The sequence below is a fragment of the Methanoculleus sp. genome, assembly GCF_035363275.1.
Lineage (GTDB): Archaea > Halobacteriota > Methanomicrobia > Methanomicrobiales > Methanoculleaceae > Methanoculleus.
Window position 1 is genome coordinate 1 of the sequence record NZ_DAOSET010000003.1, and the last position, 55812, is coordinate 55812.

A 55812-nucleotide genomic window follows, 5' to 3' on the forward strand; every position below is an offset into this window, starting at 1 on the left:
CCGTGCTCTCAGAAAACTGAAGGAAAAGGGGAGGAAAGTCGGCAAACTCCGAAAGTTATGTCGATAACTACGACTGCATCGCTCTGGAACACCTGACCATCAAACCGATGGTCGAATCGCTGGAGGCAAAACTCCGCGGCAGATCCAAATCTATTCTCGATGCCGTGATGGGCCGGAGGGCCGGAGCGGGAGAAGCCGGAGGCTTCGACTCGCGTGGTACAAAGCAAGAGAGTTCATACGCTACAAAGCTGCGAATGCTGGTAAGTATGTCCACATTATTGATCCGGCCTACACGACCCAGGACTGTTTCCTCTGCGGGCACCGGGAGAAGAAAGACCTCTGGCAGCGGACCCATGCCTGCCCGGTCTGCGGCTACACAGTCCCCCGGGACCTGAACGCCGCACAAAATATCCTGAAACGAGCATCCGTAGGGTGGGGCACACCCGAATCGACGCTTGTGGAGATCGGGACCGCTACACCGCCAATTCCAGCGGTGCAAGTCCCGGTCGACGAAACAAGAATCTCCCGGCTCTAGCCGTGGAGAGTGTCAAAGGTCCCGCCCCGACGCGGGGACGATCCGGACGTTCATCTTCTCCGAGCCGATGATCAGGATGCCCTCCCCCGGCTGGAAGTTGAGAAGGTCTTTCTCGCTCACCTCGAAGAACTTGGCGTTCTCCTGGGCCTGCTTCTTGTTCTCGGCCCGCATGCAGAACTTCACGGCGATGTTTGCGAGGATCTCCTCGTTGAAGTGGGCGATGAGCTGGGACGCGAGGATCAGCGAGACCCCGAACTTCCGCATCTCCGTGGCATACTTGTTCAGCACCGCCTTGATCGACGTCTTCGAGCCGCTCTTCTGGCTCACCAGGAGTTTCGCCTCGTCGACGATCACAAAGAGCCGGAACTTCTCCCGCTCGTCCTCGGTCCCGCGCGGGATCTCGCCGGTCGCCTGGAGGGTATAGTAGATCCGGCGGAGGAAGAGGTCTGCAAAGAGATAGCGCAGGTTCTCCGGGAGGGCGTTTAAGTTGATATGCGTGATCCCGCCGGATAGGATCGTGGGGATCGAGATCTTCTCCTCGCCCGAGAAGAGTTTGTAGTCGAAGATGTCCTCGAGATAGGCCGGGATCGCCTCGTCTTCGCAGTTCATGATCTCATCCTCGATGTCGTCGAAGTCCAGCACCCGCGTCCAGGTCTCGGTCTTCCCCGTAATCCCGGAGGCCCGGTAGCAGTCCTTGATAATGTTCTTGATCTTCCTCCTCTGCTGGATGCCGAGCGTCGGGAAGTTGATCGATATGGCGTCGACGAAGTCGGAGGTGGCCCGGAGCGGTGTGATCTCGTCGATATCAGGGTCGAGTTCAAGCGGGTTGAAGTAGTACTGCCCGCCCTCGCGGATCTTGTAGGACCGAATATCTCCGCTGCTCGCGGCCATGTCCCCGTGAAAGTCGATCAAGACGACCGGCATCGCCTTTGTGGCAAGTTCGGAGGCGACGCACCGGATCGTCTCGGTCTTGCCGGCCCCCGAGCCGCCGAGGATGATCATGTGGCCGTTGTTGAGCAGTCCCGGCGACCAGTTGACCCGCCGCCCGTCCTGTGCGTGGCCGAGGAAGACGTCGAGGCCGCCGGAGCGCAAGGATTCCGGCGCCGGGGCCGGCGTCGGGGCAGGTGCGGCAACCCGGCGGCGGGGTGCGGGCGGCGGCACGGGTGGAAGCACCACCTCCTCCACCGCCTCTTCTTCCTCGTCGTCGGTGAAGATTGCATCGTCCCACTCGTCCTCCGCCCCCTCCTCGACCGGAGGCACGGGCGTCGCAGCCGGGACCTCTTCAGAGACGGGGTGAACCTCTTCTTCGGGAAGAAGCGGCTCCGCCGCCGGGGCCGGGCGCTCGGTGACGATCTTCGCGGCAACGTCGGCCATCAGCGCCCGCCCGAGGTCGCGGAGGCGTGCATCATAGAGGGTCCGGTCCTTGATGATGAACCGGGAGAGATCGACCCCGTCGTCCTCGCGCACCACTTCAAGGACGTAGATTGCATCGGCGAGCCCGGAGAGCACCCGTGCCAGCTCGCGGCGGTGGGCCGGCGCCGCCCGGATACGGTCGTAGTCTTCGCCGCAGGAGAGGTAGCGTAGAACGGTGAACGTCGAGTGGAACGACTCAAGGAGCATGTCGTAGTATTCCCGGACCTCGGGGTCGATCGTCTCGAGCACTCCCTTGAGGATGTACGCGAACTCCGGCGGGAAGGTGTAGACAACGCCTTCAGCCCTGGGCTCGTCGAGGTCGTAGGCGTAGGCGAGGACGGCGCACCCGGCGGCCTTGAGCCGGGCGGCGAACCGCTCGCACTCCTCGTAGAGGCCGGGACAATTGTTGAGGAGAAAACCGACGAACGTTTCTTCGGTGCGGGGGAGCGTGGATGGGAAGGTCTTGTTGAGATACGACCCCTTCACGGTCCCCGCGAGGAGAGCCGGAACGACCCCGTGGATCTCGCAGGCAAGATCCCGGATATTCAGCGCTCGAATCCGGGCCTCCATCAACGGCCGGGCGATCGCTTCCCCCGCAGGGGTCGCCTTGATCACCGTCGTGCCGTGCCAGGAGACGGACTCGATGAGGCCGACATGCGCGAGCGCAAAGAGCGGCCCCGACGTATAGGCGTAACAACTCTGCTCGACCACGCCCTCCCCCTCTCCCCGGGACGACGAACTGTTCAGGGCGATGTGAATGTAAAGGAGCGTCTCTACGATGTCGCGAACCTCCAGCGTCCGGAAGTCTCGCAGGTATTGGACGACGGCGGGAGGGAACGACTCAACCAGAGCCGGGATCTCGGTATCCACGTAGCCCATCGCTTTCAGTGCTTTGGTAAGGTCTGTTGACACGGGTTCACCAGAGGATGCGTTCTCGTGGCGCCGGAGTGCCCCGGGCCCCCAGTTGAGAGCAGATCGGGGTCGATGCTGTCATGGTGCGCTCTACGGTACCGCTTCACACGATGCGGGTCTCGGGGCAGCCGCTTCTGTGAAGCAGGCGGTTGAAATAGTTTTGCTCTGTAGCCTATTAAATATAGGCTATTTACAAAATCAGCCACATCTCGGCGGAATACTCGCGTACCGGAGGAGACGGCAGGGAGTCCCTCCTCCAGCCCTGCGCGAGAGAAGACCGATTCCGTGCCCGCGATCCCGGGTGTCTTATCTCCCGCAAAATCACGTATCTCCACGCGAATCGATGGAAAATCCTTTTGAATCTCCCTACCGTACGCATACTGACATTTTTATATTATTAAAATTATATATATTGGTAGTCGAGGAAGGTGCCCCGTGACTACCCTTACCGAAGAACAGCGAGTGACTATCCTGATGGCTCTCCTTGCCGTATCAGTCTTCCTGACCTACTACTTCCACGCAGTCCTGATGCTCGGAACGGTCTTTTCGCACTTCTTCTACATCCCAATCATCCTGACCGCGCTCTGGTGGGAGAAGCGGAGCATACTGGTCGCCGTCTTCCTTGGTGGACTCGTCGTCGTCAGCAGCCTCCTCTACAGGCCGGACCTCCTGACCCTGAACGATTACGGACGCGCCCTGATGTTCGTCGTCATCGCCTTCGTTGTCGCCTCCCTCTCAGAGCAGCTCAAAGGGCGGGAGCGGGAGGTGAAGAAACAGAGAGACCTCATGCAACGCTACCTGGACGTGGCGGGCATCCTCTTCGTCGTCATCAACGCCGACCATACCATCCGGCTCATCAACCGTCACGGTTGCGAGTTGCTCGGCTACCGGGAGGCGGAACTGCTCGGAAAGGACTGGTTTACAACCGTCGTCCCTGAAGCATCCCGGGAGGCTCGGCAACAGGTCTTCGATACCGCGATCGCCGGCGGAACATCTTTTTCCGGCCAGCGGGAGAACCCGGTCGTCACGCGGAGCGGGGAGGAACTTGTCCTTGCGTGGCAGGACACGGTGCTTGCCGGAGACGACGGCAGGTCGACCGGGATCATCGGCTCGGGGGCCGATATCACCGATAGAATCAAGGTGGAGGAGGCGCTGCGGTCGGCCCACGACGAGGCAAACCTCTACCTTGACATCATGACCCACGACATCAACAACGCGAACGCCGTCGCTCTCGGCTATACCGACCTGCTCGTCGAGGGGCTGGAGGGGAGAGAGCAACAGATGATCCGGAAACTCAGGGGCGGCATCAGCCGGAGCATCGAGATCATCCAGAACGTCACAACGATCCGGCGGCTGCACTCTCACGAGACGGCAACGAGACCCGTCGATCTCGACGCTGTCATCAGGAGGGAGATTGCCCACCATCCCGATACCGAGATCGTCTACGAGGGAAAGCCCGCCTGGGTCATGGCCGACGACCTCCTCCCGGAGGTCTTTGCAAACTTGATCGGCAACAGCATCAAATTCGGGGGGTCCGGGGTCGAGGTCGTTGTCCGGGTCGAAGAGAGCGATGGGGCGGTCGAGGTCTCGGTCGAGGATACCGGGCCGGGGGTGCCCGACGAGGTCAAACCCCTCCTCTTCTCCCGGTTCGTGCGCGGCACGAGCGCCAGAAGCGGGAAAGGGCTCGGCCTCTACATCACGAAGATGCTTGTTACGCGCTACGGCGGCCGGATCCGGGTCGACAACCGGGTGCCGGGTCACCCGGAATGCGGCGCGGCGTTCCGGTTCACCCTCCTCCGGTGTGGCCGACCGTGGGAGCCGTCCCTGGCCGCTGCATCGGCAGCGGCCGGCCGGGCGATCACCGCCAGATCCTGACCGGGTCGATGGCGGCGTCGACGATCAGGGAGAAGTCGAAGGTATCGAGCCAGCCCGCCTTTGCAAACATCTGCATGAAGCAGACGCCCACGACCTTCGCTTCCGGGTGGGTGCCGACGACCGCACGCACCGATTCTTTCGTGACCGGGACACCCGGCATCGCAAGCCCGCCCATCAGGACGATCACCTTCGGGTCGAAGCGCCCGGCGGCTTCCGAGACCTGCATCCCGACGTTTCCGACAGGCCGGAGGACCTTTGCTGCTGTCTCATCCACGTACGGCACGTAGACCTGCTCGATCGGGAGATCCCGGACGGCGAACCCCAGGAGTTCGATGAACGGGGTGCAGGTGCCGGGGCAGCCGTAGTAGACGACCTGGTCGCCCTCGTTGAGCCCTGCCTCCTTGAGATACGCTTTGAACGGCCGGAGCATGCCGGGGACGCCGGAGAGTCGCTCTTTTAATTCCATGAAGGTCTGGTTGTCGCCGGGGGTATATACCGGTTCTGGATGGGGCGGAATCAGAATCCCGCTTCAACCGTCCAGTCCAGCCACTGGGCCGACCGGAGTTCCTTCGCCGTCGCTTCATCGACCCCGTAGACATTCCGGTAGAAGTCCAGCACCCATTCGTGCACCCGGATATCCGCGAACCGATCCGGGTAGGCGGCCTTCGCGATCACTATCGCCTCGATCGGGTACTCGAGCCGCTTCGCCCAGTTGTAGGGTGTCCAGGGGAGGGCGTAGACCCGTTGGTTCTTCACGGCGGAGAGTTCCTGCAGATTTTGGTAGTAGGGAGCGGTATAGAGTTCGCTTGCCGGATGGTAGCCCTGGGCGGTCGGGAGGACGATCACGTCGGGGTCGAGCGCGAGGATCTGTTCGATCGATACGACGACAAACGCCCCGGTCCCTTCGTAGGCGTTCTTTGCGTTCGCGATATCCTCGATGAAGTACGATTCGATCGTATCCCTGCCCCAGGCCATCCCGGCACCGCCGCCCTGCCGGGCGCGCGGCGAGAGGCCGAGCTGCATCACGCGGGGTTTTTCATGCTCTGAAACGTTCGCCGTCCGCTTCCGGATCTCCTCCATCTGATCATCCAGGTAGGTCGCAAGCGCATCGGCATCCGCCTCACGCGAGAAGACCTCACCGACGAGCCGGATCTCCTCGCCGATACAGTCAACGTTCGGGCTCTCCTGGAAGGGGGGGCCGACGAGGATGACAAGAGGGATACCGAGGGACCCAATCGTTGCAACCGTCTTCTCAAGGCTCTCGTCCGACCCTGCCCTGAACGACGAGGCACCTTCGCGGAGGATGACGATGTCGGGGTCGAGCGAAGCAAGCGTCTCATAATTGATCCCGGTGCCGCTCGCGACGACCTGTGGGAGACCGGCAAGTTCCGGGACCAGGTAGCCGACCGGGTTCATGCCGCCGGAGTAGTCGTCGATCGTCCCATCCGTCCTCTCGAAGGAGTAGTTGTAGGTCTTCTGGCAGCAATCGCCGCCGAGGCCGGCGATCCTGTCCTGCATGTCGAATCGGTAGAGAAGCCCCTCGACGAATCCGTCGTCGATGACGACGACGCGCTCGATGGTTGCCGGCAGTTCCACCGCCCTGCCGCGCATATCCGTCACGATCCGGCTCCCGTCCGGCTCCGCCGGTGCAGTATCCACAGACGTCCCCGTGCACCCGCAGAGGAAGGCAAGAGCAGCAAGGCAGACGGTGAGCAGGAAAGGCCCTGCAGGAATTTGGTTACGAGTCATGCTAAACGGTTGGAGCAAGTAGCACAAAGATGTATTCATTTTACACCAATGGCGTGAATAACAGACGTGCATGGCATCAATTGTTACCATTTATATAATTAGTAATACAGAGAGATGAGATACTGCACCGCCCGCACGGGAGGAGATCACATGACAGAGCCCAGAGACTTCAACAGCCTCCTTAAGAAGTTCGGTTACGACACAGCCGGGGGGTTCGACGAGGGGAGAAAGATCGCCGTACTTCTCGGGCTTGCCGCCGTTCTCCTCGCAACAGCCTCGGTCGCGGTCGTCCTCGGCGCCTACGACATCACCGTCGCGGACGTATACAAGACCATTCTCGTCCATCTCACGCTCGGCGACGTTGAGGGGCTCCCAAAACTGCACAACACCATTATCTGGGACATCCGCGTGCCCCGGATCATCCTCGCCGTCTCGGTCGGCGGGGCGCTCGCCATCGCAGGCGCCGTCTTCCAGGGGGTCTTCCGAAACCCCCTCGTCGAACCCTACATCCTCGGCGTCTCGTCCGGGGCCGCATTCGGCGCAGCACTCGGGATCGTCTTCCCGGCGATCTTTATCTCGATTCAGATGCCCGCGTTCGCCTTCGGCGCACTCGCCGTAACCCTCGCCTATCTCCTCGCCCGAAGCAGGGGCGAGACGCCCATCGTCACCCTCATCCTCGCCGGCGTCATCATCGGCTCGATCTTCTCCGCGTTCGTCTCGCTCCTCAAGTACCTGGCAGATGACACGGCGCTCCGCGAGATCGTCTTCTGGTTGATGGGCGGGTTCTACTACGCGACCTGGGACGATGTCATCCTCCTCGCCCCCGTGGTCTTCATCTGCTTCATCGTCCTCTGGGCGCTCTCGTGGAAACTCAACATCCTTTCGATGGGCGACGACGAGGCCCGGGGGCTCGGGGTCAACCCCGAGAAGTACAAGTTCGTCGTCATCGCGCTCGCGACCGCCGTCACGGCATTCGCCGTCTCGCTCGTCGGGATCATCGCATGGGTCGGGCTCATGATGCCCCACGCGGCGCGGATGCTCCTCGGACCGGACAACCGCTTCGTCATCCCGGCATCCCTGATGATGGGGGGGTGTTACCTGATCGTCTGCGACACCCTCGCACGGACACTGACGAGCGCCGAGATCCCGGTCGGAATCCTGACCTCCATCCTCGGGGCGCCGTATCTCTGCTACCTGCTCCGCAACAAGGGCAGGGTGATCTTCGGGTGACTGCCATGCTTCACGTCCAGGACATTCGTTTCGGGTACGGGGGCACCCCCGTGCTCTCGGGAGTCTCCTTCTCCGTCGGGAAAGGAGAACTCTGCGGTCTTTTCGGCCCCAACGGGTCGGGAAAAACAACGTTATTCAAGTGCTGCCTGCGGTTCCTCAACGCAGAACGGGGTAGCGTGCTGATGAACGGCGAAGACGTCGAGCAGTGCACCGTCGAGCACCTCGCACGGCTCGTCGCCTACGTGCCGCAGGAGCACAGGCCGCCGTTCCCCTACCTCGTGCGGGAGGTCGTCCTCATGGGCAGGACGCCGCATCTCGGCGGGTTCTTCGGGGTGAAGAGGCGCGACAAGGAGATCGCGATGGACGCGCTCGCTACCCTCGAGATCGGGGATCTCGCGGATCGGCCCTACAACCACCTCTCCGGAGGCCAGCGGCAGATGGTGCTCATGGCCCGTGCGATCGCGCAGGATACACCGGTCCTCTTCCTCGACGAACCCACGAGCGCGCTCGACTTTCAGAACCAGATGCGGATCTGGCAGATCATGCGCGATATCGCCGGGGAGGGAAAGACAATCCTCGCCTGCAGCCACGACCCAAATCATGTCGCGTGGTTCTGCGACCGGGTCGTGGTTGTGGGCTCGGGGTCCGTCGTGGCCGAGGGAAGGCCGGAGGACGTGATCTCGGAGGACGTGCTCGCGATGATCTACCAGGACGCGTGCACCGTCCGGATGCTCGACGGCGTCCGGATGGTGATGCCGCGCTGCGTGGCGGAGCGGCACGAGAAACAGGGGAGCGAACTTCCCCTCCGCGGCAGATCCTTTACCGGGGTGTTCGGTGAGGCGGACGCCGGAACATGAAACGGAGCATGACAATGACGTACACAAATATCGACTGGAACAGCGTCTGGAAAGTCCTCTACGAGAAGAATACAGAATGCCGGGGAACCGGGGAGTGCGCCTCGCTCTGGGCGTCACGGGAGAAGGCCCGTACGTTCCTCGCACAGTCGCGACAAAGCCCCGAAAGGATCGGCTACGTGCTTGACAGCCTCCCGCTTGAGGCCGGGTCGACGGTGCTGGACGTCGGCGCCGGGCCCGGAACGCTGGCCGTTCCCCTCTCGCGCCGTGTCGCCCGCGTGACCGCCGTCGAACCGGCGGCGGGGATGGCCGACGTGATGACGGAGTATGCCGGAGAAGAGGGCGTATCGAACCTTGATATCGTGCGAAAACGCTGGGAGGAGATCGACCCGGCGACCGATCTCGACGGCCCCTATGACCTCGTCATCGCGTCCTATTCCCTCGGAATGCCGGATATCCGGGCCGCGATCGAGAAGATGTGCGAAGCCTCCTCACGATGGGTGTACCTCTTCTGGTTTGCCGGGGCGACCGCCTGGGAGCAGGCGATGGTCGACCTCTGGCCGAAACTGCATGGAAAGGAGTTCCGGTTCGGCCCAAAAGCCGACGTCCTCTTCAACGTCCTCTACTCGATGGAGATCTACCCGCACGTGGAGACGATACGAAGGGAGCACGTCCGCAGGTTCCCGGATCTCGATGCCGCCGTCGACGAGTTCCGGGAGCAGTACCGGGCAACTTCCCCGGCACAGGAGAAAATTCTCCGGGAGTACCTCTCCGCGATCCTCTCGACGAACGGGGACGGCCTCATGCACTCGGGAATGATGACCCGGATGAAACTCTGGTGGGAGGTCGACGGGTGCCGGTGAGAGAAGGGTGCCGCAGGATCGGTGCCGCCCTCCTCCTGGCGGTCCTGCTGGTCCTCTCCGCGGGATGCACCGGAGCGGAGCAGTCCGGGGGAGGAACGGGGCCGGGACCAGATGACGCCGGGTACCGGACGGTCGTCGACTCCCGGTGCGTCGAAGTCCAGGTGCCCGCGAAGGTCGAGCGGGTCGTCACCGTCTCCGACGGTCTCGTCGAGAGCACGATGCTCGTCCTCGGCGAAGAGGAGAAGATCGTCGGGGTCGGGTCGTCCTGTCTCCAGAGGGTCTTCAACTATACCTACCCGACCGTGGGCGGGGAATCTTACGAGTACCGGGACGGCATGAACCCGGTAACCTACCTGAGTCCCGGGATCCGCGACCTCACGAGGGTAGGAGAGTCGGGCGCGGCCATCAACTACGAGACGCTTGCCGGGCTCGACCCGGACGTGGTGATCCTCCGGGTCGGCTCCTGCACGCTCCGGTCGATGGACGACGAAGGTGTGCAGAAGGCCATCCGGACGATCGAGGCCCTCGGGATCCCGGTCGTCGTCCTCAAAGCCCACCCGTGCTTCGACGAGCCGGACCTCTCGACGATCTCCGACGAGATCCGGATCATCGGCTCCGTCTTCGGGAAGGAAGAGAAGGCCGGCGGACTCGCAGACTACCTGGAGTCCACGACCCGGATGGTCGTCGAGAGGACGAAGGATATCCCGGATGCCGGGAGACCGACCGTCCTCATATTCGGGGCATCGCCGACCTCCCGGAAGGCTGGGGGGGCCGGCAACGTGAAGGGGACCAACACGGTTGAGTCCTACTTCATCGAGGAGATCGTCCACGCGAAGAACGCCTACCGGAATACAGGGAGCCCCACCATCTCGGCCGAACAACTCCTCGCCCTCGACCCCGACATCATCGTACTCGGCACGGCGAACGGCTACCACCCGCCCGTGGAACTCTACTCGGCGCCCTACTACCAGAACGTCGACGAACTCTCGGCCATCAAGAACCGCCGGGTCTCATCGTTCCCGTGGGAGCCCTGCAACTGTGCCAAACGCCTCGAGTACCCGATCGATGTGATGGTGATCGCGAAGGCAGCCTACCCGGAGCGGTTCGCCGACGTCGTTCTTGAGGAGTGGCTCCTTGAATTCTACGAGAACGTCTACAACGTGGATCGGGTGACGGCAGAGGGCCTCCGGTCGGCACAGTGGATGGACTGGTGCGTGGAGAGGTGCCCTACGTGCGGGTGACCATAACGGGTGGATGGAACAAAGACCGGATAACCCAGGTCTATCCTGGTACAGGATGTTAGGATGTTGAACGGTTGTAGAAGAGAATAAGGAAGTGAAAAACAGTATGAAGATCGCTATCTGCGGCAAGGGAGGCAGTGGAAAGAGCACCATTGCCGCGCTGCTTGCCCGCGAGTATGCACGGAGGAGCCGTGCGGTGCTGGTCGTCGACACCGACGAATCGAATCTCGGGCTGCACCGTCTCCTCGGGGTGGATGCGCCTTTGGACCTTATGGGCTACTTCGGGGGCAAACGGGCGATGACGGAGAAGATCATGGCGGCGATGCCCGCCCTATCGTCCCTGGACCTGGTGGGGGAGACGTGGACCATCGACGATCTCCCCCCCGGCCACGTTGCCCAGAGAGACGGGGTCCGGCTCGTCGCCATCGGGAAGATCCACGACGCCGACGAGGGGTGCGCCTGCCCGATGGGGATGCTCGCCCGCCAATTCCTCGAACATCTGGACACCGGCGGCGACGGTGTCGTCATCGCCGATACGGAGGCCGGGATCGAGCACTTCGGCCGGGGCGTCGACCAGGGGGCCGACGCGATCCTGATGATCGTGGACCCGTCGTTTGAGTCGCTCCGGCTCGCGGAAAAGGTCAGGGATATGGCGGCACGGATCGGCGTCCCGCTCTACTACATCCTAAACAGGATCGACCTCTTCTCGGCCGCTCGGCTGCGTAAGGGGTTGCCCGACTCCTCGCGAATCGTTTGCGAGATCCCGCAGGACCCTGCAATCCTTGCCGCGGGTCTCGACGGCCGGGCGCTGGATATGCGCCACCCCGAGATCGCCGCGCTCGCGGACGTGCTGGACGGCATACTGGGGGTGAGGTCGTGATCCTCCGGCCCAGTCAGCGGGAACAGGTGCTCCCGCTGCCGGTTGCGCTCATCTCGACCGTCTCGGAAGGCGGCGTGAGAAACGTCGCTCCCTGGTCGAACCTGACCCCGATCCTCCGGCCCCTGGACGAGATCGTGCTGGCTTCCTGGATCAAGCGGGACACCCTCGACAACATCCGCGCCACGGGAGAGTTCGTCGTGAGCATACCCACGGCATCGATGGTCGATGAGGTCATGATCTGTGCGCGGAACTATCCGCCGGACGTAGATGAGTTCGAGGAGGCCGGCCTTGCGCCCCGGCCGTCGGTGAAGGTCCGCCCGCCCGGCGTCAAGGGGTGCCTGGCCTGGATGGAGTGCGTGCTCAAAGAGGAGATCGCCAGGAAGAACTTCTCGCTCGTCATCGGGGAAGTGATCCACCTCGAAGCCGACGACCGCTACTTCAACGATTCCGGCGAGATGGACTTCGAACGGGCACAGCCCCTCTCGGTCATGCTCGGGCGGGAGGGGATGTGGTTCACCCGGCCCATCCGGTCGGGACGGTTCGTCCATTATGTGGAGATGACAGCCGGCCGGACTCCGGTGCACCCGGATCAGAATACCCCGCACTCGGAGAGATGATAGAGCCTGCGGACCTGTTCGGCGGTCTCGTTCGAGACCACCTCCCGGATGCGGACGAGGATGGTCTCGACATCCTCTTCGGGCATGCACCCGAGGTCTTCCCGCCCTGAGAGGATCTGGTCGGCGAGGTAGCCCCAGTCCTCGTCCGAGAGGCGGCCGACCCGTTCTGCAAAGTCTTCCTCGTCCGCAGAGATGTGATTTGAGACCGGCGGGAGGATCGAGTGGAACTCGTGCCCCGACTCCGGGCAGAGGATGCCCTCGTATTCAGGCGCCAGTTTCCGCAGAATAGCAAAGTCTTTCTCGTCAAGTTCACGTGCCATGGTTTCGTCTGCTCCAGGGGCTCTGATACTCCATCCGGCCTAAAAATCTTCGCTCGCTACGGGACTACGACTCCGAGAGGAGTGTTCCCGCCCGCGCGATGTTCTCCGTCCTGGGTTCCTCAAAGAAGAGCGTAACCTTCTCCGGGTCGACGCCGAGCGTCCGCGTTATCGCGGCGGTGATCTCGTCTGCGAGTATCCGTTTCTGCTCAAGCGTTCGCCCCTCAGCCATACGGATGGTCACAACCGGCATGGTTTCTCAGAAAAGTGTGAGACGGAGCAGTATTTATCACTGCGGGAAGGTGCCGGGCAGGCAACCAGGGGCGGGGTCCCGTCGTCCGGCATGCCTCCGGCGATCGTGAGTTCTATGATCTCCCGGACCATCTGCCCGAAGGTCTCCCGCTGCCGGTTCGCACCCGTGATCACGGCAGCCGCACCATGGATCTCCCGATCGAGTACCTCGCCGAGTGCCTGCCGGGGGTCGTTCCCGGCCGGGACGCACTGGAGGAGGAGCGTCTCGGACCCGGGCCGGCCGTCCCGCGCTCCCGCCGCGAGCACATGCAGGTCCGCGATATCGTCGGCGATCTGCATCGCCCTCCCGACAGAGAGACCGTACTTCGCGAACTCGGCAACGACCGGCCCCTCCGCTCCCGCCGCCATGGCCCCCCAGGCAGCGGCGAGCGAGAAGAGGCACCCGGTCTTCTGGCTGATGATCGCATCGTAAAGGTCAGTCGCCGGGATCGCCGGGAGGTGCGGCCACCCGAAGATCTCCCGGGCCACGCCCCGGGCCATCTTCTGCTGGACCGATGCGAGCATCGCCACGTATCCGGCACCGTAGGGGGCGACGAGCGCGTACGGGAGGGCCAGGATACCGACGGCGTCGAGGACCGCACGACCCTCCCCCCGGGTGAGGTGGAGGGAGGGAACGCCCCGTCTGACGATGTCACCGTCCAGCATATCATCGAGGATGAGGCTTGCGGCGTGGGCGAGTTCGACGGCACAGGCGAGGTCGAGCGCCTGGTGGTTGGGTGCCGTCGCCCAGGTGAGATCGGCGTGGATGCGGAGGAGGAGCCCGGCGCGCATCCGCTTCCCCTTGATGAGGAGCGGGAGGACGCCCGGATCGACCTCGCCCGTGCCGTTCGCCACCTCCTCGATCCGCCGGTTGACGGCAGGCCTGATCCCCTCAAGGAACTCGCGAAACGGTATCATGGCTCATCACTCCCGGGACCCATCTGCTCCCCGTTAAGATGCCCCGGCGGTAAAAAAGGTGTGGTCGATCTCACGTCACGGGTAGCTTCATTGGCGAGAAGACCCCTGACCCTTCCGGTGACGTCATGCCGGTGAAGTTGAGGGGGGTGAATGAGCATCGAGAGAGCGATAGGACGCCTTGAGGTCGGCGATCCGTTCGGGGACTGGCTCGCAGGCGTCCTCGGCGACCGGATGCAGGAGTGGTGCGGCGGCGTCCGGGTCTACCGGATAGAGCCCGCATCGCATATTGTCTGCCGGTACGAGTTCGCCGGCACCGCATTCAGCGTGGTCGGCAAGTTCTTCGGCGCGCCGACGGGTGCGAAGACACGCTACGACGCGGACGCGGCGATGAAGCACGAGTTCGACCGGCTCCGGCGCGCAGCCGGATGGATCTGTGTCCCTCGCGCGCTCGCAACAAACAGCCGGTTTCACTCGGTCCTCGTCACCGAGCACGTCCCGGGTCTGCCGATACGGGATCTCCACGCGGCGGGGGTCTCCCTCTATGAACCCCTGACCGGCGTCGCGCATCTGCTCCGGCGGCTCCACGACAGTACGCGGACCTCCTGCAACCGGGCGCGCGATTTCGCCTACTTCCACGCGGTGCTCGACCAGACCGGCCTCGCGGAACCTCTGCGGGAGCGGTTCAACCGCCTGCTCGGGACGTGGTGGCGCAGCCCGCGGATCGGCCCCGACGCCGGCTGCATGGTCCACGGCGACGCCACGCCCGGCAATTACCTCTTCGACGGCAGTGTCTGTGCGATCGACTTCGAGGGGTCCCGGGACCACGCGCACCCGGTCCGCGACCTCGGGATTCTCGCCGCGGAACTCAGGGCATCGGGTGGGAGCACTACGACTGCCGAAGACTACATCGGCCACCTGCTCTGGCATTACAGCCGCGATGAGGAGGAGTTCCGGCACCATACCGCCGTCCTCCCCTTCTTCATGGCGCTCGGCTACCTCAGGATAGCCCGGCTGCCCTGGCGGACGGGAGAGCGTGACTGGCTTCTAGCGGAGGCGGAGGCGTGCCTTGCCGCAAGCCCCGGGTAGCGGGGGTTCTCTTCGACTGCTATGGGACGCTCATCGATGTCCTGACCGATGAGCGCGATATCACGACCTACCGGTGCCTCTCCCGGTGGCTCCTCTACCAGGGTGTCTGGATAGCCCCCGAACGCCTGCGGGCATGCTACGCCGGCCGGGTGCGGGAGGCGGCCGAGCAGACCGGAAAACGCTATCCCGAGGTGCGGGTCGAGGAGGTCTTCGCCGGCATCTGCGCTGATTACAGCGTATGGAAGGTCGATACCGAGCGGCTCGGCGTCGAGACCGCCCGGGCGTTCCGGGCCGCGTCGCTCCGGCGGCTCGACGTCATCGAGAAGAGCCGGAGGCTGCTCGACTACTTTGACACGGAGAAGAAGGGGGTCGTCTCGAACGGGCAGCGGGTCTTCTCGGAGCCGGAGATGCGGGTGCTTAACCTCTACGACCGTTTCGATCTCGTCGTTTTCTCCTCCGACACCAGGCATCAGAAGCCGGACCCGCGGATATATACGGCGACTCTCGGACGGATGGGGCTTGCCGCCCCGGATGTCCTCTTCATCGGGGACAACCCCGAGAACGATATTACAGCACCCCGGAGGCTCGGGATGCAGGCGCTGCACGTGGAGGAGGCATGGAGACGCTACGGGACATAAGGCGGCAACGCGGCGGGCAGGAAGGAGTTGAAAGACCGGCAGGCAACTCAAGAGCATCCCTGCCCGGGGATCCGCATGCCGCTCTTACGGTAACTGCGCCCTGATGTGCTGCACCGTCTCGGGGTACTGCCTCCGAAGCCGGTTGGTTTCGAGGTTCTCCCTCACGATCCACCTGATATCCTGGTCGTCGAGGGTCGCGAGCTGCCGCAGGTACTCAAAGCCGATCCCGGGAAGGGCGATGATGACCAGGCTGAGCGTGGAGCCGAGCGACTTTCGAAGCGCGCGGAACGATTCCGACTGCCGCTCCTTTGCCATATAGACACGGATCAGGGTCTTGCGGTGGAACCGGAGTGCTGCCTCCGCGAGCTCCGGCTCAACGAGCAGATCCGGTTCGGCAACGCCTGTGACCGCGGCCCGCATGGCGAGCCAGGACCCTCCTTCCACCCAGCCCTCCAGCTCAGGGACCGTCATGTCTCGCTGCCTGGAGAGGAGATCCTGGATCGCCAGTGCCACCGCCTCCCTGACCTGCCACCGTGGATCGACCGACGTCTCCGCGAGATGCGTGAGCGCCGCCCCGGCACATGCCGGCGATACAGACCCAATCGCCCCGATGCCCCGAACACCGCAGAACGAGAGGAACTCATGCGGGTCACCTGTCGGTGCGTCCTCAGGGGAGATACAGGCAAGCTCGACACAGAGGGTCCACAGGACCTGGCGATCGTCGGCATCGGCAATTGCAAACTCCCTCACGGTCTCGCTGAACGCCCCTGCGAGCTCCAGGTTTTCCCGGGGCCCCGGCAGGTTGCTTCCCGCGACCAGGTAGGTGAGGAGATCCTCGGCGTTCCCGCTCGCGAGGAAGCTCACGAGCAGCCTGGCGACCTCCCTGATATAGGTCTCTTTGCGGGTCATTGTCCGCAGAGATCAACGACCCGCAGACAGTAAAAATGATCCCTACCGGGCGGTCAGGGTTGCGACGAAGGCGTCGAGTGCCGCGTGAACGTTCTCGCCGTTCCGCGCGGAGATGAAATGCACCGCTTCCCCGGGGAGAACCCGGCGGATAGCCTCGGGGACCGCGCCCGGAGAGTCACACTTGTTTGCCATGAATGCGAGCGGCACATTGAGGGACTTCAGGCTGTCGTAGAGGTGCTGTGTCGTCGCGTCCACCCCTGTGGTTGCATCAACGACGATGATCGCGCCGTCCATTCCCCGCGAGAGGACCTGCCGGACGAACTCGAACCGATCCTGCCCCGGCGTCCCGAAGAGGTAGACCGCGCGGTCTCTCACCTGCAATCTGCCGAAATCGAATGCAACAGTCGTGGAACCTTCGTTCGAGGTTGCTTCGATGTGGCGGCTCCGGGGATCGAGTGCCTGTATGAAACTGGACTTGCCTGCGTTGAAAGAACCGAATACGACAATCTTGAGCCTGCCTTCTGCCATCAGCCCTGTATTGGCATCGGAACGTTTTATGGTTTCGCTATAGCGGCGCCGTGGCGAGGATAGAACCGTTCCCGGGCCAGGGAGAGGATATTCCTTTCCACCCGGGGTCCAGAAGAGGAAGGAATTGACACCGGGAGAGGACGGAACCTCCGGTCCCCAACTCCGGGGCTCATGCTCCGGTTCTGCGAACCGTCCCACGTCCCGGCAATCGCGCTCCGGAACGTCGCACCCTGCGGCCAGTCGCCGTTCGCCCCGGGGGTGCAAACGGCCTTCGCTGCTGAAAAGAGATATACCGCCAACTCCAAGGTACCGGTATGGGTTCGGAGGAGACGGATGCCGTCGCGCAGGAGATCATGACCGCCCTGGACACCCTCTTCCTTGCGGAGAAGCAGGCAAGACTCCAGGTCTCCGCTCTTGAGGGGCGGCAGTACCCCCTGGCCGCGACGTTTGAGATGGTCCAGGAGATGAAGACCGGCGGCGCCATCGAGGAGCTCCTCGCCGGGTTTGGTTTCGAATACTACACCATCGACGACGATGCCGAGCTCTGGATCTCGGACGAACACGGGTTGATGGTCTTCCTCTCCTTCAACGCCCCGGACGGGCGGTATTACAACTACAGGGTCGTCGCGTTCGACGTTGTCGGCGAGGACGAGGAAGAGACCGCGTGAACCGAACGGGCGACGTGCACCCTTCACCTGCCGTCCAGAGAGAGGGGCGCGCCAAGCACTATATACCGTAAACGAGATCTGATCTGCACTATAAGAGTTGGTGGCATGAAGATGGAACGTTCTGTAAAACGCCTCATGGAAGACAGGGAGAGACGGGGTGAGGAGAATCTCGGCAAATATATCGAGCAGCTTCTGCATGAGAACATCTCCTACCGGTTACGGGCGGCCGAGGCGCTGGGGGGATGCGCCGATGCCCGGGCGGTCGAGCCGCTGATCGCCACCTTGCACGACAGCGAGAACGAGGTTCGCTGGGTCGCGGCGCAGGCGCTCGGGAAACTTCGCGATGCGCGGGCGGTCGAACCGCTCCTGCCCCTCCTCATCGACCCCGACCGCTGGGCGCGGCGCGGCGCTGCCTGGTCGCTCGGTGAGATAGGCGACCTCCGTGCGGTCGAACCGCTCCTGCCCCTTCTTACCGACAGGAAGAAGGACGTCAGGGTTGCCGCCGCCGATGCACTCGGCAAACTGCGCGACCAGCGGGCTGTCCCCGTCCTCTCCGCCGCGCTCGAGGGCGAGGAGGAGCCGGAGGTCAGGACGGCTCTCCGTCGCGCCCTCCGCGAGATCACCGGCGAGGCGAGTCTTTGACCGGATGGAACGAAGGGCAAACGAGGCTCTTTCGGTACTACCCGGAGGACTTCGGTGCGCTCCCCGTGCAGGTCGCCCACATGGATCTCGTCTTCGACGTCTACGACGGCCACACCCGGGTCGTCTCCGCCCTCACCGCCCGGACCCGTGAGACGCCGCTCGCATCCCTCGCCCTGAACGCCCGGGACCTGGATATCCTCCATGTCGCGTGTGACGGCTACACCGTTGCCTACACCTACGATCGGGACGCCGCGCTCCTCACCGTCACCTTCGACCCCCCCGTCCCACCCCGGACCCGATTCACCCTCGATACCGAGACGATCTGCCGGCCGAGCAGCCATGTCCTCGAGGGCCTCTACTATGACGGGTCCTGCCCCGCCGGGCAGCCCGTCCAGATCACCCAGTGCCAGCAGTGGGGGTTCCAGCGGCTGGTCCCCTGCCTCGACGACATGACCGCCAAGTGCACCTACACGACGACGATCGTCGCCGATGACGGGTATACGCATACCATATCCAACGGCGACCCGGCAGGACCGCGGCTCCCCTGCGGCCCCGGCCGATCCGTCCAGAGGTACGAGAACACCACGACACCGATGGCTCCCTACCTCTTCTTCCTCGGGGTGGGATGTTACGACACCTACCGACGGGAGTTCGAGTATCCCGACGGGCGGACGTTCTCCCTCGAACTCCTCACAAAACCTGGTTCCGATCCCGGTGCGGCAGAGCATGCGCTCGATATCCTCGCAGATGGGGTGATGTGGGTCCACCTCTTCACCGGCCCCGCCCGGTACCGCGACCGGGAAGTCAGGGAGGAGATCTGGCGGCTCACACGGGCGCGGGACGCGGCAAAGCGCTCCGGGGAGACCGGTGCCCTTGAAGCGGTGAGGAAAGAACTTGCCGGGCTCGTTGTGACCATCACCATGGGGTACGCCTACACCGGAGCGGTCTACCGGGAGATCGCCATGCAGAACTCCGACTTCGGCGGGATGGAGAACGTCGGGAACACGACGATCGCCGCAAACCGGCTTATACCCGGCACGGACGTGACCGACCCGGCCTTCGAGTACATGGTCAGGGTGAAGGTCCATGAGTATTACCACAACGAGAACGGCTCTGAGGTGACGGGGAGGAGCCCGTTCGAGATCTGGCTCAACGAAGCCGTGACGGTCCACATCGAGAACCAGCACCACGCCTTCTTCTTCGGCGAAGCCTACTCCCGCCTCCAGACCGTGCTCGACCTCCTCGAGCCCGGGGCCGGGACGCTCGTCCTCGACCGGGGCGCGGGCTCGATGCCGATCGAACCGGACGGCTTCAACGATCCAAACGACCTCATCACCGGCGTCACCTACGTCAAGGCCCCCGAGTTCGTCAGGATGATCGAGACGCTGATGGGAAAGGAGAGGTTTGCAGAAGGGCTCGCCCTCTACCACGACCGGTTCCGGCACGGGAACGCCTCGCGCGACGACTGGATACACTGCATGGAAGAGGTCGCAGGAATGGGCTTTTCGGGAATGGCGGCGGTCTGGCTGAAGGAGACGGAATACCCGGTCCTCACCGTGACCCCCGCCTACGACCCGGCGGCCCGGAGGTTCACCCTCGCCTGGCGCCAGAGCCGAACGCCTGGCGGCCGGACCTGGGAGTTCCCGTTCCGGTTCGCGCTCGTGGATGCCGAAGGCCGGGACCTCGCGGACCGGACCATCCGGGTTGCGGCCGAGGACGGGAAGATCAGCCTCGACGACGTCGACCTCCCGGCGTTCCTCTCGCTCAATCGCGGTTACTCCTTCTACGGGAAGGTGGCATACCGGCCGCCGGAGGACGAACTCTACCTACAGGTGCGCAAAGACACCGATATCGTCGGTCGGTTCACCGCGTTTCGTGCGCTCGCTGACCGGGAGATGGTACGGCTCCTCGAGGACCCGGGCGCGGCCATCCCGGCACGCTTCGTCGACCTCTGCATCGCGCTCCTCGCCGACGACCGTCTCATGGAGGAGGCGGGCGGACAGTTCCTGACCGTCTTCCCGTCGGTCGAAGACGAGCGGTTCAGCCATCACTACCGGGCGCTCCACGACGCCAGAAAGAAGATCTTTTCTGCCGTCGCCGCCCGTGGCCGCGATACCCTCCTTGCAGTCTCCCGGCAGGCGGCGACGGGCGCCCCGGGGGGGTCGGGTTGCCTGGAAGAAGAGGCCGGAGCGATCCGGCGGCGGCAGAGGAAGAACGCCAGCCTCGCGTTTCTCGCGACCCTCGATACCCCCGAGGTCCACGAACTGCTCCTGTCCCGGTTCCGGGAGGCGACGGCCGCAACCGATCGCCTCGCCACGTTTCGGCTCCTCCTCGAGAGCAGTGCCCCGGAGCGGCTGGAGATCCTTGCGGCGTTCGCCGCCGGGTCGGCGAAAAGCCCTGTCGCGTGGGAATCTTTCCTTTCCACGGTCGCCGCGAGCGACTGCGACGACCTCGTCACGATCCTCCGCGGGATAGAGTCCTCGCCCGCCTTCTCGATCGAGCAGGCCGACCAGCAACGGGCGCTCTATGGGCGGTTCGCGCTGAACAGGAAGCGGTCGCTTGAGACCGATGAGGGGCGGGCATACCTCGGGGAGATCCTCCGGCGGCTTGCCCCGGTCAACGAGTACAGCACCGTCCGGGCGCTGGACGCGTTCGCGTTCATCGATGCGATGGAGCCCCGCCACCGGGTGCCGGCGGCAGGCGTGCTCGCGGACCTCCTCGCCTCCCTCGACCCGGACGCTTACCCGGCCGTCTATAACAACGCCCGCCGTTTCCTCCTCGGCGCCCCGGCGGCAGCCCGGGCCTACGAGGCGGAGCACGGGAAGATCCCGGCGCTCCGCGGTCTCAAAATCTGATTCACCCGTACTCGAGGATCAGCCCGACGCCCGTCTCACGGACGTTCGCGACCTTTGCGAGTGCAACCTTCGCCGCAAGGTCGGTGCAGTGGCAGGGGTGGAGGGCTGCCGGCTGCACCTCCGAGAAGTAGTCGACGACCCCCTGGATCCGCTCCGGCGGTGCGTCGAGGAGGTGGAACCCGCCGATGACGTCGGCGACCCGGTCTTCGCCGCAGACCTCGCGCGCCTGCTCGATTATCGAACAGACGCCCGAGTGGGAACACCCCGTCACGACAACAAGCCCATCGGGGGTCTTGCAGGCGAGCGCGGTGTCGTCAGCGATGGTGTCGTCCCGGATACCGTCGGGGGTGTAGATATAGCCGTGAGGAGGCGTCCGCTCGAACTCGAACCGCCGCTCGATCTCGCCAAGGAAAACCAGATTTTCGGTCAGCCAGAGGGGGGCCGCGGTAAGGAGAACCCTCCCGTGCCGGAAGAGTTCCTCGACCGAGAGGTGGGATCCGATCTCTCCCGCACCATCAAGGCTCCGGGTGAGGAAGGCTTCGGGGTGGGCGATGAATGTGGGCTCGACCCGTTCGTGGCCCTCGATGATCCCCTCGGTATGGAGCCGGAGCAGCGCGTCGAGACCCCAGGTGTGGTCGAGATGACCGTGGGAGAGGACGACCTCTTCGATCCGGAGGAGGTCGATCCCCATCTTCCGGGCGTTCTCCACGAGAATGCCCGAGTAGCCGGTATCAAAGAGGACGCGGGTTCCGCCGTCTTCGATGTAGATCGAGAGCCCGGGCTCCGCGAGGAAGTAGCGGTCGGTGAGGGTGGCGTTATCAACGAGGACTGTCAGTCTCATATGCAGCGCTCCCGGGGCCCCTCGAACGCTTTCCGGCCGTGAACGAATCCATGCAGATACTGGGAACGTTGCAGTTAAGAAGGTTTCCCGGGGGCGATCCACTGCGCCCGTTCTTTGAGCGCCCGGTTCATGAGCAGGAACCCGAGGTGGGTTGCCCGGAGGGTGTCGGTGAGGTCGACGACGGGCACCAGTAGACCGGTGAAGATCTCAGCCTGGACGAACCGGGAGCCGTCACCCTCGGGGATGATGGTAAACCGGTGTTCGCCGTCGAAGAGCCCTGCGATCAGGACCCGGCCGATCCACCGGAACTCGCGGTCTTTTGCGACCCGCAGCACCCTCGGCCGAAACCACATGCTCCGTCGCCCGGGGGGCCGGATCTCGACCAGAAGGCGGGTTCCCACCCAGAGCTTTCCCTCGATAGACCGGATGAACGGGTTCCATTCGGGGTAGGAGGTAAAGTCGGTCAGCACCCCCCAGATGATCTCGGGCGAGGCGTCGATGACAGTCTCGGCCCGGACTTCCCGGACCAGGACCCTGTGGGGTTCCGGCAAGGGTGCGGTCATACGCTCATCACGATCGCACCGGATGGACCGTAAGGGAGAAAAGGCTTTCTTTTCCGGGAATACCCGGCGTCGCCTCTTCGCGGCGGCCGGAGGAAAGAAGTCGTACCACGCGAAACCACTTCTTTGGAGTGATGCAGTATGGAAGCATCGGATGCAGTCTTCTCCCCCGGGGAACCGGAGGAACTGGAACCGCTCGGCCTCGCGGTGGGCGCGCGCCTCCCGATCGGCCGCCTGAAGGACCTGCAGGAAGATCACGGGTTAGAGGTCATCCTCTACTTCGATGAAGACCTTGCCCGGAACTCGACACTTACTGCGGACGTTACGGATTTCCGGATCGTCCCCGTGCATGCCCGGCCGTTCATGCCGCTCGTGGTCTTCCTGCAGGTGATGGCGGAGCGGGACCCCGAACTCACCCGCCGGATGCGGGAAGAGCCCCCGCTCGCCGAGGTCCTGGAGACCGGGACGATCGACCGCTACGTCGGGTGCGTCTGTTGCACAGCGCAGTACGTGAAGGCGCTCCTGCTCTAACCGCCGCCCTGGCGGCGGGTCGGCCTGCCGCGGGCGGTTGGGGCCCGGGTCCCGAGCTCGAATCCGGCGAGGACTCGCCGGCAGGTGCAATGAGCCCCCAGGTGGCAGACGGCGCCCCCCGTCACCTCGAACCGGAGCGGGAAGTCGAGCCCGGGGATCAGTTCCGGGAGGTCGCCGAACCCGAGCGTGATATGCGGTGAGTAGCGCTCATACGCGGAGATCTTCTGGAACCTGCGGAGGCAGTCGGCGGACGGTCCACTCACCTCTCCGAGAAAGTTCTCTGGCACGGCCGGGGGTGCCGAGTAGGGCGCTACCGCGTTCATCACGGTCTTGTGAAAGAGCTGGAGGATCTCCGGCCGGAGGATATGCAGGACGGAGACGGTCTCTCCCGTGCCTCCCCGGCGTTTCGCGATGGCATCGACGGTCATCGCCATGGGGGAGCACTGTCCGGCAATCCGGCCCACCTTCGTGACGATCTCCGGAACATCCTCACGCCGCACCGGGAGCATCGCAACAGAGATGTGCGGGAGGCAGTTCTCCCTGTCGAGGCGTATCCCTCCGTCCGGGTTGCCGGCAAGCAGTGTCCGGTTCGCGCTGATCGCCATATCCATGATCGGCCCGGGCGGCAGGAGGACGATATCGACGGCAACCGTATCGGGAAGTTCGTGCATGGGGCCGATCAGGTGGTGAGGAGAGAAAAGGGTTTTCCCCAATGGAGGATCACGGTTCCCGACCACAACGCTTCCAGCCCGTACCGGGCGCCGCTCACCACCTCACGCCGAAGACCGGCTCCTCCTCGACAATGTTGGTGATCCTCCGGACACTCGCCTCGACGGGAAAATTCTCTCCGCTGCAGAGCCCCATCTTGAGTTGTTCCAGGCCTGCAGCCACCGAATCATCCTTCGATTTGACGCCGTTCACCGTCACCCGGAACGTCAGCGTCACCAGCCACTGGATCGTCTCCATCTCTTCCCCTCCAGATGTTGGCGGTGTATACCGCCGGAGGGAGATAAAAGCAGCTCACGGTCGGGAGAACTCTTCGCCGGCCCCCCGGGCAACGTCATTCTCCCGTGCCGGTTCCCCTGCAAGCGGCAGATAGGACCGGGCAAGCGTGGTGAGGGAGGATCGGTGCATGAGAACGGAGAGACAGCGCGGGGGCATGGGCATACCGGGGTTATGATGACGCATAGGAGGTATAGAACGTGATTGGAAGCACACGTCGTTTTCGGTTACCCACCGGGTCGACCCGTCCTGCACTCTCCTCTCCGTATCCCGATCGTAATATACCATTATGATTATAAAAGTATTTTCGAGTACATAGACCTATCACGCAGAGTCCTGAGCCGGCAGGAGTCATGCACAACGGATATATATGAACATCAGCGATCCGGGAGCTCAAAGAACCATACCCGGAGATACTAGAGATGGTCCCGGAGTCCGCGACTGCCCCCGGGAGGGGCATGGAGAGGCGCACAATCGGCTGGGTACCGGGCGTGCTCATCGTACTTCTGGTGCTCATGCCGGCAACAGCAACCGCACAGGCCCCGACGGTAATCGTCTCCAACTACACCGTAACCCCCGCCGTCCTGATGCCCGGGGACGAAGGGACGATCACGGTGGTGCTCGCGAGCACTGCTTCCCCGGCCACGGGGTCCCCGCTCGAGATCCGGCTGGATGGCGGCACCGGAGGGACGAACACTTCGGCAGAGACCCCGGAGAACGCTTACATCGAGAATGTGCTCTTAAACGGCGAAGGAGTCAAGGTCCTGACCGGGAGTTTCCAGGAGATCGGTGAGATCGGCCCCGGCCAGTCCTTCCCGCTCACCTTCCAGATACGCGCCCCCGGAGAGGAGGGGCTCTACTTCCCGGAGGTCTGGGTCCGGGTGCGCGATGGAGCAGACGTGCGGTACCCGATACCGGTGAACGTCAACTCGGCATACGCCTTGATCAAGAAACCCGCGCTCCGGGTGGAGAGGACCGTCCCGGCATCCGTCGATCCGGGCGATCCCTTCAACGTCACGCTCACCATCTACAACGAGGGCCAGGCGAGCGCAAGCGACGTCTTCGTCAGCGTCAACGCGACCTCCGGCGGGATCACCCCGAAGAACTCGGAGAACTACTACATCGCCGAGCTCCGACCGGGAGGGGAGTCGGTGCTGAACCTGACCTTCGAGACCGACACCAACGCGCCGCTCGGACTTACACCGGTCCTCGTCACCGTCGACTACCGGAATGCCGACCGGACAGCCTTCCAGCAGGTGGCGACGGTCGGTATCCCCATTATCGGCCGCGCCGAGATGGGCATCGCCTCCATCAGGACCGAGCCCTCCCGGATCACCGCCGGGGACCAGGTGGACCTGACGGTTCGGATAGAGAACACCGGGACGGCGGACGCAGGGTCGGTCCGGGCAACCATCGAAGACCTCTCGCTCCCGGGTTCGAAAGAAGCGTTTCTCGGGACGATAGAACCCGGCAACGACGGTCCGGCCGTCTTCGCCCTGCAGGCCGACCGGGAGGGAGAGTTCCCCTACACCCTCACCATACAGTATACCGACGATTACGGGGCGCACACAACAGAGCAGGCCTTGAGCATGACCGTTGCCGAGTCGGACGCGCTCCCGTTCTTTGCCGCCGTGGCCGCCATCCTCATCGTCGCTGTCGTAGCCGCGGTCTTCTGGTACCGGAGACGAAAGGAGGAGTGACGTGCCTGTATTTGCCGGCCTCAGGGTCTCCGCATTTCTGGCATGGAAGGCCATCCAGCGCGGGAGCAAGGGGACGCTCGCCCTCACCATCATGATCATCGCCCTCATTTTTGTGAACTTAGTCTTCCTCCCCTCCATCATCTCCGGGGTCGTCGAGACCTTTAATACCCAGTCGATCGACTTCGACTTCGGAAACCTGGTCATTGAGCCACGGGAGGGCAGCCAGTACATCGATGACGCGACCGGTCTCCAGAAGAAGGTCCAACGGGTGCCGGGAATCACCGGCACGTCACCGAGGACGGCCGCCGGGGTGACCTACTTCTACAAGGGCAGAAACGCCGCAAGCACCCTCTACGGCATAACCCCGGAGGACGAGCGATCGGTGACGAAGATCGCCGACTACCTGACCGAAGGGGAGTTCCTCTCAAACGGTGATACCGATGCGATCATCATGGGTGCGACCCTCGCGGGGAGGGAGGGGGAGGAGGGGGGCGGCCTCCCCACACTCGAGGGGGTCATGGTCGGCGACCCGGTAGAGGTGGCCTATCCGAACGGCGCAACAAGGACCTACCGGGTGAAGGGGATCTACGAGACCCAGTCCTTCGGTGTCGATACGTCGGCTTTCATCACCAATCGCGAGATGAGCGGGGTACTCGGCCTCCAGGACCAGGCGTCCGTGATCCTGGTGAAGACCGAGGTGAACGGCAGGGAGGAGGAGTACCAGAGAGAATTGCTCTCCTACGGCATCCAGGAGGAGGTCCGGACATACCAGGAGAAGGCGGGAGGGTTCGTCGACCAGGCGATACAGAGTTTCAACATCATCAACGCGATCTCGACCATGGTCAGCCTCATCATCGCCGTCGTGGTGGTCTTCATCGTGATCTTCATCAACACCGTGAACCGGCGGAGGCAGATCGGGATCTTGAAGGCGATCGGGATTGACCAGCGTATCATCATCAACTCCTACGTCCTCCAGGTGCTCTTCATCACCGCCGTCGGGGCACTGGCCGGGATAGCGTTGAATGCCGGCGTGACGACCTACCTGACTGCCTACCCGCTCGTCTTCCCCGGCGGCCCGGTCTACCCGCTCGTGGAGGCGTCGGCGATCCTCCGGAGCATCGCCAGCCTCTTTGCGGTCTCGGTGGTGGCGGGCTACATCCCGGCGTGGCGGATCGCCCGCGAGGATATCCTCTCCGCAATCAGGGGGTGAACGAATGATCGTCGCAGAGAACCTCACCCGGGTCTACACAATGGGCAGGGTGGAGGTCCGGGCCCTCGAGGGCGTCTCCCTCTCCGTTGCCAGGGGAGAGTTCGTCGGGATCATGGGGGCGAGCGGCAGCGGGAAATCGACGCTCCTCCATATCCTCGGGCTCCTCGACCGCCCCGACTCCGGCAGGGTCACGATCGACGGGACCGACGTCCTCGCCCTCTCCGACCACCGGCGGACCCTCTTCCGGCTGAACCGGCTCGGCTACGTCTTCCAGGACTATGCGCTCATCGGGGAACTCACGGCACTCGAGAACGTCTACCTGACGTCGCTCGTTCGCGGAGATCCAAAGGAGGGTTATCTCAAAAAGAGCGCCGAGATCCTCTCCCGGGTCGGCCTCGGCGATCGGATGGACCACCGGCAGAGCGAACTCTCGGGCGGAGAGCAGCAGCGCGTGGCGATCGCCCGGGCGCTCGTGAACAGTCCGAGCATCCTGCTTGCCGACGAGCCCTGCGCGAACCTTGATAGCCAGACGTCAAAGAGCATCCTCGACCTTTTTGCACGGTTAAACGAGGATCTGGGCCAGACGATCCTGATGGTCTCGCACGAGGACTGGCACAAAGAGTACTTCTGCCGGGTCGTCACCCTGCGGGACGGTCTGATCGAGGATGTGACGGAGTGCAGGAAAGCGTGATGGGGATGTGCTCCTCACCCTCTGCAACCTACCGGTGATCAAGCACCGGCCCAAAGGGCTGGTCTCCTTTGCGGCCTCGCGCCGTGTGGGGGCGAACGGCGGCGGGGCCCCGGGACCGGTTGCGCCCGACCATGAGGACACACAGAAAATGAGCGGCAATACAATTTTATATCACACTCTATATACAACCCCGGCCGGTGAGAGGCATGCAGGAACAGAAGACGTTCAGGTGCAAGGATCTCGGCCTTGCGTGCGAGTTTGAGGAGAAGGCGGAGAACGAGAAGGAGCTGATGAAGCGGGTCGAGGGGCACGTCCAGACCGCCCACCAGATGAACCCGGAGCACCCGGAGACGCAGGAGAAGATCCGCAAGGCGATGAAGTGAGGGGAACGCCCCCGAACTTTTTTTTCTGACGGTCGTTCGCACGATAGCTGGAGGGCTCCCCCGGTATGGGGCCTCAACGAAGGGAGCAGCAGGTTCTTTTCTGATGAGGACTACCGGGACGGGCATGGCACACCATACAGGCTTTCGGCACACACCGGAAGACGAGGCAGCCCGCAGGCGCTGGCAGCACCCCGAGTTCACCCTGGAGGGGATCGGGCTTACCACGGGCGATACGTTCATCGATGTCGGGTGCGGGGACGGGTTCTTCGCGCTCCCGGCGGCGCGGCGGGTCGGGCCGCACGGCCGCGTCTGCGGGATCGACGTCGACGCAGAGGCTCTCGATCTCCTGCAGGAGAAGGCGTTCCGCGAGAGGCTCGACAACGTCGTCCTCCACCACGGGGCAGCGGAGGAGATCGTTCTCTGCGACCGATGCGCGGACGTGGTCTTCATCGGGATCGCCCTCCACGACTTTGCCGACCCGGTCAGGGTGCTTGTCAACGCGAAGGTGATGGCAGCCCCGGAAGGCAGGATCGTCGACGTGGACTGGAAGAAAGAACCTCTCCCCCTCGGCCCGCCGACCGCAAAGAAGTTCAGTACGGAGCATGCGGCGTCCCTGATGGCGGAGGCGGGGCTCCGGGTGACAGGGGTCGCGGAGGCGGGGCCGTACCACTACATCATCACGGCGTTGTCCTGATGACAAAAATAGAAGGGTTTCGGGGTCACTTCAGGTTCGCGAGACGGCCGTAATCGACGGCGTTCACGAATGCATCGAGATCCTGCTTGGAACCGTCCTCGACGCTGACGTAGACCATGAACCGCTCGTTCACGCCGATCCAGGTGCCGTAGGTGGCGGGTTTGGAGAAGAACTCCCAGGAGGGGTGGCCGCCGACCGTGCCCGACCTGTAGTAGCCCTCGGTCGTCTCGAACGAGACGAACGAGTCCCACGACTCCCAGTAGCCCACGTCGTAGTAGGCCGAGTCCTGGATCAGGACCGCCGCCACGGCGTCACCCTTTGTGTACTCACGGGACGCAAAGGTCCACTGGCCGTCCTCGACCACCAGGGAGGCCCCGGATGGTTCTTCCGCAGTCCAGCCGGCAGGCGCACCGGGCAGGAACGGGATCAGGGTCGCAAACGGAACCGCGGATACGCTCCCCGCTGCGGCACCGGAGACGGTGGTGCCGGCGGCGGGAGTGGTCGTGGCCACGGCGGTGCCGGTTACGGAGGTCCCGTAGGTGGTTGTCTGCGGTGTGGTGGTGTCCGACGGCGCCGATGTACAGCCTGCGGCAAGCAGGCAGATCCCGAGCATGACAAGAAGCGCCGGGAAGATCGTGTTTGAAGAGAGTGTTCTCATAATGATGCCCTCAGTGAGACCAGATTGATAGAATAATATTTATAAATTGTCATTTAGCGATACGGCGCGGTATGCTCGAACCGGGTGCGTTTTGAAGCGTTCACCAACCTCATTCGCGACGGCTGAACGGAAAACGGCTGAAACAAGATGGATCGGGGGGAACCATTATAAAGGGTTTAAGAAAAGTATTTACCATATCTGAGCAACCTTACCGCATGGTTCAGAGAAAGAGTATCTATGGTGCCCTGGTTGCAGGACTCCTCGCACTGTGCCTGCTCGGAGCCGGTTGCACGTCGCAGCCGGCGGAACAGCAAAACGTGACCGCGACCCCCACCCCGGAGGCGACCACGGCCGCTCCGGAGACGAACGCGACAGCCACCCCCGCCCCGGCGGAGGAGTACGTCTTCAACGAGACGAACTACAACGAGACGGTCACCCTCCCGGTCGGGAGCGAGATCACGATCCGCCTCGCCGAGAACCCGACGACCGGCTACGAGTGGAACGTCACCTCATATGAGGGGCTCCAGCTCGTGAACGAGACGCACGACGCGCCCCAGACCGAACTTGTGGGCGCCGGCGGGGTGCATGTCTGGGAGTACATCGCTGCCGAGGAAGGCGCCGGCGAGTTCTCTGCAGTCTACATGCGGCCCTGGGAGAACGTGACCGGGAACGAGACCGCATTCTCGATGGCGTTCACCATCGAGTGATCCTCGAGTGTGCCCCCCGCCAGGCTCGCGGGGTAGGCACCCATCTTCTTTTTTACGCATCCGGCACGCCCCATCAGGCTGTTGCAGGCCATTCCCGGATCCCGGCTCAGGCGGGCTGCTATTATATACACTCACGCATATTCCCCCGCCGAGGAAGGATCACCCGTGCGGCCTGCTCCTCTATGCTCCCTGCAATCTGCGATAACCGCTTGGCGTCCACACCATAGAGAGCCTGTGGCCCCAGGGTTCTGAAGAGCCGTCGGGAACCCTTCTCCTCGAACACAGGGGGTTTTCCGGGCCGGCACTCCGGAGGGGAGGGGACCGGGGAAGCTTCCAGGAGGCTCAAAGGATGAACGAACGCAACTTCTATGCTCCGGTGCTGGCGCTGATTGCCATCGCGCTCCTCACCGGTATCGTATCGGCCGCCGAGCACCAGGTTACCAACGCTTCGGTGGATCAGGTTTATTCGACGGTCGTCGACGACCGCATCCTCTGGTCCGACAATAGAACCGGAGATTATGATGTGTACCTCTACAACGCGACCACCGATAGTGAAGAAGCAGTCACCCCGCCGGAAGGGGATCAATTCGCCACGGCGCTCCCGGCCGGGATGGCGATGAACGGAGACCGGATCGTCTGGGAGGACAACCGGAGCGGGAACCGAGATATCTACCTTTACGAGATCTCTACCGGGCAGGAGACACGGATAACAAACGGGACCGGCCATGAGATCAGCCCCGCTATTGCCGGAGACTGGATTGTCTGGCAGGATAACCGGAACGGGAACTGGGATATTTACCTCTACAACATCGCCACGGGGGAGGAGACCCGGATCACCGAGAACGAGAGCGTGCAGATGACCCCCGCCGTCACCGAGAGCATGGTCGTCTGGAACGATGTCCGGAACGGAAACTGGGACATCTACATCTGGCTCCCCGATGAAGCCGCGCCGTCCGCACCGGGACCGGCCGGGACACCTGCTCCGACTGCCCCGGGGCCGGATCGAACGCCCACCCTGCCCGGAACACCCGTGACACCCGGTGCAACCACTCCGCCGACCGTGTCACCCTCGCCAAACGCAACGACACCGGAAGAGACACTCCCGCCGACCACAACGCCGACAACCGTGCCGCCGACAACCCTGCAAACACTGCCACCGTTGACGTTTGTGACCGTGCCGCCGACAACCCTGCCACCGTTGACATTCGTAACCGTGGTACCGACCCAGCCACCGGTCATCCTATGACCGGATCCGGGACCGGCGTTGAGACACCCGGTATAACCACCGGATTCGCGGCTCATACCGCGTGACTCTCCCGAAGGCCCCTGAATGAGCCGGGTCACCTCGATACCCCTCATTCCGGGAGATCGAGGGTTGGCATTCGGCGTATCACGCGCACAGGGGTCCGGGGGCCGGGACTGTTCGGGTCGGTCGGTGGGACTGTGCAGACGCGAGACGGGTCGCCAGCAACCGCACAAACATCATGTGAACGGCGTATGGATCGCGATGCGGCACACGGAGACCGGAAAACGCATCTGTCCGCCGGAAAAAAAGGAGACGAGAGGGTATATCGACACTCGTTACGCCAGGTAGTCATCCGGGCGTGGGATCTGTTCTTTTAAGCCCTTGCGCTTGCGTATGCTCTTGACCACGTCGTTCACGATACCGGCGGGGACCAGTTCGAACCCGGCGAACTCGGTGCTCCACATCGCGCGTCCTTCGGTGGCCGACCGGACATCACCGGCAAACCCGAAGAGCTCGGCGACCGGTGCCCGGCCGACGATCGTCATGGTATCGCCTTCGCTCAGCATATCGAAGACCTGGCCGCGCCGACCCTGGATCTGTGAGGTCGCCGCGCCCATCTGCTCGCTCGGAACCGTGATCTGGATCTTCTGGATAGGCTCAAGGAGCGAATCGCCGCCCAGCAGCAGGCCTGCCTTGACGGCGCTTCTGACCGCCGGGATGACCTGAGCGGGACCGCGGTGGATGGCATCCTCGTGGAGCTTCACGTCCACCAGCCGGATCTTCAGGTTCTGGACCAGTTCATCGGCGAGCGGGCCGCCGCGGAGGGCTTCACGCCAGCCGTCGAGGACCAGTTCCATCGTCTCGTTCAGGTACTGGATACCCTTCGTCATGTCGATGAACATGTTGGTGCCCTCGATCGCCTTGACGTTCTTGGCCTCGTCCTTGTCCATACCGGCAGCAGCGAGAATATCACGCCGCTCGATCGCCTGCTGGTTCATCGAGACCTCGCCGTCCAGGATCATCTTCACGATCGCCGGGTCCATCGGTTCGAGTTCAAGGTAGAACCGGTTGTGACGGTTCGGCGACTTTCCTTCGACCGGGCCGGCCCTGCCCGTGATCGTCTCACGGTAGACGACGATCGGGGGGGAGGTGAGGATATCGACGCCCTTGTCGCGCTTGATACGGCCGGTGATGATCTCAAGGTGGAGTTCGCCCATGCCGCTGATCAGGTGCTCGCCGGTCTCCTCGTTGATCGAGACCTGCACCGTCGGGTCTTCCTTTGCAACCTGGCGGAGGACCTCGACGAGCTTCGGGAGATCCTTCATGTTCTTCGCCTCGACGGCGACGGTCATGACCGGCTCGGAGTAGTGCTTCAGCGACTCGAACGGAGTCATCTCGATGAGCGACGTGACGGTCGAACCGACGATGGCGTCCTTCAAGCCCGTGACGGCAGCGATGTTCCCGGCCGGGAGCGCATCCACCTCAATCCGCTCGGCACCCATGAAGATGCCGACCTGAGCGAGGCGGTTCGCGCGCTTTGCCGCACCTATGATGTAGCACTCGGTGCCCCGGCGGAGCGTTCCCGAGAAGAGACGGCCGGTGGCGACCTCGCCTGCATGCGGGTCAAACGAGATATCGGTGACCATCATACAGACGGGTCCGTTCGGGTCGCACGCGACCATGGCCTTCCCCTCGGAAGTATTGTAATCACCGTGCCAGATGATGTGGATACGCCGATCCTGGGCCTGGAGGGGGTTGGGGAGGTGCTTGACCACCATGTCGAGGAGGACGGCGTGCAGCGGACTGTTCTTCGCCAGCCACTTCATGTCGCCGGTGTTGCACTTCTCATAGACGTCCTTGAACGAGACCCCGCTGCTCTTCATGAAGGGGACCGAGACGGCCCAGTTGTAGAGCGCGGAACCGAAGGCGACGGTGCCCTTGGCGGCATCCAGCTTCCAGCCGTCGTTGTACATCTTCTCGTTCATGCCCTTGATCAACTTGTTGACCTTGTCGATCACCTTCGCGAGGCGGATCTGCATCTCCTGCTCGTCCACCTTCAGCTCGTTGATCAGCCGGTCGACCTTGTTGATGAAGAGAACCGGGCGGACACCCTCCTTTAAGGCCTGCCGCAGCACCGTCTCCGTCTGTGGCATGGTCCCCTCGACGGCGTCGACCACGACAACGGCGCCGTCCACCGCACGCATGGCGCGGGTCACGTCGCCGCCGAAGTCCACGTGGCCGGGGGTATCGATCATGTTGATCAGGTACTCCTCGCCGCCGTACTCGTGAACCATCGAGACGTTGCTCGCATCGATGGTGATGCCGCGTGCCTGTTCCTCCTCGTCGGAGTCCATGAAGAGCTGCCTGCCGGCAAGCTCCTCGCTGATCATCCCTGCTCCTGCAAGCAGGTTATCCGAGAGTGTTGTCTTTCCGTGATCGATGTGGGCGACGATACCGATGTTCCGGATGTGCTCCGGTTTGTCCATCAGATCCGTCACCCGCTCTACCATCTTCTTTCGTCTGGTCATGAATTACACCGAAAAAATAATAGGGGGGTTTAGCGGGCAGCTTTTGCGATACGTTCTCTCTCTTCTTTCTTCGAGACTGCATAGGAGCGGGTATCACCGTTCGCGGCAGAGATCAGCTCTTCGGCAAGCGCCTCGCTCACGGTCTTCTTCTTCTTGTGGCTCGCCTGGAGGACACCGGCAGTGATGAACCGGAGCGCAGTATCAACACGGCGCTGGGGTGCGGTATCGACCGACTTCGGGACGTTGATGCCACCGTACTTCAGCCGGACGGTCTCCTCACGGGGCCCGGTGTTCGCGACTGCATCCACCAGCACCTGGACCGGGTTCTTCTTCGTCTTCTTGTTGACGATCTCGAAGGCCTCGCGGACGATGCGGATGGTGAGTTCTTTCTTGCCGGTGTTCTTCTCGCTCTGCATCAACTTGTTGATCAGGCGTTCGACGATCAGCATGTTGCTCTTGTTGAACTGCTGGCCGACGAGCTTGCCGCAGGAGTGCGGCACGATCATCGTGTGCAGGTTTACGTAACGGGCAAGGCTCGGATCCTGGATCTCGACCTCGCTCATGTCCCAGCGGTTAAAGAGGAGTTGAGGCGTTCCTGCTTCCGCCGGCTGCGTGGTTCCTGCTTCTGCTTCCACCATACCACTTACCTCCGCGGCTTCTCCTTGCGCCCGATAACCATTTCACTCAGGCTGACGTTGTTCACCTTGGTCACGACGAACCGGACACCGGGGATATCACCCATCGACCGGCCCAGCCTGCCGCCGATCCCCTCGATCTCGACCTCATCGTGCTCGTCGATGAAGTTGATGGCACCGTCGCCGACGGCGAATGCGGTCACCTGACGACCGTTCTTGATCAACTGCACGCGGACGCACTTGCGGATAGCAGAGTTCGGCTGCTTTGCCTCCACACCCACCTTCTCGAGAACGATCCCGCGGCCCTGCGGTGCTCCCTCAAGGGGGTCGGATTTCACATCGAGCCCGAGCTGGCGCCGCACGTAGACGGTGTCGTGCCATCTGTTGAACTTTGCGTCGCGCTTCAGTTTTCGGGCTGCAAATTTACCATTTCCCATCGAATACCCTCGTATCGGTTGAATTTGTAGATAGGAGCAACTCCTGGTGTGCTATAAAACAACGCGCGTCGCGGATTTATATATTGTGGAACCCGGCTGCGCGCCGATCTTTCGCCTTAACTATTTGATCGGGAGATGATATAATATTATATCCTGACGAGCAACCTTCATGGATGAGAACCCGGATATACAAGGAGGTTTTTTTCGAGGCAACCCATCGCCTGATTCACTATCAGGGGAAGTGTTTCCGGCTGCACGGTCACCAGTGGCGGGTAGAGGTCTGGATCGAGGGTACTGCCGATGAGCGCACCGGGATCGTCCTTGACTATAACTGCATCAAAGAGGTCGTCGGGCGGTTCGACCACCAGGTGATCCTGAACGCGGATGACCCCATGGCGGCGTGCATCGAGACGTTCCACCCGGTCGTCACCACCGAGGGCGACCCGACGAGCGAACTCCTTGCAGGGCTGATCGCGGAGATGATCGACGCCGAAGCCGCACGCCAGGGCCGCGACGCCCGCGTGGCAAAGATCCGGGTCTGGGAATCGACGTCCTGTTACGCAGAGCGCACCTATGATCGTCAGTGAGATCTTCCGGAGTCTCCAGGGGGAGGGATTGAACCAGGGGCGGCCCTGCACCTTCATCAGGCTCGCCGGGTGCAACCTCCAGTGCGCCTGGTGCGATACCCCCTACGCCCGGGAAGGAGGCGAGGAGATGAGCGTGACCGAGGTCCTCGACCAGGTCTGGCTCCTGAACGGGAAACATATCTGCATCACCGGCGGGGAGCCGCTCCTGCAGCGGGAGGAGGTTCTCGAACTCCTCAAGAAGTTCAGCATTCATGGGTATAACGTCGAGATCGAGACGAACGGCACCCGGGACTTCCGCGAGATGCAGACCTATGCGTCCATCTGTATGGACGTCAAGTGCCCCTCTTCAGGCGAGAGAAGCGACATCCGGCTCCTCCCCTTCATCAGCCGGCGCGACTGCGTCAAGTTCGTGGTGGCGGACGAGGACGACCTCTTCTACGCCCGGGCGGTGATGGCCGGTCGCGAGATCCGGGGCGAGGTCTTCATCTCACCGGTGGAAGGATGCGACTACCACGCCATCGCGGACTATATCGTCGAGGAGAACCTCCCGGTGAGGTTCCAGGTGCAACTCCACAAAATCCTGGGGGTAAAATGATGAAGGCAGTCTGTCTTCTCTCGGGCGGCATGGACTCCACCACGCTCGCCTACGTCGCAAAGGATATGGGCTACGATATCATCGCGCTCCACTTCACCTACGGGCAGCGGACGGCGGCAAAGGAGCGCGCGTGTGCTCAAAGAATCGCGACCCTGCTCGATGCACAGGAGTTCGTCGAGATCAGCCTCGAACATTTCACGAAGATCGGGGCGTCGAGCCTGACCGACACCGCGATCCCGGTCGAGGCGTATGCCGGCGAGGAGGAGGGGATACCAAGCACCTACGTCCCCTTCCGGAACGGCAACCTCCTCGCCATCGCGACGAGCCTCGCCGAGGCCCGGCGGGCGGGAGCGGTCTTCATCGGCGTCCAGACCGGGGACTACCCGGGCTACCCCGACTGCCGGCCGGAATTCATCGAGGCGTTCCAGCGGGTGGTCGACCTCGGCACGGCGGCGGAGCCCCGGATCACCCTGATGACGCCCTTCGTCCGGATGTCAAAGGTGGATATCATCAAAAAGGGCCTCTCGCTCGGCGTCCCCTACCAGGAGACCTGGTCCTGCTACCAGAACAACGATAAAGCATGCGGGATCTGCTCATCCTGCCACTACCGGAGAGAGGCGTTCCGGGAACTCGGCATCGAGGACCCGATCACCTACGAGAGGTAACTATGGAGATTTACCACGGAAAGCGGCTTACCATCGAGAAGAAGGAGATCACCCTCCCGAACGGGAAGAGAACGGAGCGGGTGGTCGTCCACCCCGGCGGAGCAGTCGCCATCCTTCCGGTCATCGGGGACGACTGCTACCTGATCCGGCAGTACCGGTTTGCTATCGACGACTACATATTCGAGGCGCCGGCCGGGACCATCGACGAGGGCGAGGAGCCGCAGGAGACCGCGTATCGCGAACTGATCGAGGAGACCGGGATGAAGGCCGAGACATTCGTCCCGAAAGGCTGGATCTACCCCTCCCCCGGCTACACCGACGAGCGGATCTGGCTCTACCTCGCAGAAGGCCTCTCCCCCTGCTCCGACTACTCAATGGACGACGACGAGGTGATCGAGGTCGTCCGCGTTCCGGTCAGAGATCTTGCGGTGATGATTGCAGACGGCCGGATCGTCGATGCAAAGACGATCTGCCTCGCCTGCCGCTGCGTGCAATGACGGCGCATGGAGCGTGCCCGGAGGGGACGCGGCGAATGTGCGCATATTTATGCCTTCCCCGGAGAAACACATAGTAGCTTCGATATATGAACAACCTTTGGCAAGCCGGGTGAATCCCCAATGGAAGAAACACAAACACAAGAGATGGATACGCCGCGAAAGCGCTACGAATTCAAGAAGATGCTTGAACGGCTTGCGGAGAAGGAAGGGAGCGGTACCGAGCTGATCACCCTCTATATACCTCCGGATAAGCAGATATACGACGTGACCGCGCAGCTCCGCGATGAGTTCGGACAGTGCGCAAACATCAAGAGCAAACAGACCCGGACGAACGTCCAGAGTGCCATATCCTCAATCCTCTCCCGACTGAAGTACTACAAGCGCCCGCCGGAGAACGGCATGGCGGTCTTCTGCGGCACGATCAACATCGGCGGCGACCGCACCGACCTCGACTGCGAGATCATCGAGCCGCCCGAACCGATCAACACCTACATGTACCGGTGCAGTTCTTCGTTCGAACTCGAACCGCTGCAGCAGATGCTCGGGGAGAAGGAGATCTACGGCCTGATCGTCCTCGACCGGCGGGAGGCCTACATCGGCTTTTTGCGGGGCAACCGTATCGAGCCGGTCCACGGAGTCACCTCGACGGTCCCCGGCAAGCAGCGAAAAGGGGGTCAATCGAGCGTCCGTTTCCAGCGACTGCGGCTGATCGCCATCAACGAATTCTACAAGAAGATCGGTGACCGGGCGAGCGATATCTTCCTTGCCGAGAAGGACTTCTTCGAGCGGTTCAAGGGCGTGCTGATCGGCGGCCCGACCCCGACGAAGGAGGAGTTCGAAGCGGGCGGCTACCTCCACCACGAGCTGCAAAAAAGGATTATCGGGCTCTTCGACGTCTCCTACACGAATGAGAGCGGGCTTGCCGAACTCGTCGAGAATGCATCGGATGCCTTGAAGGGCCTTGATATCATCAAGGAGAAGAACGTGATGAACCGGTTCCTCCAGGAGCTGGTAAAGGACGATGGAGCATCTTCCTACGGTGAGGAGAGCGTCCGGAAGAACCTGGAGCTTGGTGCCGTCGACACCCTCCTCCTCTCAGACAAACTCAGGCGAGCCCGACTGAAACTTGCCTGCCAAAACAGTGACTACACCGAGGAGCGGACGGTCAGCCTCGAGCCGGGCAAGCACATCAAGGACCTCGACTTCGGCACCTGCCCGAGCGACGGCTCCCCGCTCTACGTGGCAGAAGAGGCCGACATCATCGACGAACTGACGACCCTCGCGGACCAGAGCAGCGCGACGGTTCGGATCATATCGGATGACTTCGAAGAAGGCTCGATGCTTTATAACGCATTCGGCGGGATCGCAGCGATCCTGCGCTACAGGACCGGATACTGATGTTCCAGGAGAAGTACCAACAGATTGAGCGCATGCTCCGCGCATGCACCGGTGAGGAGGACGCCCTCCTCACGACAGGCGGGGATCACGCCGATCTCGCCTCAACGATAGCGTTCAAACGTGCGAAAGTTGAGAAGCGGGCTCCCGCAAAGATCGCCGCCGATATCGCGGAGAAACTCTCCGCGGACCCCTCGCTCGGCGATATCAGGGTCGAGGCGACCGGCCCCTACGTCAACTTCCGGTTCGGCCCCACACTCCTCGCCGACGCCGTCAGGGAAGCCCTTGATCCAGGCTACGGGGCCCTCCAGCGCCGAACGGGCCGGGTCGTGCTCGAACACACGAGCGCGAACCCGAACGGCCCGCTCCACGTCGGGCACATCAGAAACACCGTCATCGGCGACTCCCTCGCCCGGGCCTTCCGGAAGGCCGGACACGCGCTCGAGGTGCAGTATTATCTCAATGATATGGGGCGCCAGATCGCCATCGTCTCCTGGGGATTCGACCACCTCGATATCCCCCGCAAGGAGGGCGAGAAGCCGGACCATTACGTCGCCAGGGTCTACATCGCGGCGAACCGGGAGATCGAGAAGAATCCGGAGATCACAAAAGAGATCGACCACCTCATGCAGCTCGTGGAGCGCGGCGACGCGGAGACCGTGAAAAAGTTCCGCACAGCCGTCTCCCTCTGCGCGGAGGGGATCAAGGCGACCCTCGCGGCCTTAAACGTTCACCACGACCGGTTCGTCTGGGAGAGCGACTTCGTCCGGATCGGCGACGTCGACCGGATCATCGAGCGGGTCCGGCGCCTGCCGCAGGCCCACGAGGACGAGACCCTCTGGGTCAACCTCACCGAGCAGGGCTTCGAGAAGAAGTACATCCTCCGGCGGAGCGACGGCACGTCGGTCTACAGCACCCGTGACCTCGCCTACCACACCTGGAAGGGACGCAACTACGACAGGATGATCGACGTGCTCGGCGCGGACCACAAACTGATCGGCGCCCAGCTCCGGGCCACCCTCACACTCCTCGGCGAGCAGCCGCCCGAGATTGTCTTCTTCGAGTTCGTCTCCCTCCCCGAAGGCTCGATGAGTACCCGAGCGGGCAAATTCGTCTCGGCAGACGAACTCATCGAGGAGGTTGCCGCGAAGGCGTATGACGAGGTGACCACGCGCCGGCCGGAACTCTCCTTTGAGGAGCGGTGCGCCATCGCAAAGTCGGTCGCCATCGCCGCCATCCGCTACGACATCGTGAAGGTCTCCCCCGAAAAGAGCACGGTCTTTGACTGGAAGGAGGCTCTCGACTTCGAGCGACAGAGCGGCCCCTACATCCAGTACGCCCACGCCCGGGCCTGCAGCATCCTCGATAAGGCCGGGGAGTTTACGCGGACATACACGCTTGAGACCGAGCACGAGGTCGCGCTCGCCCGGCACCTTGCCCGGTTCCCGGCCGTCATCGAGCAGACCGTGGAGGAACTCCGCCCGCATCTCGTCGCCGCCTACGCCCGCGAGCTCGCCGACCTCTTCAACGCCTTCTACCACTACGATCCGGTCTTGAAGAGCGAGGGCGAGACCCGAAACAGCCGGCTCACGCTTGTGGACGCGGTCAGGAACACCCTGCAGGAGTCCCTCGCGACCCTTGGTATCGATGCGCTCAGAAGCATGTAAGGCTCTGCGGAAGCAGGGCTACCAGTTCGTCAGCCCCGCCTCCTCGGCGGCCGTCAAGCCCTGCATGTGGAACAAGCGGGCGCTCAGGGGCGGGGAGATGTGCTACAAGGCGCAGTTCTACGGCATCGAGAGCCACCGCTGCGTCCAGATGACCCCGACCCTCAAATGCAACCAGCAGTGCCTCTTCTGCTGGCGGTCGTTCGAGCACGAGGTCGTGGAAGAGGAGGAGTGCCCGCCGGAGGCGATCATCGCAAACCTTCGCCGCCTCCAGAAGAGGGCACTCTCGGGCTACAAGGTCTCGCCCTACGTCGCGCCGGAACGGTTCGCCGAAGCCCTCGCCCCCACGATGGTCGCAGTCTCCCTCTCCGGGGAGCCCACCTGCTACTCGCGGCTTGCTGACCTGATCGACGGCCTCAACGCCGACGGCTACACGACGTTCCTCGTCTCGAACGGCACCCGGCCCGAAGTCCTTTCCCGCTGCCGGCCCTACCAGGTCTACGTATCCCTCGACGCCCCCGACCGCGAGACCTACCTCCGGCTCTGCCGGCCGCAGGAGGACTACTGGGACCGGATCCGCGAGAGCCTTGCCGGGCTTGCCGATCGGCGGTCCGCCATCCGCACCACCGTGGTCCGGGGCTACAACGACTTCTGCCCCGAAGGCTACGCGGCGCTTTACCAGGATTCCGGGGCCCGGTTCGTGGAGGTAAAGGGTTATATGTATCTGGGGTACAGTAGGAACCGGCTGCAGAAGGACCAGATGCCTGAACACGAGGATGTCAGGGAGTTTGCGGAGAAAATTGCGCAGCATTGCGATTATGTTATCAGAGACGAGAGCCCGGCAAGCCGGGTCGTCTGTCTGGAGCGGAAGATATGAGATTCGATGTTGAAACGTTCAAGCAGAAGGCGAGAGAGGACTTCGAGCACGCATGGCACGAAGGGCCGTCGGTCCTGACCCCGGCAGGGGTTGCAGGCCGGTACCCCCGGCTGAAGTACACCCGGGCGACCCCGCACCCGATCTTCGAGATCGTGCAGCGGCTCCGCGAGACCTACCTTGCGATGGGGTTTGACGAGGCGATCAACCCCCTGATCGTCGAGGAATCGGACATCTACCGGCAGTTCGGCCCTGAAGCAATGGCCGTCCTCGACCGGGTCTTCTACCTCGGCGGCCTGCCCCGCCCGAACGTCGGGATCGCGAAGAAGCAGCTTGAGGGGATCGAGGGGATCCTCGGCCGTGCGCTGACGCCCCAGATCGAGGAGAAGCTCCGCGAGACCCTTCACGGCTACAAGAAGGGGACGATCGACGGCGACGAACTGACGCACGAACTCGCGGCCGTGCTCGAGGCCGACGACGCGACCGTGGTCCACATCCTGGATGCGGTCTTCCCGGAGTTCCGGGCGCTCGCCCCCGAGTCGTCGCGGAACACCCTCCGGAGCCACATGACGAGCGGCTGGTTCATGACGCTCTCCTCCATCTGGGAGAAGCGCCATCTCCCGATACGGCTCTTCTCGGTCGACCGGTGCTTCCGGCGCGAGCAGGAAGAGGGGCCCACCCGGCTGATGACCTACCACTCGGCCTCCTGCGTCGTTGCCGGGGAGGACGTCACCCTCGAAGAGGGGAAAGCCGTCAGCGAGGCCCTCCTCTCGGCCTTCGGCTTTGAGGAATTCCGGTTCCAGCCCGACGAGAAGCGGTCGAAGTACTACATGCCCGACACCCAGACGGAGGTCTACGCCCGCCACCCGGTCCTCGGCTGGGTGGAGGTCGCGACCTTCGGGATCTACTCCCCCTCGGCGCTCGCGGAGTACGGGATCGGCGTCCCGGTGATGAACCTCGGCCTCGGCGTGGAGCGGCTCGCGATGATCGCCTACCGTTCGAACGACGTCCGCGAACTCACCTACCCGCAGTTCTTCCCGCAGGACCTCTCCGACCGCGAGATCGCGGGTGCGGTCCACCTGCGTGTCGAACCCGCATCGGCGGTCGGGAAGCGGATGGCGGATGCGATCCGCACCACGGCCGCCGAGCACGCCGCCGCCCCCGGACCCTGCGCCTTCACCGCGTGGACCGGCGAGATTGCCGGGAGAGGGGTCGAGGTGATCGTCGAGGAGCCCGAGTCCAACACGAAGCTCTGCGGACCGGCCTGCGCGAACGAGGTCTATGTCCACAACGGCGCGGTGCTCGGCGTCCCCGACACCGAGAAGTGGGCGGAAGTCCGGCGTGACGGGGTCTCGACCGGCATCACCTACCTCGACGCCGTGGCAAGCCTCGCCGCCGCCCGGATCGAGGAGGCAGCACGGTGCGGGGAGGGGACCACTGTCCAGGTGAAGATGTCGAAGCTCCCCTCCGACGTCAACCTGCGGATCGAAGAGTACGCGATGCGCTACGTCACCGACCACAACAAAAAGGTGGACCTCCGGGGCCCGGTCTTCCTGACGGTCCGCTCCGTCATCCCGGAGCAGCAGACTTAACAAAGCCTTTCTCCCGCCCCGGCCTCTCTTTTTTTCCGGCGGTTTTGTCCCTGTCCGATTCGAGACATCTCCGAAGCAGCGGCAGCACGTCCCGCTGCGAGACCAGGTTGAACCGGGCCCGGCTCGGCGCGAGCCCGACCTTGACCGAGTAGGCTTCGGGGGACATCGCCGCAAAGAGGTCCTCGTCGGTCCGGTCGTCGCCGATGGCAAGGACGAAGTCCCAGGCCCGTCCCGTGATCCAGTTCAGCGCCGCCCGCCCTTTGTTGACGACATTGTTCTTGATCTCGATCACCTTGTTCCCGTCCAGCACACCGACGTCGAGGTTGGAGGTCAGGTACAGGAGATCGTCCTTGAGCTCCTTCGCCCTCTGCGCACCGAGCACCGGTTCAGTCCGGCGGTAGTGCCAGACGAGGGAGTAGTCCTTCTCCTCGATGAAGGAGCCGGGCGTGCGGTCCGTATAGAGTTCAAGAAGCGGCTGGATCTCCGCTTTCCACTCGTCCGAGAGTGCCTCGGGCATCCGCCACTCCCCGGATCGCTCTTTCACCCAGACGCCGTGCTCGGCGATGAGCCCGATATCCATCTCCCCAAACCAGTTCTCCAGCGTATGCCGGTCCCTGCCGCTGATCACCACCACCTCGTTTTCCGGCGTCTGAATCAGACTCTGGAGGACCTCCCGTGTGGCCTCGCCCGGAACCGCCTTCTGCGGTTTTGCGGCAAAAGGCACCAGGGTGCCGTCGTAGTCGAGGAGGAGGAGACGGCCCTTGCCGGCCCGATAGTCGGCGACCAGCTGTTCCCTGATGGCAGGGGTGACAATCTGCTCGGACCGCTCGACCTGGACGGTCCGGGCGTCGCCGAGACGGGTGAGGAAGTCGCCGACCCAGCGCTCGATGTCGTAGCGCATCAGTCTCCTCTGCATGATCCGGTTCCGCTCGATCTGCTCCTTCTCCGGCATGGCGAGCGCCGTCTCGATCGCCTCGATCACCGCGTCCTGGTCGTTGGGGTTGACGATGATCGCTTCGCCGAGTTCCTCGGCGGCCCCCGCCATCTCGGAGAGGATGAGCACCCCGGTGCCGTCGGTCCTGCTCGCGACGTACTCCTTCGCCATCAGGTTCATGCCGTCCCGGAGCGGCGTCACCAGGGCGACGTCGGCGGCGCTGTAGAACGCGACGAGCGTCTCGAACGGGAGAAAGTTGTAGAAGTAGCGGACCGGGGTCCAGTCGGTCGTCCCGTACTTCCCGTTGATCCGGCCGACGAGCTCGTCGAGCCGCTTCTTTAATGCCTTGTAACTGTTGACGCTCGTCCGGGACGGGACGGCGACGACGACGAAGGAGATCGTTCCCCGGTACTCCGGTTTCCGGTCAAGAAGCGCATCGAAAGCCTCGAGCCGGAGCGGGATCCCTTTCGTGTAGTCGAGCCGGTCAAACGAGAGGACGATCTTCTGTTTTCCGTACCGCTGCCGGACCTTGGCGATCTCCTTCTGGACCGGGTTGCTGCCCGCAGCGTCGGCGAACCGGTGGTAGTCGATGCCCATGGGAAAGAGGTCGGTCCGCACCACCCGGGTGCCGGTCCTGACCTCGCCGAAGGTGTGCTCGTAGCCGAGGAGCCGCCGGACGCTGGAGAGGAAGTGGCGGACGTAGCCGTAGGTGTGAAACCCGATGAGGTCCGCACCGAGGAGGCCGGCGAGGATCTCCTTCCTCCAGGGCAGGTGCCTGAATACCTCGAACGACGGGAAGGGGATGTGATGGAAGTAACCGATCTCTGCCTCGGGAAGGCGTTCCCGGAGCATCTGCGGCAGGAGCATCAGGTGGTAGTCGTGGACCCAGATGACATCGTCGGGCCGGGCGACCTCCATGACGGCATCGCAGAACCGCTCGTTCACCCGCTGGTAGACCTGCCACGTCTTGGGGTCATAGTCCACAAAGAGATTGAAGTAGTGCAGGAGCGGCCAGAGGGTGTTGTTGCAGAACCCGTCGTAGTAGTGTTTGATGTCGTACGGAGAGAGAAAAACCGGGTGGCACTGCTCCTTCCTTAATGCCTCGACGATCCGTTCCCTCTCTTCGTCCTGCTTTCTCTGGAGGTTCATGCCGGGCCAGCCGATCCAGAGACTCTCGTACGACTTGTAGAATGAGCCGACTCCGGTGGCAAGACCGCCGACACTCCGTTGCAGGCGGAAGTCGCCGTTCTTTTTTGAGAGACTGACCGGGAGCCTGTTCGATACTATCAGTAACCTGTTCATAGTTCGACCTGCTTACGATCGGATAGATTGATCGCATCACAAAGATTCTCAACTAAAATTAAGTTTTTGGAGAAATCTCCAAAAATTGCAGATATCGCGCTTCCGGCAACCATTTCTCCTCCCCGGCCTTCCCGACGCCGGCAGACACTTCAGACTTCGCACATGGTCGGATGGGCAGGTTCTGTCGGGGCATTTGCGGTAGCGGTTGGCGGAGGGAAGGTGGATTGGGGTGGGGGCGGTCAGAGCAACTGGACCGCGGTCATCGTATGTCAGAGGCCGGGGCGCGGAGAAAAAAGAGGATGCCGATCTGATTTCCGGGGTCACGCCCGGGCACGGATTCTCCGTGATTACGCACCTGACGGTGCTCGAACTCCTGCCCTACAGGCAGTCGCACTCACGAACCATCGCGTCCTGCGCCTCCATCCACTGGAGCGCCCGGCAGATCCACTGGCCCCCACCGCCCGGCGCTCCGCGCCTCCTCGCTCACACCTTCAGTGTTCATGCTCCGGCCTGTTTACGTGGGGTTCTGGTCTCCTGCCGTTGAAGTGCAACTAGAGGGCAGACCCCTGTGTGGGGCCGGCCCGTCCCCCTGCCTCCCCACCCGTAAAAGTTATATTATTCCAACACAATGTTAGGTATAGATAACAGGTGACGTGATGAAGACGCGATACGCGGTACAGATTGCGGCGGGAGCGATTATCGCAACTGCCGGGCTCCTCCTCCCGTTTCTCACGAGCGGGATGGAAGTGTTCTCCTCGGTCCTGGTGACGATCGGCCTCGTGATCCTCATGGTGGCCGCCGTGCGGCACTGGAGGTTCCGTGACGAGCCGGAGAAGGATGAGCGGATACAGAGGATCGGTGCATACGGTATCTCCTGGTCCTGGTTCCTCACCCTCATCTTCCTCGCGGTCCTCTTCTGGGTGGACTACCTCGGTGTCCTTGCCCTCACGGTCGATAGCGTGCTCCTCTCGACCATCCTGCTGATGGGGCTCTCGGCCCGCATCTTCCAGTGGTACTTCTTCCGGCAGGGGGACGTAGCATGAGAAGAACAAGCACGATAATCCGGCTCCGGAAGGGGGACGCCGGGTGAAGACCCGGATCAAGGAGCTCCGGGCGAAGGCGGGGCTCACCCAGGAGGAACTGGCGCAACAGGTCGGGGTCCGGCGGGAGACGATTGTCTTCCTCGAGAAGGGGAAGTACAACCCCTCCCTAAAACTCGCCTACAAGGTGGCCCGGACGCTCGGCTCCACCATCGAGGAGGTCTTCACATTCGAGGAGGAGGACCTGGCGTGACCGGACGCACGGTCCTGGACTGAGCGGGATACGCAGCGTCAACTACCCTGAGACCCACGACCATGATGCCAGAACGCCGTTGAAAGACGGACGAACCCGATTACGGGTTGGAGGTGACGTTTCCCGATGGCTGCCCGGCACCGGGCAGGAGAGCGGATCTCCACCCGGAGGACGACGACAACAAAACCAACTGAGGAACGCAAAAATGTATTGGGGGCATTTTTTACGTTAGGAATAGAAGAATAAAAGCATTATGATTTTGAATTTCTTTAATTTAATTCCCGATTCCTGATTAACCTCAAATTTTTGCTTAATCTCAAAAAAATAGTTTTTATTACATCCCGAAGATAATTTATGACGATGTCCCGATCATTCGGGATGAGCGCGGCGCCCGGGAATGATCATTCCGGTTTTCGAGAGAATCGTGCCATTTCATTCCCCTCTGTCGGCCCCTCCCCACCGACGCCGCATCTCGGGGCACCGGCCCGATCCGGCCTGCCGGAGTTCCGGACCGTCGCGACCCACGATCGGCAGACCGGGCAAAATGCCGGCCCCTTCCGGTCGGTATCTGCGATGGTATTCGAGAAGTGCATGGCACACCGGGGATTCTCGCAATGGGCGAGCCCGAAGGTGTGGCCGAGCTCGTGCACCGCCTCCACGACGGCCCGGCGCCGAAAGATGCCGGGGTCCTCCGGGAGGTTGTAGAACGATTGCCTGAGGCGGTGCTGGGATATGATGGCGATTCCGCGGTTCGCAATCCCGAAGACGAAGTTCATGCCCGCCAGGTAGAGATCGGCGTCGGTGACACCCAGTGCCCGGTCACACCCGGCGGCCTCGCCGGAGAGCAGGAGGGACTCAAGCACCATCTCAGCGTCATACTGGCTGCGGGCCGGGTTCCACGCGGTTGCAGCAAGCGGGATCCTCTTCCCGACCACCACGTCTGCGGAGAAGTACTCCTTCAAGGACTCCTGGAGCCACCTCATCTCCGCCGGATTGACCCTCCCGATAGGAACAAGGACGATACTCATGCAGGCACTCCCGCGCAGCGTACCGACCGGTGGGGACTTGATGATACCGGTCAGGAACCGCGATCACCATCCCCTCTAAGAAGACCGAAGAGCCGTGCGAGCGAGACGATGTCCTGCCGGTTATGCTCCACCACCGGGACGAGCGGGCCGGGGTTGTTGGTCCGGCGGTAGGACTCATAGAACTCCGGAACCACCCGGCTCGGAATATCATCCTCCCGCTCAATACCGAGAACTCCGGTCTCAAGCGCACAGAGGCGGCAGGACCCGAACGTTCCCCTCCAGCGCCTGCGTGCGGGGTAGAGGATATCGAAGTGCGGCAGGGCCAGGTCTGCCGGGATGCCGTGGCGGGTGAGCCGCTCGCCGATATAGGGGAGATCGAACGCCCTGCCGTTGAACGTGACAAGGGCCGCCCCGTCCGCTTCCAGGTATGGGACAAGAGCGGTGAGCGCCGCCGCCTCCTCCCCGACAGAGCGGAGCAGGTACTGGCGAACGGTGAGCGACCCCTGTTCGAGCCGGCCAAGGCCAATGAGGATGACCGGCCGGGCAAAGAGCCCCAGTGTCTCGATATCCAGGAAGAGAAGGTCTCCGGCATCATGAAACCGGCTGAGCTCGAGGATGAGCGGATCGGAGCGCCGGTGCCGCCGCCCGATCCACTCCGCAAGGCCGCGGGTATCCCCCTGTTCCACCGCATGAAGGAGCCGTGCGGCGTCCCGGCAGTAGAGCGGGTGCCGGGCAAGGTCGGCGACCGTCCGGTAACCCTGCCGCTCCAGCCTTCGTCCGGTCGCCTCACCGATCCCGGGAACGAGCGTGAGGTCGGCAAGGACCGCCGAGGCCGCCCGGTCCGGGTCCCGGCCGTTGAGGCCCACGGCGGACCGGGACTCGATGACGTAGCATGTGCCGGCAGGAGAGGCAACCTCACGGCCGCAGAAGACGTCCTCGACCCTCCGGTTCCGGTTCGTTGCAATGAGGCCGTCGTGGAGGTGCCGGGCCCGCTCGTAGTCGGAGAGCGACGGTGGCATGCGCTCCCACCCGGACGGGGTGCTCCTGCACGGGCCATCGCGCCATCCCTGATTGAACGGGTAAGCCATTCTGCCGACAGAGAGTTGTGCCTCCCGGCATTCAAATGTAACCGCCGCGTCGCGAAAGTGAACGGGAACCTGCCTCCGGCATCACCGCTGCAGATGCTGCTCCGGTATTTCAGCGTGTAGTTCGGGTTCAGACCGGCCACCGCAGCGTTCGCATACGCGTGGCAGGCGTTACAGACGGCGATAGGATCCTCTCCCTGCTCGCCTGCCTTCGCTGCCATCGCGCACTTCCTGACGGTCAGGAGCGCCTCACCGAACAGGGATTCCCGGACCTCGTACCGGTACTCGGGACCGAAGAGCACCCGTGTCGCCGCCGGTCGGCATCCAGAAGGCGCGGGCGATGACGCCGACATTCCTGCTCTGCACCTGCCACACCGCCCGCTCAATCTCGTTGTAGAGCAGGTCGTCGGCGCCGTCGCGGATAGCCCTGCGGTAGGCGGGCGGCAGCCCGGAGAACTCCCGGGCGGCCAGCTTCCACCGCACATCTACCGGAATCCGTTCGAATACGTCCATATCGTTGCCTCCTGCTGCCCGTGATGGTTTCCTGGTCGGTGCGGATGCACCACAACGCACAATACGGTTATCCGGGTGCTGCGCCCACCGGCTACCACGTAAATACTTTTACGGGCAACAATCAGAGAGAGCCATGACCGCCATACACGCGTTCCTGATCGATATCGACGGTGTCCTCTACGTCGGCGACCGGCCGATCGAGGGTGCAGACCGGGCACTCCGGGAACTCGACCGGCGGGGAATACCCTACCGGTTCGTCTCGAACACCACCCGCCGCTCCCGCGCCTCAGTTGCCCGCCGGCTGGAAAGCCTCGGCTACACCATCCCGGAGGCCTGGGTCATCACCGCCCCGGTCGCCGCCGCGGCACACCTCAAGGAAGGAGGCCGGACACGCTGCTTCCTCCTCACCACCTCCGACGCCCGGACCGACTTTGAGGGCGCGGGCATCCGGGCGGTCGAGGAGAACCCCGACGCCGTCGTGGTCGCCGACGCCGCCGAAGGGTTCACCTACGAGAACATGAACCGGGCGTTCCGGCTTCTCCTCTCCGGCGCAGACCTCGTCGCGCTCGAGAAAGACCGTTACTGGATGGGGTCGGACGGGTTGATGCTCTCGGCCGGCCCGTTCGCGGCCGCCCTCGAGTACGCCACCGGCAGGGAGGCAGAGGTGATCGGCAAACCCTCCCCGGCGTTCTTCTTCCGTGCGCTCGCAGAGACAGGGGCGCGTCCCGAAGAGGCCGCGATGGTCGGCGACGACATCGTCACCGATATCGGTGGTGCCCAGGCCTGCGGAATGAGAGGGATCCAGGTCAGGACCGGTAAGTACCGGGAAGAGACGCTCGCGTGGTCGGGCATCACACCGGACCTCGTCATCGACTCGCTTGCGGACCTGCCGGAGTACCTCTGAGGCGAGGACGGACTTACTCCCGGACGATGTACCGGGCCGGGGAGGAGGCGCCGTCCCCCATCCCCTCCCCCCGGAGCCGGGCCATGGCCGTCTCGCAGTACTCCGGGACGATATCGATGCCAATGAACCGTCGCCCAAGCCGATGGGCGACGAGCGTCGTCGTCCCTGCACCGTTGAAGGGATCGAGCACCAGATCCCCCCGGTAGGAGAAGAGTTTGATCACCCGCCGGGGGAGCTCCTCGGGAAACATCGCCGGGTGCCGGTAATCCCGCATCCTCGCCTCCGCCGGGAAGGCCCATCTCGCAAAGACCCACTCTTTGAACTCGTCGCCGGTGATATCGATCTTCTCTTTCTCTCCGGTCTTCTTATGCGTCTCCTTATCGAAGACCTCGATGAACTCCCAGGTATACTTCATGTACGGCATCGACGGCGATTTCCAGCTCCCCCAGGCGGTGTACCGGGCGCTATAGGTATTCTTCTCCCAGAGGATCTCCGCCTTCCAGAGGAAGCCGATATCGAGGATCTGTGACGAGATGACATGGTGCGTGGGGATGTAATCGGAGAAGAGAGGTTGTACGTTGACCGCCATCCGCCCGCCGGGTTTGAGAAGACGGTAGCACTCCTGCCAGATCGCTTTGAGCCCCCTGAAGTAATCGTCCCACTCGCAGGTATCGTTGTTGTCCGCGTAGTGGTGTCCGAAGTTGTAAGGCGGGGACGTGACGACGAGGTCGACGCTCCGATCCGGGATCTCCTGGAGCACCGCTGCGGCATCGCCGCAGATGATGCTGTCTACGAACTGCCGGACGGCGTGAGGCTCAGGAGTGTATACGGCATGCTTGCTCCCGGCGCCACGCCGGATCTTCCTTTTCTCCTTCCGGTTCGCTATGCCTTCCCACGGCACCCCGACATGACCCTCCGGGGTGCCGGTGGATCACAGGAGGGGTTAAGCGTAACCCTCTGCCTCACGCGGGGTGCGGGGTGCCGGAGATGTTGTGACGGCGTATGTCAACTTACTCATCTGGCTCCGCCGAACGATGGTCGGGTACCGGGCGGCCCGCTCAGCCAGAGAGGCAAACGTGGTGAATGCAGATCTTTCCATATATGAAACAGGGTGGGGCCGGTATTTAACCGCAAGCCGTGCGCGGGGTGAAAGTGGAGAACCGGGAGTGTGCCGGCGATCCCGCCCCTATCCGCCAACATTCCTGGACCTGTTCGTCAAATAAAACGGATATTCACACGGGTTTTGGTGAATTCTCGGTTATTCCGGCTATTCACCCTCCTGCCGCTGAAACGGCAACTGTTCCGTTGACAAGTGTTAATTGCATCCCCTGCGAATACATGAAACGAAGTGTCGTATGCTGGATATCAGTGATTTGCACGTGAGCGTGGATGACACCGAAGTGCTCCACGACATCAACCTCCACGTCGGGCAGGGGGAGACCCATATCCTGATGGGGCCGAACGGCTCGGGAAAGAGCACGCTGCTCAAAGCGATCATGGGGTTCGGCGGCTATACGATAACATCGGGATCCATCATTTTTAAAGGGCAGAATATCACCGGGATGCCGATCCACGAGCGGGCCCGTCTCGGGATAGGCATGATGTTTCAGCACCCGCCCGCGATCTCCGGGCTGAAACTCGGGAAACTGCTCACCGCCACATCCCACATGGGGGAAGAGGCGATAGAGGCGCTCGCGCAGTCGGTCAACATGGAGCACTTTCTTTCCCGGGACATCAACGTCGGGTTCTCCGGCGGTGAGATCAAACGGAGCGAGGTCTTACAACTGAAGGTCCAGCAGCCCGACTTCCTCATGCTTGACGAGCCGGAGAGCGGCGTCGACCTCGAGAACATGAACCTCATGGGCAAGGAGATCGCAAGCCTCCTCGAAAAAGACGTCCACATCGTCAACCGGCGCCGGAGCGGTCTCATCATCACCCACACCGGCTACATCCTCGATTACCTCGAGGCCGACCAGGGCCACGTACTGATCAACGGCCAGATCCGGTGCCACGGGAACCCCCGCGAGATCCTGCGGGTCGTCAAGGAGAAGGGATACGGAGAGTGTCTGCGTTGCAAACAGATGTAACCGATATGGAGCACCTCTCGGAGAAGGACCGGGAGCGCCTCGCCCTGACCGGCCTTGAGGTCGGGATGCAGAACCGGTGCGGGAGCTTCTTCCAGATCGACCAGAAGGTGATCCAGACCACCTGCGGGGCCGAGGGGATCGAGATGCTCCCCATCAAGGTCGCCCTCGAGAAGTACGACTGGGTGAAGGACTACTACTGGAACGCCGTTCCGAAGGATAAGGACAAGTATACCCAGTTCGTGGCAAAGCAGGAGAACCCACAGGGCCTCGTCGTCATCGCCCACGAAGGCGTGAAGGTCGAGATGCCCCTTCAGGCCTGTCTCTTCCTCCGCGAGGAGCCGGTGCAGCACGTCCACAACCTCTTCATCGCGCGGGAAGGCTCGGAGATTCACATCATCTCCGGTTGCGCGAGTTCCTGGCAGAAGGAGCACGGGGCGCATATCGGGGTGACCGAGATCTACGTCGGCAAAGGCGCCAAAGTCACATCCACGATGATCCACAACTGGAACCCGGGGATCAGCGTCTTCCCGCGAAGCGCCACCGTCGTCGAAGAGGACGGCACCTTCCTCTCAAACTACATCTGCATGCAGCCGGTCAACCAGGTCAACATGTACCCGACGGCACGCCTGGTCGGGAAGAACGCCGTCGCCCGGTTCTCGAGCATCGTCGTTGCGACGCCGGGTTCAACCCTCGATCTCGGTTCCCGGACCATCCTTGCCGCCGAGCACACAAGCACCGAACTCATCACCCGGGCAATCACCACCGGCGGCAAGGTCATCTCACGGGGTCACATCCTCGGCGAGAAGGACAACACCCGGGGCCACATCGAGTGCAAGGGCCTGATCTTAAAAGACGGCATCATCCACGCCATCCCCGAGATCGAAGGGACCCTGACCGGCACCGAACTCTCTCACGAGGCCGCGGTCGGTAAGATCGCTCGCCACGAGATCGAGTACCTCATGGCCCGGGGACTCTCCGAGGAGGAGGCTACCGCAACCATTATACGCGGGTTCCTGGATGTAAAGATCAGCGGTCTGCCTGCAGTCCTGCAGACTCAGATCGATGCCGCGATCGATAAAGCTGAATCAGGATTCTGATTCGTGAGAGGGTATGACAGAGGCCGATCCCTGCCGGAAAGAGCGCGAGGAGATGGTGGAGTTCCAGATCCGGGCCCGGGGGGTCAGGGACGAGCGGGTGCTTGCCGCGATGGAGAAGATCCCGCGCCACTTTTTCGTGCCGAAGGGCTTTGAGCGTGCCGCCTACGAGGACCGGCCGCTTCCCATCGGGGAGGGGCAGACCATCTCTCAGCCCTACATCGTCGCCGTCATGACCGAACAACTCGCTCTGTCGCCAGAGGACCGGGTACTCGAGATCGGGACCGGCAGCGGCTACCAGTCCGCACTCCTCGCTGAACTCGCCGGGACGGTCATCTCGATCGAGCGCCTCCCGGACCTCGCCGACCGGGCGCAACAGAACCTCGCCCGGGCGGGAGTCACCGGCGTTACGGTCGTCGTCGGCGACGGCACGGAGGGGTATCCGCCGGAGGCGCCCTACAACGCCATCGTCGTCACGGCCGCATCGCCCGACATCCCCGACCCCCTGGTAACACAGCTCGCCGAAGGCGGGCGGCTGATCGCTCCCGTCGGGCCGCGGGACTGCCAGGACCTCATCAAACTCGTCAAGCGCGAGGGCAGGGTGGAGAAGATCCCGCTCGGCGGCGTCTGCTTCGTGCCGCTGATCGGGCAGTTTGGGTGGCGGGGAGAGGACGGCCTGTGACGGTCTACGACATCACCCGTCCCCTCTCTGAGGATACCCTCATCTACCCGGGGGATATCCGGCCCCGGTTCAACGAGATCGACAACGGGCAGTACCGGGTGACAGAGATGACCCTCGCGACCCACACGGGAACGCACATCGACGCCCCGTCTCATTACCTCGAGGGCGGGCTGACGGTCGATGCAATCCCGCCCGAGAGGCTCGCAGGACCGGCGCAGGTGCTCGACTGCAGCGATGCGGAAGGGATCATCGGTCCCGGCCACCTCGCCGGCCGCCTTTCCGGCACCCGGACGCTCCTCTTAAAGACCTGGTTCTCGGGACGGCAGGAGTTCGATCCCGGGTACCCGGGGCTCTCCCTCGAGGCGGCAGAAGTCCTCGTCGAGGCCGGGATCACCTGCCTTGGCACCGACACCCCGTCGATTGAGGAGTTTAACGGCGACGGCTCGGTCCACCGACTGCTGCTCGGGAGCGAGATGGTCATCCTCGAACTCCTCGATCTTGCGGCGGTCCCGGAAGGAGAATACTGCATGGCAGCGCTCCCGTTGCGGATCAAAGGCGCGGACGGGTCGCCTGTTCGGGCGATCCTCCGGGATAAGGAGGAATTGACGTGACGTTCTGGCACGATGCTATAGGAAAACTCGAGACGATCCTCGCGGACAGCGGGTGCGAGGACGGGATCGTGACGCTCAGGGTGAACTACGACGCAGATGTCTGCCAATACCCGAAAGGGGTCCCGATGGAGGGGCATTTCGGCGGGAAGCGGGGACAGTTCATCACGAGCGAACCCGTCCGGGCCAACACCCGGATCTCATTCATGTTCGGCGCACCGCTCGCAAACCAGAAACAACGAGCGGCGGCGGGCGCGATCGTCAACGCCGTCTCGGCGTTCCTCTGCCTCTCGCGGAAACTCCGCCCCTGCACCCCCGACTGCTACGGCCCCTGCCTTGCGGAACTCTCCCGCGAGGTCGCCGGAAAATGCGTCTACCTCGTCGGCCCGATGCCGGTCCTCGAGCGGGCCCTCGGGAATCAGGTGGTCGACTCGCCGGAAGCGGCCGATCTCTTCCTGGTCGCCGGCGACGGCATGACGACCGACGCGGGGGTCGCCTGCATCGACGAGTACCGGGGACGGAAGCGGATGATCTTCCTCGGGCCGTCGACCGCCGGGGTCAGTGCCCACATAAATCTCGAACACTGGTGCCCTCACGGCCGATGAATACCTTTTTTTAGGGAAGAAATGAGTATACAGGAGTATGCTTTTCGGCTCTTCCGGAATCCGGCGGGAATTTGACCCCGGTCTCGTCGATCTCGCGCTCCGCATAGGAGCAGCCACTGCAGGCGGCGCATCGGGCGTCGTCGTGGGCAGGGATACCCGCACGACCAGCGAGTTACTGGAACACTGCATCATCGCCGGGATGCTCTCGGCCGGTGCAACCGTCTACACCTGCGGCATCGCGCCCACCCCGACGGTCGCACACGCGACAGGGTACGTGGACGCAGGGTGCATGATCACCGCCTCGCATAACCCCGAGTCCTACAACGGGGTAAAACTGCTCAACCCCGACGGCTCGTCGTTCACCCTCCGGCAGCAGACAGCGATCGAGGAGGCGCTCAGGAGTTCCCACTGGAAGAGCTGGGACGAGCAGGGGCGCGTCCTTCCTACCGATGCGGTTGATGCGCACCGGGACGCAATCCTCGACCGGATAAGCCTCTCGCGACCGATCAGGGTCGTGCTCGACTGCGGCAACGGTGCGGGAGGTGTCGTCAGCCCCGACCTCCTTGCAGCGGCGGGGGTGACCGTCGTCGGGCTGAACTGCAACGTCTCCGGCCGGTTTGCCCGGCCTTCGGAGCCGCTCGAGGCGAACCTCCCCTACATCGGGGAGCTTGTCCGGAAGCGGGAGGCCGCATGTGCGATCATCCACGACGGCGACGCCGACCGGATGATGGCCTTCGACGAGCGGGGCCGCTACATCGACGGGGACCACCTCCTGATGCTCTTTGCGAAGTACCTCGACCGGAAGCGCGTCGTCACCACCGTCGACGCCTCGATGGCGATCGAGGAGGTCGCGGAGGTCCACCGCACCCCCGTCGGCGACAGTTTCGTCTCCGAGGAACTCCTCTCCTGGGGAGATTTCGGCGGCGAGGCGTCGGGAAGCTGGATATTCCCCGAACACTCCTTC

The 55812-nt window shown here is 63.1% G+C and carries 59 protein-coding genes (1 of these 59 only partly in view); 38 read left to right on the forward strand and 21 right to left on the reverse strand.

The window, feature by feature from the left end; translation table 11 throughout:
* Positions 1-547 precede the first annotated feature (547 nt).
* A complete protein-coding gene (locus PLN84_RS00855) occupies positions 548-2860 on the reverse strand; it encodes an ATP-binding protein (RefSeq protein ID WP_292384019.1) in 2313 nt (770 codons plus the stop codon).
* A gap of 435 nt (positions 2861-3295) precedes the next feature.
* Between PLN84_RS00855 and PLN84_RS00860 the strand changes: the two genes are divergently transcribed.
* Positions 3296-4735, forward strand: coding sequence for a PAS domain-containing sensor histidine kinase (locus PLN84_RS00860; RefSeq protein ID WP_292384017.1), 1440 nt, complete (start codon positions 3296-3298; stop codon positions 4733-4735).
* On the opposite strand, the gene PLN84_RS00865 is transcribed toward PLN84_RS00860, so the two are convergent.
* Together PLN84_RS00865 and PLN84_RS00870 are read right to left on the reverse strand one after the other, a co-directional pair.
* The gene (locus tag PLN84_RS00865; RefSeq protein WP_292384016.1) at positions 4719-5201 is read right to left on the reverse strand and encodes a DUF2124 domain-containing protein; all 483 of its coding nucleotides are present in this window, start codon (positions 5199-5201) and stop codon (positions 4719-4721) included. The genes PLN84_RS00860 and PLN84_RS00865 overlap by 17 nt on opposite strands.
* Positions 5202-5251: 50 nt before the next feature.
* Entirely contained in the window at positions 5252-6484 is a 1233-nt protein-coding gene (locus PLN84_RS00870) for an ABC transporter substrate-binding protein (protein ID WP_292384015.1), read from the reverse strand.
* Positions 6485-6634: 150 nt separating this feature from the next.
* On the opposite strand from PLN84_RS00870, the gene PLN84_RS00875 reads away from it, so the two are divergent.
* The 6 genes from PLN84_RS00875 to PLN84_RS00900 all read left to right on the forward strand — a co-directional run bounded on the left by PLN84_RS00875 (position 6635) and on the right by PLN84_RS00900 (position 12169).
* Positions 6635-7714, forward strand: a complete 1080-nt coding sequence (locus PLN84_RS00875; RefSeq protein WP_292384014.1) for an iron ABC transporter permease — start codon at positions 6635-6637, stop codon at positions 7712-7714.
* Positions 7715-7719: 5 nt separating this feature from the next.
* Positions 7720-8571, forward strand: coding sequence for an ABC transporter ATP-binding protein (locus PLN84_RS00880; protein WP_292384013.1), 852 nt, complete (start codon positions 7720-7722; stop codon positions 8569-8571).
* A gap of 14 nt (positions 8572-8585) precedes the next feature.
* Positions 8586-9431, forward strand: coding sequence for a class I SAM-dependent methyltransferase (locus PLN84_RS00885; RefSeq protein ID WP_292384011.1), 846 nt, complete (start codon positions 8586-8588; stop codon positions 9429-9431).
* On the forward strand, positions 9422-10672 hold the full coding sequence (locus tag PLN84_RS00890; RefSeq protein WP_292384009.1) for an ABC transporter substrate-binding protein: 1251 nt from the start codon (positions 9422-9424) through the stop codon (positions 10670-10672). The genes PLN84_RS00885 and PLN84_RS00890 overlap by 10 nt, the downstream gene beginning before the upstream one ends.
* A gap of 106 nt (positions 10673-10778) precedes the next feature.
* Positions 10779-11552 carry an ATP-binding protein gene (locus tag PLN84_RS00895; protein WP_292384007.1) on the forward strand — a complete coding sequence of 258 codons (774 nt, stop codon included), beginning with the start codon at positions 10779-10781 and terminating at the stop codon, positions 11550-11552.
* A complete protein-coding gene (locus tag PLN84_RS00900) occupies positions 11549-12169 on the forward strand; it encodes a flavin reductase family protein (protein ID WP_292384005.1) in 621 nt (206 codons plus the stop codon). Before PLN84_RS00895 ends, PLN84_RS00900 begins: the two co-directional genes overlap by 4 nt.
* Here PLN84_RS00900 and PLN84_RS00905 read toward each other — a convergent pair.
* From PLN84_RS00905 to PLN84_RS00915, 3 genes are all read right to left on the reverse strand, one after another.
* The gene (locus PLN84_RS00905) at positions 12142-12489 is read right to left on the reverse strand and encodes a hypothetical protein (RefSeq protein ID WP_292384003.1); all 348 of its coding nucleotides are present in this window, start codon (positions 12487-12489) and stop codon (positions 12142-12144) included. The two genes, PLN84_RS00900 and PLN84_RS00905, sit on opposite strands and share 28 nt — an antisense overlap.
* 64 nt (positions 12490-12553) lie before the next feature.
* The gene (locus PLN84_RS00910; RefSeq protein WP_292384002.1) at positions 12554-12718 is read right to left on the reverse strand and encodes a tautomerase family protein; all 165 of its coding nucleotides are present in this window, start codon (positions 12716-12718) and stop codon (positions 12554-12556) included.
* 8 nt (positions 12719-12726) lie between these two features.
* A complete protein-coding gene (locus tag PLN84_RS00915) occupies positions 12727-13695 on the reverse strand; it encodes a polyprenyl synthetase family protein (RefSeq protein WP_292384000.1) in 969 nt (322 codons plus the stop codon).
* Positions 13696-13845: 150 nt separating this feature from the next.
* Between PLN84_RS00915 and PLN84_RS00920 the strand changes: the two genes are divergently transcribed.
* Entirely contained in the window at positions 13846-14781 is a 936-nt protein-coding gene (locus PLN84_RS00920; RefSeq protein ID WP_292383998.1) for a phosphotransferase, read from the forward strand.
* A complete protein-coding gene (locus PLN84_RS00925; RefSeq protein WP_292383997.1) occupies positions 14757-15419 on the forward strand; it encodes an HAD family hydrolase in 663 nt (220 codons plus the stop codon). The genes PLN84_RS00920 and PLN84_RS00925 overlap by 25 nt, the downstream gene beginning before the upstream one ends.
* Before the next feature lie 84 nt (positions 15420-15503).
* On the opposite strand, the gene PLN84_RS00930 is transcribed toward PLN84_RS00925, so the two are convergent.
* Together PLN84_RS00930 and PLN84_RS00935 are read right to left on the reverse strand one after the other, a co-directional pair.
* Entirely contained in the window at positions 15504-16328 is an 825-nt protein-coding gene (locus PLN84_RS00930; RefSeq protein WP_292383996.1) for a hypothetical protein, read from the reverse strand.
* A gap of 42 nt (positions 16329-16370) precedes the next feature.
* Positions 16371-16856, reverse strand: coding sequence for a GTP-binding protein (locus tag PLN84_RS00935; protein ID WP_292383994.1), 486 nt, complete (start codon positions 16854-16856; stop codon positions 16371-16373).
* A 314-nt stretch (positions 16857-17170) separates the two neighbouring features.
* Here PLN84_RS00935 and PLN84_RS00940 point away from each other — a divergent pair, with 314 nt between their 5' ends.
* From PLN84_RS00940 to PLN84_RS00950, 3 genes are all read left to right on the forward strand, one after another.
* Positions 17171-17524, forward strand: coding sequence for a hypothetical protein (locus PLN84_RS00940; RefSeq protein ID WP_292383992.1), 354 nt, complete (start codon positions 17171-17173; stop codon positions 17522-17524).
* A 105-nt stretch (positions 17525-17629) separates the two neighbouring features.
* Positions 17630-18166 carry a HEAT repeat domain-containing protein gene (locus PLN84_RS00945; protein WP_292558893.1) on the forward strand — a complete coding sequence of 179 codons (537 nt, stop codon included), beginning with the start codon at positions 17630-17632 and terminating at the stop codon, positions 18164-18166.
* Positions 18163-21021 (forward strand): M1 family metallopeptidase, encoded by a 2859-nt coding sequence (locus PLN84_RS00950; RefSeq protein WP_292383990.1) that lies wholly within the window; start codon positions 18163-18165, stop codon positions 21019-21021. The genes PLN84_RS00945 and PLN84_RS00950 overlap by 4 nt, the downstream gene beginning before the upstream one ends.
* Position 21022: 1 nt before the next feature.
* Here the strand turns inward: PLN84_RS00950 and PLN84_RS00955 are convergent, their stop codons facing one another.
* Positions 21023-21862 (reverse strand): MBL fold metallo-hydrolase, encoded by an 840-nt coding sequence (locus tag PLN84_RS00955; protein ID WP_292383988.1) that lies wholly within the window; start codon positions 21860-21862, stop codon positions 21023-21025.
* Positions 21863-21936: 74 nt separating this feature from the next.
* Entirely contained in the window at positions 21937-22425 is a 489-nt protein-coding gene (locus tag PLN84_RS00960) for an SRPBCC domain-containing protein (protein WP_292383987.1), read from the reverse strand.
* 138 nt (positions 22426-22563) lie between these two features.
* Here PLN84_RS00960 and PLN84_RS00965 point away from each other — a divergent pair, with 138 nt between their 5' ends.
* The gene (locus PLN84_RS00965; RefSeq protein ID WP_292383985.1) at positions 22564-22953 is read left to right on the forward strand and encodes a hypothetical protein; all 390 of its coding nucleotides are present in this window, start codon (positions 22564-22566) and stop codon (positions 22951-22953) included.
* Here the strand turns inward: PLN84_RS00965 and PLN84_RS00970 are convergent.
* Both PLN84_RS00970 and PLN84_RS00975 read right to left on the reverse strand, forming a co-directional pair.
* A complete protein-coding gene (locus PLN84_RS00970; RefSeq protein WP_292383983.1) occupies positions 22950-23624 on the reverse strand; it encodes a hypothetical protein in 675 nt (224 codons plus the stop codon). The two genes, PLN84_RS00965 and PLN84_RS00970, sit on opposite strands and share 4 nt — an antisense overlap.
* A 94-nt stretch (positions 23625-23718) precedes the next feature.
* Positions 23719-23919 (reverse strand): hypothetical protein, encoded by a 201-nt coding sequence (locus PLN84_RS00975; RefSeq protein WP_292383981.1) that lies wholly within the window; start codon positions 23917-23919, stop codon positions 23719-23721.
* Positions 23920-24413: 494 nt separating this feature from the next.
* Between PLN84_RS00975 and PLN84_RS00980 the strand changes: the two genes are divergently transcribed.
* The 5 genes from PLN84_RS00980 to PLN84_RS01000 all read left to right on the forward strand — a co-directional run bounded on the left by PLN84_RS00980 (position 24414) and on the right by PLN84_RS01000 (position 28633).
* On the forward strand, positions 24414-25655 hold the full coding sequence (locus PLN84_RS00980; protein WP_292383980.1) for a CARDB domain-containing protein: 1242 nt from the start codon (positions 24414-24416) through the stop codon (positions 25653-25655).
* A 1-nt stretch (position 25656) separates the two neighbouring features.
* Positions 25657-26865 carry an FtsX-like permease family protein gene (locus PLN84_RS00985; protein WP_292383978.1) on the forward strand — a complete coding sequence of 403 codons (1209 nt, stop codon included), beginning with the start codon at positions 25657-25659 and terminating at the stop codon, positions 26863-26865.
* 4 nt (positions 26866-26869) lie between these two features.
* Positions 26870-27556 (forward strand): ABC transporter ATP-binding protein, encoded by a 687-nt coding sequence (locus PLN84_RS00990; protein ID WP_292383977.1) that lies wholly within the window; start codon positions 26870-26872, stop codon positions 27554-27556.
* A 206-nt stretch (positions 27557-27762) separates the two neighbouring features.
* The gene (locus PLN84_RS00995) at positions 27763-27939 is read left to right on the forward strand and encodes a DUF1059 domain-containing protein (protein ID WP_292383976.1); all 177 of its coding nucleotides are present in this window, start codon (positions 27763-27765) and stop codon (positions 27937-27939) included.
* A gap of 124 nt (positions 27940-28063) precedes the next feature.
* A complete protein-coding gene (locus PLN84_RS01000) occupies positions 28064-28633 on the forward strand; it encodes a class I SAM-dependent methyltransferase (RefSeq protein WP_292383974.1) in 570 nt (189 codons plus the stop codon).
* A 25-nt stretch (positions 28634-28658) separates the two neighbouring features.
* On the opposite strand, the gene PLN84_RS01005 is transcribed toward PLN84_RS01000, so the two are convergent.
* Positions 28659-29291, reverse strand: coding sequence for a hypothetical protein (locus tag PLN84_RS01005; RefSeq protein WP_292383972.1), 633 nt, complete (start codon positions 29289-29291; stop codon positions 28659-28661).
* A 215-nt stretch (positions 29292-29506) separates the two neighbouring features.
* Between PLN84_RS01005 and PLN84_RS01010 the strand changes: the two genes are divergently transcribed.
* Positions 29507-29998 (forward strand): protease inhibitor I42 family protein, encoded by a 492-nt coding sequence (locus tag PLN84_RS01010; RefSeq protein ID WP_292383970.1) that lies wholly within the window; start codon positions 29507-29509, stop codon positions 29996-29998.
* A 349-nt stretch (positions 29999-30347) separates the two neighbouring features.
* A complete protein-coding gene (locus PLN84_RS01015; RefSeq protein ID WP_292383968.1) occupies positions 30348-31244 on the forward strand; it encodes a hypothetical protein in 897 nt (298 codons plus the stop codon).
* Between the two features lie 335 nt (positions 31245-31579).
* On the opposite strand, the gene PLN84_RS01020 is transcribed toward PLN84_RS01015, so the two are convergent.
* The 3 genes from PLN84_RS01020 to PLN84_RS01030 are packed head-to-tail and all read right to left on the reverse strand — an operon-like array spanning position 31580 to position 34844.
* Positions 31580-33772, reverse strand: coding sequence for an elongation factor EF-2 (locus PLN84_RS01020; RefSeq protein WP_348531860.1), 2193 nt, complete (start codon positions 33770-33772; stop codon positions 31580-31582).
* Positions 33773-33801: 29 nt separating this feature from the next.
* Positions 33802-34410: a 30S ribosomal protein S7 gene (locus PLN84_RS01025; protein WP_292383966.1), complete on the reverse strand. Its 609-nt coding sequence runs from the start codon at positions 34408-34410 to the stop codon at positions 33802-33804.
* Positions 34411-34415: 5 nt separating this feature from the next.
* Complete coding sequence (locus PLN84_RS01030; protein WP_292383964.1) at positions 34416-34844, reverse strand: 30S ribosomal protein S12; 429 nt, start codon at positions 34842-34844, stop codon at positions 34416-34418.
* A gap of 173 nt (positions 34845-35017) precedes the next feature.
* Between PLN84_RS01030 and PLN84_RS01035 the strand changes: the two genes are divergently transcribed.
* From PLN84_RS01035 to sepS, 8 genes are all read left to right on the forward strand, one after another.
* Complete coding sequence (locus tag PLN84_RS01035; RefSeq protein ID WP_292383963.1) at positions 35018-35431, forward strand: 6-carboxytetrahydropterin synthase; 414 nt, start codon at positions 35018-35020, stop codon at positions 35429-35431.
* Positions 35418-36026 (forward strand): 7-carboxy-7-deazaguanine synthase QueE, encoded by a 609-nt coding sequence (locus PLN84_RS01040; RefSeq protein ID WP_292383961.1) that lies wholly within the window; start codon positions 35418-35420, stop codon positions 36024-36026. Before PLN84_RS01035 ends, PLN84_RS01040 begins: the two co-directional genes overlap by 14 nt.
* Positions 36026-36691, forward strand: coding sequence for a 7-cyano-7-deazaguanine synthase QueC (queC, locus tag PLN84_RS01045; protein ID WP_292383959.1), 666 nt, complete (start codon positions 36026-36028; stop codon positions 36689-36691). Before PLN84_RS01040 ends, queC begins: the two co-directional genes overlap by 1 nt.
* A gap of 2 nt (positions 36692-36693) precedes the next feature.
* Positions 36694-37188, forward strand: a complete 495-nt coding sequence (locus PLN84_RS01050) for an NUDIX hydrolase (protein WP_292383957.1) — start codon at positions 36694-36696, stop codon at positions 37186-37188.
* Between the two features lie 144 nt (positions 37189-37332).
* Positions 37333-38586, forward strand: a complete 1254-nt coding sequence (gene prf1 / locus PLN84_RS01055) for a peptide chain release factor aRF-1 (protein ID WP_299952708.1) — start codon at positions 37333-37335, stop codon at positions 38584-38586.
* Positions 38586-40250: an arginine--tRNA ligase gene (gene argS / locus PLN84_RS01060; protein ID WP_292383954.1), complete on the forward strand. Its 1665-nt coding sequence runs from the start codon at positions 38586-38588 to the stop codon at positions 40248-40250. The genes prf1 and argS overlap by 1 nt, the downstream gene beginning before the upstream one ends.
* On the forward strand, positions 40231-41124 hold the full coding sequence (gene twy1, locus PLN84_RS01065; RefSeq protein WP_292383952.1) for a 4-demethylwyosine synthase TYW1: 894 nt from the start codon (positions 40231-40233) through the stop codon (positions 41122-41124). The genes argS and twy1 overlap by 20 nt, the downstream gene beginning before the upstream one ends.
* Positions 41121-42713, forward strand: coding sequence for an O-phosphoserine--tRNA ligase (gene sepS / locus PLN84_RS01070; RefSeq protein ID WP_292383951.1), 1593 nt, complete (start codon positions 41121-41123; stop codon positions 42711-42713). The genes twy1 and sepS overlap by 4 nt, the downstream gene beginning before the upstream one ends.
* Here sepS and PLN84_RS01075 read toward each other — a convergent pair.
* Positions 42691-44949, reverse strand: a complete 2259-nt coding sequence (locus tag PLN84_RS01075; protein ID WP_292383949.1) for a bifunctional alpha,alpha-trehalose-phosphate synthase (UDP-forming)/trehalose-phosphatase — start codon at positions 44947-44949, stop codon at positions 42691-42693. The genes sepS and PLN84_RS01075 overlap by 23 nt on opposite strands.
* Positions 44950-45292: 343 nt before the next feature.
* Between PLN84_RS01075 and PLN84_RS01080 the strand changes: the two genes are divergently transcribed.
* The 3 genes from PLN84_RS01080 to PLN84_RS01090 all read left to right on the forward strand — a co-directional run bounded on the left by PLN84_RS01080 (position 45293) and on the right by PLN84_RS01090 (position 46242).
* Positions 45293-45493, forward strand: a complete 201-nt coding sequence (locus tag PLN84_RS01080) for a hypothetical protein (protein WP_292383947.1) — start codon at positions 45293-45295, stop codon at positions 45491-45493.
* A 112-nt stretch (positions 45494-45605) separates the two neighbouring features.
* Positions 45606-45992 (forward strand): hypothetical protein, encoded by a 387-nt coding sequence (locus tag PLN84_RS01085; RefSeq protein ID WP_292383946.1) that lies wholly within the window; start codon positions 45606-45608, stop codon positions 45990-45992.
* 43 nt (positions 45993-46035) lie between these two features.
* Complete coding sequence (locus PLN84_RS01090; RefSeq protein ID WP_292383945.1) at positions 46036-46242, forward strand: helix-turn-helix transcriptional regulator; 207 nt, start codon at positions 46036-46038, stop codon at positions 46240-46242.
* 401 nt (positions 46243-46643) lie between these two features.
* Here the strand turns inward: PLN84_RS01090 and PLN84_RS01095 are convergent, their stop codons facing one another.
* The 3 genes from PLN84_RS01095 to PLN84_RS01105 all read right to left on the reverse strand — a co-directional run bounded on the left by PLN84_RS01095 (position 46644) and on the right by PLN84_RS01105 (position 48868).
* Positions 46644-47270: an archaemetzincin family Zn-dependent metalloprotease gene (locus tag PLN84_RS01095; protein WP_292383944.1), complete on the reverse strand. Its 627-nt coding sequence runs from the start codon at positions 47268-47270 to the stop codon at positions 46644-46646.
* A gap of 50 nt (positions 47271-47320) precedes the next feature.
* Positions 47321-48289 (reverse strand): ribonuclease H-like domain-containing protein, encoded by a 969-nt coding sequence (locus PLN84_RS01100; RefSeq protein ID WP_292383942.1) that lies wholly within the window; start codon positions 48287-48289, stop codon positions 47321-47323.
* A gap of 315 nt (positions 48290-48604) precedes the next feature.
* Entirely contained in the window at positions 48605-48868 is a 264-nt protein-coding gene (locus tag PLN84_RS01105; RefSeq protein WP_292383941.1) for a hypothetical protein, read from the reverse strand.
* A gap of 133 nt (positions 48869-49001) precedes the next feature.
* On the opposite strand from PLN84_RS01105, the gene PLN84_RS01110 reads away from it, so the two are divergent.
* Positions 49002-49772: a TIGR01458 family HAD-type hydrolase gene (locus PLN84_RS01110; RefSeq protein WP_292383940.1), complete on the forward strand. Its 771-nt coding sequence runs from the start codon at positions 49002-49004 to the stop codon at positions 49770-49772.
* Positions 49773-49785: 13 nt separating this feature from the next.
* Here PLN84_RS01110 and PLN84_RS01115 read toward each other — a convergent pair whose 3' ends face one another.
* Complete coding sequence (locus PLN84_RS01115) at positions 49786-50673, reverse strand: site-specific DNA-methyltransferase (protein ID WP_292383939.1); 888 nt, start codon at positions 50671-50673, stop codon at positions 49786-49788.
* A 454-nt stretch (positions 50674-51127) separates the two neighbouring features.
* Here PLN84_RS01115 and PLN84_RS01120 point away from each other — a divergent pair, with 454 nt between their 5' ends.
* The 6 genes in view from PLN84_RS01120 to PLN84_RS01145 are tightly spaced (at most 37 nt apart) and all read left to right on the forward strand, a layout consistent with a single transcriptional unit that may run on beyond the window.
* Positions 51128-51859 (forward strand): ABC transporter ATP-binding protein, encoded by a 732-nt coding sequence (locus PLN84_RS01120; protein ID WP_292383938.1) that lies wholly within the window; start codon positions 51128-51130, stop codon positions 51857-51859.
* The gene (locus tag PLN84_RS01125) at positions 51844-52956 is read left to right on the forward strand and encodes a SufD family Fe-S cluster assembly protein (RefSeq protein ID WP_348531861.1); all 1113 of its coding nucleotides are present in this window, start codon (positions 51844-51846) and stop codon (positions 52954-52956) included. The genes PLN84_RS01120 and PLN84_RS01125 overlap by 16 nt, the downstream gene beginning before the upstream one ends.
* Positions 52957-52969: 13 nt before the next feature.
* Positions 52970-53635 (forward strand): protein-L-isoaspartate(D-aspartate) O-methyltransferase, encoded by a 666-nt coding sequence (locus tag PLN84_RS01130; RefSeq protein ID WP_292383935.1) that lies wholly within the window; start codon positions 52970-52972, stop codon positions 53633-53635.
* Positions 53632-54246 carry a cyclase family protein gene (locus tag PLN84_RS01135; RefSeq protein WP_292383933.1) on the forward strand — a complete coding sequence of 205 codons (615 nt, stop codon included), beginning with the start codon at positions 53632-53634 and terminating at the stop codon, positions 54244-54246. The genes PLN84_RS01130 and PLN84_RS01135 overlap by 4 nt, the downstream gene beginning before the upstream one ends.
* Positions 54243-54848: a hypothetical protein gene (locus tag PLN84_RS01140; protein WP_292383932.1), complete on the forward strand. Its 606-nt coding sequence runs from the start codon at positions 54243-54245 to the stop codon at positions 54846-54848. The genes PLN84_RS01135 and PLN84_RS01140 overlap by 4 nt, the downstream gene beginning before the upstream one ends.
* 37 nt (positions 54849-54885) lie before the next feature.
* On the forward strand, positions 54886-55812 hold the 5' portion of the coding sequence (locus PLN84_RS01145) for a phosphopentomutase/phosphoglucosamine mutase (protein ID WP_300019943.1). Its footprint extends 330 nt past the window's final position; 927 of the gene's 1257 nt are visible here — the first part of the coding sequence; its start codon is at positions 54886-54888; the stop codon falls past the right edge of the window.

Bases quoted from the DNA above. Each gene is read 5' to 3' on its own strand.
- PLN84_RS00865 (WP_292384016.1), bottom strand. From the start codon at position 5,201: ATGGAATTAAAAGAGCGACTCTCCGGCGTCCCCGGCATGCTCCGGCCG.
- PLN84_RS00870 (WP_292384015.1), bottom strand. From the start codon at position 6,484: ATGACTCGTAACCAAATTCCTGCAGGGCCTTTCCTGCTCACCGTCTGC.
- PLN84_RS00875 (WP_292384014.1), top strand. From the start codon at position 6,635: ATGACAGAGCCCAGAGACTTCAACAGCCTCCTTAAGAAGTTCGGTTAC.
- PLN84_RS00880 (WP_292384013.1), top strand. From the start codon at position 7,720: ATGCTTCACGTCCAGGACATTCGTTTCGGGTACGGGGGCACCCCCGTG.
- PLN84_RS00885 (WP_292384011.1), top strand. From the start codon at position 8,586: ATGACGTACACAAATATCGACTGGAACAGCGTCTGGAAAGTCCTCTAC.
- PLN84_RS00895 (WP_292384007.1), top strand. From the start codon at position 10,779: ATGAAGATCGCTATCTGCGGCAAGGGAGGCAGTGGAAAGAGCACCATT.
- PLN84_RS00905 (WP_292384003.1), bottom strand. From the start codon at position 12,489: ATGGCACGTGAACTTGACGAGAAAGACTTTGCTATTCTGCGGAAACTG.
- PLN84_RS00910 (WP_292384002.1), bottom strand. From the start codon at position 12,718: ATGGCTGAGGGGCGAACGCTTGAGCAGAAACGGATACTCGCAGACGAG.
- PLN84_RS00915 (WP_292384000.1), bottom strand. From the start codon at position 13,695: ATGATACCGTTTCGCGAGTTCCTTGAGGGGATCAGGCCTGCCGTCAAC.
- PLN84_RS00920 (WP_292383998.1), top strand. From the start codon at position 13,846: ATGAGCATCGAGAGAGCGATAGGACGCCTTGAGGTCGGCGATCCGTTC.
- PLN84_RS00930 (WP_292383996.1), bottom strand. From the start codon at position 16,328: ATGACCCGCAAAGAGACCTATATCAGGGAGGTCGCCAGGCTGCTCGTG.
- PLN84_RS00935 (WP_292383994.1), bottom strand. From the start codon at position 16,856: ATGGCAGAAGGCAGGCTCAAGATTGTCGTATTCGGTTCTTTCAACGCA.
- PLN84_RS00940 (WP_292383992.1), top strand. From the start codon at position 17,171: ATGGGTTCGGAGGAGACGGATGCCGTCGCGCAGGAGATCATGACCGCC.
- PLN84_RS00945 (WP_292558893.1), top strand. From the start codon at position 17,630: ATGAAGATGGAACGTTCTGTAAAACGCCTCATGGAAGACAGGGAGAGA.
- PLN84_RS00955 (WP_292383988.1), bottom strand. From the start codon at position 21,862: ATGAGACTGACAGTCCTCGTTGATAACGCCACCCTCACCGACCGCTAC.
- PLN84_RS00960 (WP_292383987.1), bottom strand. From the start codon at position 22,425: ATGACCGCACCCTTGCCGGAACCCCACAGGGTCCTGGTCCGGGAAGTC.
- PLN84_RS00965 (WP_292383985.1), top strand. From the start codon at position 22,564: ATGGAAGCATCGGATGCAGTCTTCTCCCCCGGGGAACCGGAGGAACTG.
- PLN84_RS00970 (WP_292383983.1), bottom strand. From the start codon at position 23,624: ATGCACGAACTTCCCGATACGGTTGCCGTCGATATCGTCCTCCTGCCG.
- PLN84_RS00975 (WP_292383981.1), bottom strand. From the start codon at position 23,919: ATGGAGACGATCCAGTGGCTGGTGACGCTGACGTTCCGGGTGACGGTG.
- PLN84_RS00980 (WP_292383980.1), top strand. From the start codon at position 24,414: ATGGAGAGGCGCACAATCGGCTGGGTACCGGGCGTGCTCATCGTACTT.
- PLN84_RS00990 (WP_292383977.1), top strand. From the start codon at position 26,870: ATGATCGTCGCAGAGAACCTCACCCGGGTCTACACAATGGGCAGGGTG.
- PLN84_RS00995 (WP_292383976.1), top strand. From the start codon at position 27,763: ATGCAGGAACAGAAGACGTTCAGGTGCAAGGATCTCGGCCTTGCGTGC.
- PLN84_RS01000 (WP_292383974.1), top strand. From the start codon at position 28,064: ATGGCACACCATACAGGCTTTCGGCACACACCGGAAGACGAGGCAGCC.
- PLN84_RS01005 (WP_292383972.1), bottom strand. From the start codon at position 29,291: ATGAGAACACTCTCTTCAAACACGATCTTCCCGGCGCTTCTTGTCATG.
- PLN84_RS01010 (WP_292383970.1), top strand. From the start codon at position 29,507: ATGGTTCAGAGAAAGAGTATCTATGGTGCCCTGGTTGCAGGACTCCTC.
- PLN84_RS01015 (WP_292383968.1), top strand. From the start codon at position 30,348: ATGAACGAACGCAACTTCTATGCTCCGGTGCTGGCGCTGATTGCCATC.
- PLN84_RS01020 (WP_348531860.1), bottom strand. From the start codon at position 33,772: ATGACCAGACGAAAGAAGATGGTAGAGCGGGTGACGGATCTGATGGAC.
- PLN84_RS01025 (WP_292383966.1), bottom strand. From the start codon at position 34,410: ATGGTGGAAGCAGAAGCAGGAACCACGCAGCCGGCGGAAGCAGGAACG.
- PLN84_RS01030 (WP_292383964.1), bottom strand. From the start codon at position 34,844: ATGGGAAATGGTAAATTTGCAGCCCGAAAACTGAAGCGCGACGCAAAG.
- PLN84_RS01035 (WP_292383963.1), top strand. From the start codon at position 35,018: ATGAGAACCCGGATATACAAGGAGGTTTTTTTCGAGGCAACCCATCGC.
- PLN84_RS01040 (WP_292383961.1), top strand. From the start codon at position 35,418: ATGATCGTCAGTGAGATCTTCCGGAGTCTCCAGGGGGAGGGATTGAAC.
- queC (WP_292383959.1), top strand. From the start codon at position 36,026: ATGAAGGCAGTCTGTCTTCTCTCGGGCGGCATGGACTCCACCACGCTC.
- PLN84_RS01050 (WP_292383957.1), top strand. From the start codon at position 36,694: ATGGAGATTTACCACGGAAAGCGGCTTACCATCGAGAAGAAGGAGATC.
- prf1 (WP_299952708.1), top strand. From the start codon at position 37,333: ATGGATACGCCGCGAAAGCGCTACGAATTCAAGAAGATGCTTGAACGG.
- argS (WP_292383954.1), top strand. From the start codon at position 38,586: ATGTTCCAGGAGAAGTACCAACAGATTGAGCGCATGCTCCGCGCATGC.
- twy1 (WP_292383952.1), top strand. From the start codon at position 40,231: ATGCGCTCAGAAGCATGTAAGGCTCTGCGGAAGCAGGGCTACCAGTTC.
- sepS (WP_292383951.1), top strand. From the start codon at position 41,121: ATGAGATTCGATGTTGAAACGTTCAAGCAGAAGGCGAGAGAGGACTTC.
- PLN84_RS01075 (WP_292383949.1), bottom strand. From the start codon at position 44,949: ATGAACAGGTTACTGATAGTATCGAACAGGCTCCCGGTCAGTCTCTCA.
- PLN84_RS01085 (WP_292383946.1), top strand. From the start codon at position 45,606: ATGAAGACGCGATACGCGGTACAGATTGCGGCGGGAGCGATTATCGCA.
- PLN84_RS01095 (WP_292383944.1), bottom strand. From the start codon at position 47,270: ATGAGTATCGTCCTTGTTCCTATCGGGAGGGTCAATCCGGCGGAGATG.
- PLN84_RS01100 (WP_292383942.1), bottom strand. From the start codon at position 48,289: ATGCCACCGTCGCTCTCCGACTACGAGCGGGCCCGGCACCTCCACGAC.
- PLN84_RS01105 (WP_292383941.1), bottom strand. From the start codon at position 48,868: ATGGACGTATTCGAACGGATTCCGGTAGATGTGCGGTGGAAGCTGGCC.
- PLN84_RS01110 (WP_292383940.1), top strand. From the start codon at position 49,002: ATGACCGCCATACACGCGTTCCTGATCGATATCGACGGTGTCCTCTAC.
- PLN84_RS01120 (WP_292383938.1), top strand. From the start codon at position 51,128: ATGCTGGATATCAGTGATTTGCACGTGAGCGTGGATGACACCGAAGTG.
- PLN84_RS01130 (WP_292383935.1), top strand. From the start codon at position 52,970: ATGACAGAGGCCGATCCCTGCCGGAAAGAGCGCGAGGAGATGGTGGAG.